Source organism: Rhodococcus sp. SJ-3, from assembly GCF_051918125.1.
Lineage (GTDB): Bacteria > Actinomycetota > Actinomycetes > Mycobacteriales > Mycobacteriaceae > Rhodococcus.
This window is the reverse complement of sequence record NZ_CM123306.1, coordinates 572,966-629,198: the sequence shown is the minus strand read 5'-3', so window position 1 is coordinate 629,198 and position 56,233 is coordinate 572,966. Positions and strand designations below refer to the sequence as shown.

The following is a 56,233-nucleotide window of genomic DNA, read 5'->3' as shown; positions in this document are numbered from 1 at the left end:
TCGATACTCAGGAGTGGGGTGCTCCCTCACGGTCGAGCATGGCCGACCCGAGCAGATACTCGGGTACGCCGAGGCCCTCGACGAGAGTCATCACGTGCGGCCGCAATGTGCGGCATCGCTCGTTGATCCCACGCAGCACCGCCTTGGAGCGCTCGACCGACAGGTGCCGGTGTTCCATGAACCACGCCTTGTCCTCGTCGATGACCGTCAGCGCGAACAGATCGCACAGATCGGAGAGAAGCCCGCATGCGGTTTCGTCCTTGCAGTCGTCGATGGCCGCGACGAAGGCCTCCAGGACGACACGGTCGATATGGGCCTGCGCGGCGTGCAGCACGTGGTCCTGCACGAAGTTGAATGCGTCGAACGGGTTGTCCTCGCGCTTGGTGGCAGCCTGCAGGCGTCGCGCTGCGGTCGAGAGCAGATACTGCTCGCGGTCCTCGAACATCGTCAGCTGGGTGCCCCGATTGAAAAGGCTGCCGTCCTCCTCGTTGTCCTGACGTGTGTCGAGGATCGTCTGGATGATCTGCTGCGCCGCGGTGCGCTTCTTCACGACATCCGAGATCGTGTCGGCGGCGAACCTCATCCACTCCACAGGACTCATGCCACGAACCTCATCGGCATACGCCGTGAGCAATTCCTTCGCGACGAGTTGCGTGAGCACGTGGTTGTCGCCCTCGAATGTGGTGAACACGTCGACGTCGGCGCGCAGGGCAGTGAGCCGATTTTCGGCCATGTAGCCTGCGCCGCCGCACGCCTCGCGTGCTTCCTGGATAGCGCGGGCCGCGTGCCAGGTGTTGGCCACCTTGAGGCCTGCGGCGCGGCCTTCGAGTTCGCGCTGTTCCTGGGGGTCCACGTCGGTCAGCGGCACCGACTGGATGCGGTGCATCGCCGAGATCAGCTCGTTCTGAGCGAAACCCAGCGCGTACGACTTCGCTATGTGCGGCAGCAGTCGCCGCTGGTGGACGAGGTAGTCCATCAGGAGCACCTCGTCGTCACGGCCCGGGGCATCGAACTGACGCCGTAGCAGCGCGTACCGCGTCGCGATCGACAGCGCGACACGGGCCGCGGAGCCTGCCGACCCGCCGACGGTGACCCGCCCGCGGACGAGAGTGCCGACCATCGTGAAGAAGCGGCGGCTCGCGCTCTCGATGTCGGAGGTGTAGGTGCCGTCCGCCTCGACGTCCGCGTACCGGTTGAGCAGGTTCTCGCGCGGTACCCGAACGTTGTCGAACACGATCCGGCCGTTGTCGACGCCCGGCAGTCCGCCCTTGTATCCGCAATCCGAGGTGGTGACACCGGGAAGATCGTTACCTTCATCGTCGCGGAGAGGAACGACGAAACAATGCACCCCATACGACTCGCCGTTCGTCACGAGCTGCGCGAACACTGCAGCAACCTTCGCGTGTTGCGCGGCACCGCCGATGTAGTCCTTGCGGGCCGACGGCGTGGGGGAGTGGATCACGAACTCATCAGTGGCTGGGTCGAAGGTGGCGGTGGTCTCGAGGGCTTGCACGTCGCTGCCATGGCCCGTCTCCGTCATGGCGAAGCAACCGAGCAGATCCAAATCGATCAGGGGAGTGACGTACTTGTCGTGGTGGCGCTTCGTGCCGAGATTCTCGATCGCCCCGCCGAACAAGCCCCACTGCACGCCGGCTTTGACCATCAGGGACAGATCGGACATCGCGAGCATCTCGATCGAGGCGACGGCGCCTCCGGCATCTCCGGTACCACCCGATTCGACGGAGAAACCCGACGCGGCGTACCCGTGCTCGGCGAGCAACCGCATCTGTTTCAGGGTGATGTCGCGGGCCTGTTCGAGGTCGGGGGTGTAGTGCGGCGCGAATGCCGGGTCGGCCATGTTCGTCCGGGCGCGCTCGCGTGCGCTGTGCCATGCACCGTCGAGGGCCCTGCTCAGATGTTCACCTGTAGTCGCCATGGTTCCGACCCTATGACCGCAACGCCGTCCCATGGGGGCTTCACGGAGCCTCGACGCGGATGAGGACTGTAGTGAGATCCGAATCACAGCTCCTATCGCACACCGATCGGCTTTTTGGCAAATCGGGGGAAACTGGGACACTGGACGTCGTGACTGCGACTCCCGCTGCTTCCTCCGTCCACGACGCCGATTCGACGGCACTGTTCACCCGGGCGTCGAAGGTGACTCCCGGCGGGGTCAATTCCCCGGTCCGCGCATTCGGTTCGGTTGGCGGTACCCCGCGGTTCATTGCCTCGGGATCCGGATACACACTCACCGATGTCGACGGCAATTCCTACGTCGACCTGGTGTGTTCCTGGGGACCGTTGATTCTCGGGCACGCGCACCCCGCTGTCGTCGACGCCGTACGCACCACCGCCGCATCGGGTCTGTCCTTCGGCGCCCCTACTGCCGGTGAGGTCGAACTCGCCGAGGAAATCGTCGCCCGGATCACGCCGGTCGAGCAGGTCCGGCTGGTCAACTCCGGCACCGAGGCCACCATGAGCGCGGTGCGTCTCGCGCGCGGATTCACCGGCCGCACGAAGATCATCAAGTTCGCGGGTTGTTATCACGGTCACGTCGATGCCTTGCTTGCAGATGCGGGCTCCGGGGTCGCGACATTCGGTCTGCCCACGTCGCCGGGTGTGACCGGGGCACAGGCCGAGGACACCCTCGTCGTCCCGTACAACGACCTCGAAGCCGTGCGCGCGGCATTCGACGCGCATCCCGGGGCGATCGCCGCGGTGATCACCGAAGCCGCCGCCGGAAACATGGGGACCGTCCCGCCCGCACCCGGGTTCAACGAGGGGCTGCGCGCGTTGACCCACGACCACGGCGCCTTGCTGATCATGGACGAGGTCATGACGGGGTTCCGCGCGAGCGCGACGGGCTGGCACGGCATCGACGGTGTCGCAGGCGACCTCATGACCTTCGGCAAGGTGATGAGCGGCGGCCTGCCCGCTGCCGCGTTCGGCGGTCGGGCCGACGTCATGGCGCACCTGGCGCCGGCGGGCGCGGTCTACCAAGCGGGAACGTTGTCCGGTAACCCGGTCGCAGTGGCCGCAGGCCTCGCGAGCCTGCGCGCGGCCGACGCGGACGTGTACGCCGCCCTAGAGCGCAACGCCGCAACCCTCGGCCGCCTTCTCGGCGACGCGCTGACCGCCGAGGGTGTTCCGAACCGGATCCAGAACGCCGGGACGATGCTCAGCGTGTTCTTCACCGAGGACCCCGTCACCAACTACGACGAGGCAAAGGCCGCGCAGACCTGGCGATTCCCCGCGTTCTTCCATGCCCTGCTCGAGCACGGCGTCTACGCACCTCCGAGCGCGTTCGAGACCTGGTTCGTCTCCTCGGTTCTGGACGACGACGCGTTCTCCCGGATCGCCGATGCACTTCCACACGCGGCGAAGGCAGCTGCAGCCGCCACCGCCTCCTGACAGCGAGGGCCTGACCGCGAGCGCCCCGACATCCACCCGCTTCAACGACCTGAGGAACACGCACGTGACCGAAGCCGCCCCGTCCGAGACCCGCACCATCGTGCACGTGCTGCGGCACGGTGAGGTGCACAACCCGTCCGGCATCCTCTACGGCCGCCTCCCCGGCTTCCGGTTGTCGGTTACCGGCGAGGCGCAGGCTCGGGCCGTGGCGGCTTCCCTCGCGGACCACGACATCGCGCACGTGGTCGCCTCCCCGCTCGAGCGTGCCCAGCAGACCGCGTCGCCGATCGCGCAGAAGCACGGTCTCGAGATCCGCACCGATGAGAACCTCATCGAGGCGGGCAACGATTTCGAGGGTCTCAAGGTCGCTGTCGGCGACGGAGCCCTCAGCCGCCCGCGGCACTGGTGGAAGCTGCGCGACCCGTTCACACCGTCCTGGGGTGAGCCGTACCTGCAGATCGCGCATCGCATGCTGGCCGCGGTCAATACTGCGCGCGCCGCTGCGGCAGGTCGCGAGGCCGTGTGTGTGAGCCATCAACTGCCGGTGTGGACGCTGCGCCGGTTCCTCGAAGGCGAACGCCTGTGGCACGACCCGCGTCACCGGCAGTGCAGCCTCGCCTCTCTCACGTCTCTGGTGTACGAGGGCGAAACTCTGGTGGACCTGGTCTATTCGGAGCCGGCGGGCGCCTCCGACCCGAACGTCCACGGCGCATGAGAAGGGCACTTCACGCGATAGGCGGGTTGTTGTGCGGCGCACTGCTCCTGTCCTCCTGCGCGACGGGCACCGACGCGGTCGCGACCGGCGGTACGTTCGACTTCGTCTCGCCCGGCGGCGAGACTCGCATCTTCTACGATCCGCCCGCGGACCGCGGCACCCTCGGCACGCTGACGGGGGAGGATCTCATGAACGAGGGGCAGACGATCTCACTCGACGACTTCGCCGGCGAGGTCGTGGTCCTCAATGTGTGGGGCCAGTGGTGCGCGCCGTGTCGTAGCGAAGCGGACGACCTCGAGCAGGTCTACGAGGCGACCAAGGACCTCGGAGTTGCCTTCCTCGGCATCAACGTGCGCGACAACCAGCGGGACAAAGCACAGGACTTCGTGACCGATCAGCAGATCGGCTACCCGTCGATCTACGACCCGGCGATGCGTTCGTTGCTCGCACTCGGCCGCAACTATCCGACCTCCGTGGTGCCGACCACGGTCGTTCTCGACCGTGACCATCGAGTCGCGGCGGTCTATCTGACCGAACTTCTCGCGAGCGACCTGCAACCGGTCGTCGAGCGCATTGCCGCAGAACCCACCGAGGACCAATAGTGACGACAGTTCTCGCTTCCGGTATCGGCGATACCTTCCAGAATGCCGCAGCGTCCGGCCCGCTTCTCCTGGCTGTCGGTGCGTGTCTCCTGGCGGGGCTGGTGTCGTTCGCTTCGCCGTGCGTGGTCCCGCTCGTGCCCGGCTACCTGTCGTATCTTGCGGGCGTCGTCGGCGCCGAGGCACCCGCGGTCACCGCAGCGCAGGCCGGCTCACGTACCACCACGGTTCGCGACGACGGCCGACTGCGGGTCGCGGGAGCAGCAGGACTGTTCGTCGCGGGATTCACCGTCGTGTTCGTCCTGGCAACGGCGTCGGTGTTCGGCGCGATTTCCCTGCTCTCGGTCAACCGTGAGCTGTTGATGCGGATCGGTGGTGTCGTCACCATCGTCATGGGCATGGTGTTCATCGGCCTGATCCCGGCATTGCAGCGGGACACCCGTACCGCGCCGAAGCAGATTTCGAGTCTTGCGGGTGCGCCGCTGCTCGGCGCGGTCTTCGCGCTCGGATGGACCCCGTGTCTGGGACCCACCCTCGCGGGAGTGATCTCGCTCGCCGCAGGCACCGAAGGCGCGACGGCTGCCCGCGGGGTCACGCTCATCGTGGCGTACTGCATCGGACTCGGGCTGCCCTTCGTCGTCCTTGCGTTCGGCTCGGCCCGGGCGCTGCGCGGAGTCGGCTGGCTGAGACGTCATGCCCGGACCATCCAATTGTTCGGCGGCATCATGCTGATTGCCGTCGGCATCGCCCTCGTCACCGGCGCGTGGGACCTGTTCGTGTCCTGGGTGCGGGACTCCTTCATCTCGGACGTGACCTTGCCTGTGTGACGCCGCCCCACATGTCCTTCTCGGCCCGATCCGGTCGCTCCACGTAGCCCCCACCCTTTGGAAGGAGGTCGGCGCTTGTACTCCCTGGTGAACGAGGGAGGATCCGCGTCGAACATCAGATGACGGCCACCGACACGCAGACCTCGGCGCCTCGGCCGGGCGCCCCGAAACAGAGCCCGACGGGGCGCGCCGTGGCGTTCGTCCGTAACACGTGGCGCGGACTGACATCGATGCGCACGGCGTTGGTCCTGTTGTTCCTCCTGGCGCTCGCCGCCATTCCCGGTGCCCTGCTGCCCCAGCGAAACCTCAATGTCGGAAAGGTCGACGAGTACATCGCCGCCCGCCCGACGCTCGGGCCCTTCATGGACCGGCTCGAACTGTTCGATGTGTTCGGTAGCTTCTGGTTCACCGCGATCTATGCCCTGCTGTTCATCTCGTTGATCGGCTGCATCCTGCCGCGCTGCGCCGAGTATTTCCGCGCGCTACGTGCCCGGCCTGTCGCAACACCGCGCAATCTGTCGCGTCTGCCGCATCACGTCGAGACCACGTTCGAGGACGAGCCCGATGCGGTGCTCGACCGGATCAGCGGCGAGCTACGCGGGTGGCGCGTCGAGCGGCGCGAGGGAACCGCGAAGGGCCGGGACGGTGAGCTGACGCTCTCGGCGGAGAAGGGATATCTGCGCGAAGCGGGGAACCTCGTCTTCCACATCTCGCTGGTCGCGCTGCTCGCCACGGTTGCCCTCGGCAAACTTTTCGGTTACGAGGGCCAGCGCATCCTGGTCGCAAACGGCGAGGAGTTCTGCACCACATCGCCCGCCTCGTTCGACTCGTTCATCGCCGGTATCGAACTCGACGGCACGGGACTGACACCGATCTGCGTGCGGGTGCATGACTTCGTTGCGGATTATCTCGACAACGGTCAGGCCGAGATGTTCACCTCCAACATCGAGTACCAGTACGGGGAGGATGTCGCGGCGAACGTCTGGAGCGACGCGCAACTGAAGGTCAACCATCCGCTCAGAGTGGGGGGCGACCGCGTCTATCTCCAGGGCCACGGCTACGCGCCGACCTTCACGGTGACCTGGCCGAACGGTGAGACACGCACCGAAACGCTGCAGTGGGCACCTGAGGACGCCACGACGTTTCTGAGCAGCGGTGCGATGCGATTCGATCCGCCCGGCGGGATGTTCCCGGACGCAGACGAACGACGAAAGAATCAGATCGCGCTCGAAGGGCTCTTCGCCCCGACCGCTGCGTTCCACGGCACGCTGCTGTCGTCTGCGTTCCCGGCGATGATGGACCCGGCCGTTGCCATCGACATCTACAAGGGCGATTCCGGTCTCGACACCGGCAGCCCGCAGTCGCTCTTCTCGCTCAATACCGAGTTGATCAATCAAGGTCGACTGGTCAAGCAGGAGCGCGTCAACCTGAAGCCGGGAGAGAGCGTCACACTGGCCGATGGCACCGAGGTGAAGTTCGACGGGGCCGTCGACTTCGTCAACCTGCAGGTCTCCCACGACCCATTCCAATCATGGGTGCTGGTCTCGGCAGTCGCGATGATGGCGGGTCTGCTGCTGTCCCTCCTGGTCAAACGGCGAAGGGTGTGGGTGCGCGTCTATCGGACGGGTACAGTTGCTGACGGTGAACGACGAACTGTAGTAGAGCTCGGTGGCCTCGCTCGCACCGACCAGGCCGGGTGGGGCGACGAATTCGATCGGCTGGTCTCCCGACTTCTCGGTGAGAACGCAGCAGGCGGTCGTGTGCCCGACGGCGAGGCACAGGAGGAGAAAGCATGACGTTGAACGACACCCTCGCGAAGTACAGCGACTGGAGCTTCGAAGCGGCATTCGCCGTCGTAGTGCTGGCCATGCTCCTGCTCGTGGTCGAGTACGCGACCTATCGCTCGAATGTGGTCGCCCGACGTGAGCTCGTCGCTGCCGGTGGCGTCGGATCCGACGAGGCGACCCCCGGACGCGTGGAGAATGCCACGGGAAGGACCCTGTCGGAGCGCTTCGGCAATATGGGCCGCGCCCTCGTCGTGGTGGCCGCGGCGTTGATGATTGCATCGATCGTGCTGCGCGGCCTGGCCACCGAACGTTTTCCGCTGGGGAACATGTACGAGTTCGTTGCGATGGCCTGCGCTGCGGCGGTCGTGTTCAGTCTGGTGATGCTGCGTAAGCCTGCCTACCGCATCCTATGGGTGTACGTGCTGGCCCCTGTCGCAGTGTTGATGTTCGTGGCGGCCACAGTGCTCTACGCCGACGCTGCACCGGTGGTGCCGGCCCTGCGTTCGTTCTGGCTGCCGATCCACGTGACGATCATCAGCGTGGGCAGCGGAATCTTCCTTCTCGCCGGCGCTGCGAGCGTGCTGTTCCTGCTGCGGATCCGCCAGCCCAAGGGCTCCGAGAAGGGCATCCTCGGTGCTGTCGCAGCGCGACTGCCCGACGCTCAGGTGCTCGACCGTCTCGCCTACCGGACCACGATCGTCGGCTTCCCGCTATTCGGCATCGGCATCATTCTCGGCGCCATCTGGGCGGAGGCCGCATGGGGCCGGTTCTGGGGATGGGACCCGAAGGAAACCGTCTCGTTCATCACGTGGGTGATCTACGCTGCCTATCTCCACGCCCGCGCGACCTCGGGCTGGCGTAATACGCGTGCGGCGTGGATCAACGTCGTGGGTTTCGTGGCCATGCTGTTCAACTTGTTCATCATCAATATGGTCGTGTCCGGTCTGCACTCGTACGCCGGCCTGAACTGATCCTGCTATCGTCCTCGGCGGCGTGAGGAACTGCGATCGGGGGGAACGCGGATGTCGGAAGGATCCGGACGGCTACCAGGGGCAAGTCTGTCGGGTGCAGACCCCGGGAACCTGTCGGCTCGGGATCTCGACTCGTCGCTTCTCGTCCGCAGGGCCACCCCTGCGCCCGAACGAGGATGGCGTCGTGCGCTCTTCCACGCTACCGGGGGACGGATCGATGTGGGCGACAGCGCACGTGATCAGCGGCGCAGGGAGCTCGTCGAGCAGGTCTCACAACCACTGCGCGGGTGCTATCGGATCGCGCTGCTCAGTCTCAAAGGTGGTGTGGGCAAGACGACCACGACGGCGACCCTGGGTTCGACGTTCGCGTCGCTCAGAGGCGACCGGGTGGTCGCTGTGGATGCGAATCCCGATCGTGGCACGCTGAGCCAGAAGGTGCCGACGGAAACGTCCGCCACGGTGCGGACGCTCTTGCGCGACGAGGAGCGCATCGAGCGGTACAGCGATGCGCGTGCCTACACCTCGCAGAATGTGCACCGGCTCGAAGTGCTTGCCTCCGACAGCGACCCCGCTGTCTCCGAAGCGTTCAGCGCGCAGGACTACGAACGGACCCTCGCGCTGCTCGAGCGCTACTACAGCATCGTGTTGACCGATTGCGGCACGGGACTGATGCACTCGGCGATGCGCGCAATCCTGGAGAACACGGATGCGCTGGTGGTGATCAGTTCGGGTTCGGTGGATGGCGCAAGGAGTGCGTCGGCCACGCTCGACTGGCTCGACGCGCACGGCTACCGAGACCTGGTGAGCGGGTCGGTGGCGGTGGTCAACGCTGTCCGCCCGAAATCGGGCAAGGTCGACCTCGATCGGCTCGTGGGGCACTTCGAACAGCGGTGCCGAGCGGTGCATCTATTGCCGTTCGATCCTCATTTGGAGGAAGGCGCCGAAGTCGACCTGGAGCGATTGCAGGCGCCCACCAGACGTGCGCTGCTGCAACTCGCCGCCGAGGTGGCGGCGGGTTTCGCGCGGTAGGCGGGCACCCGGGTCAGTCGGTGTTCTCCTGGCCCGGGCCGTCGGTCCGGCCGGACTCGTCGGTGTGCCGACGGCGCACCTCGCGATCGACCTTCCAGAGGAACTCGGGGTCGTCGTCGGGGCCGAGGCCGCGCGTAGGGGTCTTGTTCAGGTCGGGGCCGAATGCTTTCCACAGCAGGAAGACGAGCGTCACCGCACCGATGAGTGCCAACAGATAAAGCACGATGCACCTCCTGGCCGCGTTCGGCGCCGCTTCGATTCCGACGTCGTACTGTCCGATTTCCCCCCAGTCTATGCGGCCTGTCCGAGTGTGACATCGACGCGGGTGCATCGAGGCTGTTTCGCGATCGCCCGGAGTGCGGTGGGGCAGGACAGGGCCCGCCCGGCTTCGTTTCCGAGGCCGGGCGGTTCGCCTCAGCGGGTGGCTTCGGTGGTGAGGGAGCGGAGCAGCGTGAGGACTTCGGACTCGCGGAATCGACGGTGTCCGCCGGGTGTGCGCAGTGAACCGAGACGGCCTGCATGTGCCCAACGGGTCACGGTCTTCGGATCCACGTGGAAGAGGGCGGCGACCTGGCCGGGGGTGAGCAGGGATTCTTTGGCGCCGTTGAAGGTGGGTGCGCTCATTGTGAATGTCCTCCCGGTTGTTTTGTCTTGATCGGGTTGTTCGATCGGGTTGTCCCACGCCATGTTGACACCGGAACCCCTGGTTGCTCGAACGGTCAGTGGTTGGTAAAGCGGAAGTAATGGACAAAACGGACGGATGTCCAGCTATCGCCGAGCCTTCGGAAGCGGCCGGATCGGCATCGACGGCTACCCTGGGGGAGTGACCGACGAACACCGCTCCGATCCAGCGAATACCCCGTCCGGCCCCGGCCGAAACACCCCGAATGCGAGCAATTCGGGCACCGGCACGCTCGTGCGTGATGTCGCGTTGTATTCACTGGCCAGGCTTGCGCTCGTCGTCGTCCTTGCGGTTGTCATCCTGTACGTCCCGCAGGCATTCGGTGTGGAGATCCCGCTGCTCGTCGCGGCACTGTTCGCGGTTCTCATCGCGTTGCCGCTCTCTCTCGTCCTGTTCGCTCCGCTGCGCCGACGGGTCAACGAGGGCATTGCCTCGGTCGACGAACGGCGTCGCACCACTCGCGCTGATCTCGAAAGCCGCCTCCGCGGCGAGAGTGAGAGGTGACCGACGCAGGTCCGGGCGTGGTCGATCGCAGCGCGTCCCGCGGTTGGGTCGACAATGCCGTCCGGTTGATCGAGGCCGATGCGCAGCGCAGTGCCGACACGCACCTGCTGAGGTATCCACTACCTGCAGAGTGGGGCATCGACCTTTATTTGAAGGACGAATCGACGCACGTTACCGGCAGTCTGAAGCATCGACTTGCCCGGTCGCTGTTCCTGTACGGCCTGTGCAACGGATGGATCGGCGAGAATACTCCGGTCATCGAGGCATCGTCCGGTTCGACTGCCGTGAGCGAGGCGTACTTCGCGCAACTGCTCGGCCTCGATTTCGTTGCCGTGGTACCCCGGCGGACCTCGCCCGCGAAGGTCGCGTTGATCGAGGCGCAGGGCGGGCGGTGTCACTACGTCGACCGTCCTCCTGAGATCTACACCGAGGCGCAGCGACTGGCCGACGAACTCGGCGGCTGCTACCTCGATCAGTTCACGAACGCCGAGCGGGTCACCGATTGGCGGGGAAACAACAACATCGCCGAATCGATCTTCGAGCAGATGCGCCTCGAGCGGCACCCGGTGCCCGACTGGATCGTCGTGGGCGCCGGTACCGGCGGAACCAGTGCAACGATCGGCCGCTACATCCGATACCGCAGGCACGGCACCAGGCTCGCCGTAGTGGATCCGGAGAACTCGGCGTTCTTCGGAGCGTACGAGACCGGTGCCGCCGACTACGCCACGGGAATGCCATCGCGGATCGAGGGAATAGGCCGGCCGCGCGTCGAACCCTCGTTCGTGCCGCAAGTGGTGGACCGGATGGTCCGGGTGCCCGACGCTGCGTCCATCGCAGCCATGCGTCACGGCAGTACTGCTCTCGGTAGGCGGGTCGGCGGATCTACCGGAACCAACCTCTGGGGCGCCTTCGGCCTCATCGGCGAGATGCTGGCCAGCGGTCGGGACGGCAGTGTGGTGACCCTGCTGTGCGACGGCGGTGAGCGCTACACCGGTACGTACTACTCCGACGAGTGGCTCGCGGCGGAAGGGCTGGAGGCGTCGAAGTGGGGCGCGGTGCTGGAGAGGTTCGCCGCGACCGGTCGCTGGGAGCCTCGCGAGAACGGCTGACCGCTCACCCCTTCGACCTTCTGACGAGCAGTGCATCTGACAAACAGTGCCGTCAATTTTCGTTGACATTTTCATGATGTCAACTTAAATTGACATCATGAACAACGAAGCAACCACGCTTGCGGCATCTGCTGCGAGTCCCGACCCTGCCGAAGGGTTGCGCGCTGTCGTTGCCCTGAGGCGCCTACTCGAACGACTCGAATCCATCCAGGTCGAGAGTGCGCGTCAGCAGGGCTGGTCCTGGCAGGCGATCGCAGATGCGCTCGACGTGAGCCGACAGGCCGTCCATCAGAAGTACAACCGGAAGCGCAGATAGAGCCATGTTCGAACGATTCTCCGGCAGCGCTCGCGCCGCCGTCGTAGCTGCCCAGGCCGAAGCCCTACGCCTGAACGCCGATCGGATCACGCCCGGGCACGTCCTGCTCGGCGTACTCGTCACCGCCGAGGAACATCTGCGTGCGTTGCTAGCGGATGTCGGTCTGACGGCCGACGGCGTTCGCGCGCATCTGGCCGCGCTGAACCAGCACGATCCGCTCGGGCTCGACGACGCTGCCGCACTCGCAGCCATCGGCATCGATCTCGACGTCGTACGAGCCCGGCTCGAGGAGACCTTCGGTGAAGGCGTGCTCGACAGGCCGGAAAGGCAAACGGGCAAGGAGCAGCGCGGGTGGTTCTCCGATCTGTTCGGTGGTCACATCCCGTTCGACCGGAATGCCAAGAAGGCCTTGGAACTGTCGCTGCGAGAGGCGATCGCCCACCATGACCGCACGATCTGCTCCGAGCACATCGTCCTGGGAACGATCCGGAGCGACGACACGGAGATCATCTCCCTGATCGAGGCGCACGTGACCCGCGACCGTCTCCGGCAAGTGCTGATGGAGCAACTCGACTCTGCCGCTTGAGCCACGCCCGCCTCTCGGGGGCGCGTATGTCACAGTGACTGCATGATTTCACTGATCCTGCGATTGATCATCAACGCGATCGGATTGTGGCTCGCGGCCCGACTCGTCACCGGCGTCGATATCGTCGGTGTCGACGGAGGTGAGTTCACCGGCGAGACGGCGATCAAGCTGCTGATCCTCGCCGCGATCTTCACCGTCGTCAACGCCCTGGTGAAGCCGCTGGTGAAGCTGCTGTCACTCCCACTGGTGATCCTGAGCCTCGGACTGTTCCTGCTCGTCATCAATGCGCTGATGTTGTGGCTGACGTCGTGGGTGGCCGAGTTCTTCGACGGCGGCCTCACGATCTCGGGCTTCTGGGCGGCGTTCTGGGGTGGGCTCATCATCGCCATCGTCAACTTCGTTCTGGGATTGGTCGTGCCCGACCGGGACTGACGACCCGCTGGGACGCGGCGGCCTCAGCCGAAGGCGAGCGCGATACCCGTTGTTACTGCCCATACCAGCATCGCGAGCGCGGTGTCGCGCAACGCCGGCAGGAGCTCGAGCCCGAGCCCACCTGAACGCACCGGCGCGTGTGCGCGCACCGCGAGCGGTGCCGCAAGCAACCCGGCCAACGCCCACGGCGTCGCCGCCACCAGCGCGAGCGACATGACGAACGGCGTCGTGAGCAATCCCAGATGCAGTGTGCGGGTACGTGGGTCACCCAACCGGACGGCCAGCGTGCGCTTGCCGCTCTCGGTGTCGGTCGGGATGTCACGCAGGTTGTTCGTCACCATCACCGCACTGGAGAAGCAGCCCATCGCCACTGCACCCGCCAGCCCCGCCAGCGTCACCTGTTGTGCCTGTACGAATAGAGTGCCGAGCACTGCGACCAGACCGAAGAACACGAACACGGCCACTTCGCCGAGGCCGCTGTAGCCGTACGGCGTACGGCCTCCGGTGTAATACCACGCGCCGACGATGCACACCAGGCCCACCAGGATCAGCCACCACGCACTGGTGAGAGCAAGCGCGACACCCGCGACTGCGGCCACTCCGAAACACGCGAAGGCGGCGCGCTTGACCGCGGCGGGTGAGGCCGCACCCGAACCGACCAGACGCATCGGCCCGACTCGCTCGTCGTCGGTGCCGCGGATCCCGTCGGAGTAGTCGTTGGCGAGGTTCACTCCGATGTTGAGGGCGAGCGACACGACAAGGGCGAGCAGCGCTTTCCACCACACGGCCTCATCGAGTGCCGCCGCGGCGCCTGTACCCACGATGACGGGAGAGATCGCGTTCGGAAGGGTGCGGGGGCGGGCTCCTTCGAGCCATTGACCAGCGGTTGCCATTCGTCGATCTTCGCACTCGGGCGTGCGCTCGTCCGGGGTGGGACCCGGCCTGTCGCTCAAGAGAACCTGGCGAGCAGGGCGCGACGATCGATCTTTCCCGGCCCACGCAGCGGCAACACGTCCACGAGATGCAACTCGCGCGGAGCGGCGGTCGCGTCCAGGGTTGCGCACGTCCACTCCCGTAGTTCACCGAGTGTGGGGGCGCTGCCGTGCTCGGGAACGACCACCGCTGCCACCCTGTGCCCGAGCCGGTCGTCGGGCAGTCCGATCACCGCAACCTCCCGCACTGCGGGGTGCTCGATGAGAACGGCTTCGACGACCTGCGGCACCACGGTGAGCCCACCGGACGAGATGGCCTCGTCGAGCCGGCCGAGAATGCGGAGGGCCCCGTCGTCGAACAGCCCGGCGTCGTCGGTGCGGAACCAACCCGATTGGGCGAACGCGCCGTGGTCAGGCAGGCCGCGGTACCCGGACGCGAGCACCGTACCGCCGAGCCACACCCGGCTCTCCGCGTCGACACGGACATCGACGCCGGTCAGCGGTATACCGTCGTAAACGCAACCGCCGCACGTCTCACTCATCCCGTAGGTGCGCACCACATTCACGCCGACCGCGCGGGCATGACGCAGCACAGGTTCGGGGGTGGCTGCACCGCCGAGCAGGATTGCGTCGAGTTCTGCGAGCGCTGCGGCCGCGTCGGGATGGTCGAGGGCCTTGATGAGCTGGGTCGGCACCATCGACGTGTAGCGTCGCGGCCCGCGCATCGCCGCGACCGCGGAAGGTAGAACGGTGGGGTCGAAGCCGTGCGACACATCCATGATCACCGGCTCGGTGCCCGACAGAATGCTTCGCAGTAGTACCTGCATCCCGGCGATGTGATGCCCAGGCAGCGCGAGCAGCCACGAGCCGGTGCCGCCGATTCGTTCGTGTGTGGCGTTTCCGCTGGCGCGCAGAGCTGCCGCGGTGAGCTGAGCGCCCTTGGGAGTTCCGGTCGTCCCCGAGGTCGCGACAACCAGACCTACCGTGTCGTCGATCGGTTCACCGGGATGCAGTGCATCGGTGAGGCGGCGGATCTCCCGGTGATCGCCGGCGGGAACCGGCAGCAGGGGAGGGCCCTGGCCGTCGAGCATGTGCTGCAGCGCCGGCACGACGTCGTGGGCCCTGCCTCCGACCGGAACCTCGAGGACGGTGAGATCTGTCCTCACAAGTCGTGCCCGGTCAGTGGCCAACCCCCGGCTTCGAGGTGCACCCGGACCCGGTCGATGTCGTGCCCGAGCGGCATCTCGTTGGTGATCTTGGTGATGAGTACGGCAATGTCGGTTTTGCTGATCGGCAGATCGCCTTCGTCGACAAGAGCATCAGCGACCTGATCGACCTCGTCGTCGGACAGCCGCCGCTTCAGGAGTGCGAACAGCGGCACGTAGTCCTGTTCGGGTACACCCTCCGGATAACCGGCGCGCAACCACTCGATGATCGAAGCGAGGAACGGAGGAAGCATCGCGGACGCTCCTCAGTACGATCCGGTGGGCTGATCGTCACCGGTGGCAGGGTGACCGTTTCGGGTGTCGTCGGTAACGGACTGTTCGATGTCGCCGGCCTGTTCGTCGGTCCCGACAACGGGCCAACCTCCCGCGACCAGCTGTTCGGTGACCCGTTCGATGTCCTCGTCGGTCGGCTGCTCGTTCAGCACCCCCGCGATGATCTTCCGGAGCGTGTCGTAGTCCACCTTCCGCTGCGGGTGCTCGTGTGCCGTTGCGACCGACAGCTCGAGGATCTCGGCGATGTCTTCGTCCGTCAGCCTGCGTCGGAGGACGGACAGCAGGGCGAAGTGGTCCTTGGGAGGGATTCCTTCGGGATAACCGGCCCGTAGCCAGTCCAACACCGAGCGAAGAGAATACCGAGGCAAGATTATCGTTGATCCTTCTCTTCGGTGGTGATCAGAACAGTTGGATACCGACGCTGCTGGACAGGAAGTCAGCAGTCAACAGGAGTATCCCCGCAATGATCGCGACGACGACAATCACGAAACAGATGACCGCTCCGATGCGGCCCAATGCCCGCCGGCCGGGGTCGACCGTTCCGGTGCCGTCGTCCCCGAGCGCCGCCGACCGCATTCCGAGTGCGAAGACGGTGGGCAGACCGGCCCCGAGTACGAGACCGACCAACACGACCTGCCACAGAGAATCGAGCGTGGAGACCAGCAGATTCACGGACGTCCCTCCTGGGCGACGGGATCGAGTTCGGTGCCCCCGTCACCTTCCCATGACGCGTTGACGTTGGACGCATCGATCGGCTGCAAGCGCGACCGCAGATACATCAGGCCAGCGAGCGCACACAGGATCGCGAATACCACGAGGACACCGGGGAGGCCGCCGATCAGGTGAGCGATCAGCCAGCATACGGCACCGACCACACCCGCGCACGGCAAGGTGATCAGCCACGCCACGGCCATTCGGCCGGCGATGCCCCAGCGAACCTCGGCGCCTTTCGTGCCGAGGCCTGTTCCGAGGATCGAGCCGGTGGCCACGTGAGTCGTCGACAACGGGAGCCCGAAATGGCTCGACGTGAGGATGATTGCAGCCGAGGAGGACTCCGCCGCCATTCCCTGCGGTGGCGTGATCTCGACCAGACCCTTGCCGAGGGTGCGAATGATCCGCCAGCCCCCGAGATAGGTGCCGAGCGCAATCGCGACAGCGCACGTGAACTTGACCCAGAACGGCATCTCGGTTTCGGGCGTGATCGTCCCGTATGCCACAAGCGCCAGGAAAATCACGCCCATCGTCTTCTGTGCGTCGTTGGTGCCGTGCGCGAGTGAGACGAGCGAGGCGGTGCCGATCTGGCCGATCTTGAAGCCCTTACCGCGGGACTCTTCGGGAATGTCGTGGGTCAGGCGATGAACCGACCAGGTGCCCACTGTTGCGACCAGTGCAGCGACGACGGGTGCGAGCAGAGCCGGGATGATCACCTTGCCCAGAACACCGTCCCACACCACGCCACTCATACCGAGAGCGGCGATGGCGGCGCCGATCAGACCGCCGAACAAAGCGTGGGAGGAACTCGATGGGAGGCCGAACAGCCAGGTCGCAAGGTTCCAGAGAATGCCGCCGACGAGTCCGGCGAACACGATGAGCAACAGTGCCGAGCCGCCGGTGTTGTCGAGATTGACCACGCCTTTGGCGACAGTCGCGGCGACCTCGACCGACAGGAATGCCCCGACGAGGTTGAGCACGGCCGACAGGCCGACAGCTACTTTCGGCCTCAGCGCCCCGGTGGCGATGGAGGTGGCCATCGCGTTGCCCGTGTCGTGGAAGCCGTTCGTGAAATCGAATGCGAGGGCAGTGACGACCACTACCAGTAGGACAACGAACTCTGCGGTCACGTCTTCCGATTGTGGGGTAAATAGGCGGTGAATGTACAGCTAATGGGAGGTTTCCCACGGGTGCTCAGAGGGCGATTCGCACTCGAGCGGGAGGTCGGCGGTTCCCCACCGTGTGCAACGTCACGCCGACGGGTTCAGCGGAGATCCTTGCGAATCGGGTGGTCCGGCGGAATCTGCACCAGAACCACACGGATCCCGTCCGGATCGTCGATCCACATCTCGTGCAGCCCCCACGGTTCCTGTTGCGCGGCTCGGGTGATCACAACTCCCGCGAGCGTGAGCTCCGTTTGTGCGGCATACACGTCTCGGACCTGAAGCCACAGCGCTCCGTGGAAGCGTTGAGTGCCGTCGCGTTCGCCATGCGCGGCGATCTCGATCAAGCCCTGGCCCGCGAAGAACACGGTGCCGCCCGGATACTCCCGGGCAATGGCGAGGCCGAGGGTCCCGCCGTAGAACTTCAGGCTGGCGTCGTAGTCGCGTGGACGCAGGATCGTCCGGCTGCTCAGTATCTCCATGTCTGCACCTTCGCCGCCGCGCCTATCCTTCGGGCACAGGACGAGCCTCGTGCCCCCGCAATCCGTGGGTACGACGCGCCTCTTTCGACTCGGCCTCGAACAGATGTCTGCGTCCTGCGACCAACGTGTCGCGTACCTCCGCGTCGAGGGTGCGTAGCTCGGTCCAGTAGCCGTCGTCGAACTCCTCGACGAGTTGGAACGTCCAGCGCCCTTCGGCAACGTTACGGCCCACGAGTTCGCGCTCGATCCGGTCGGCAAGCTCGGAGCTGCCCGCGGCGCGGAGCATCTCTGCGGCCTGCTCGACCTGAAAATCGGCGTGGCCCATCAGCTGATGGAATCCGTACAGGTGTCCGCGTGCCCGCTCGACGGTTTCGAGTGCCTCGGACAGCTTCCCGACGGCCGCGACCGTCGCATCGGTGACGCCGTCCGGCCGCGTGTGCGAGGGATGGGGACGCTCGCGATCGGTCATGTTTCGAGTGTGCCCGACCCGATGCTCTGCAGGTTCGTCTTCGCCCGGTCGGAACTGCCGCGGGTGAGCAGTTCGAACGAGGCCTTCCACATCCACTCGACGTGACCTTGCCGGAAGCGGCGTAGCCGGAGTCGCAGTATCACGTCGAAACGGGTCATGCCCGACATCAGATGTTTGAAGCCGGAAACTCCTGGACATAACTACCGCCGAGGTGCCCCGACGCACCGACGCCCCGGCCTCGGGGCGGGACATAATGCCCCGCACGGACCAGGAGACCACGATGAGCACCGACTACGACGTCCGACGCACCAACGAGCTTGCAGGCACCGGTACTGCGATCGACGAACTCGACCTGAAGCCGACGGGACTCGCCGACGCTGACGAAGCCGAGGTCATCGAATCGCCGGATCTGCCCGGAGCGGATCTGTCGGGCGAGGAACTCAGCGTGAATGTCGTGCCGATCCAGGAGGACGAGTTCACCTGCTATCGATGCTTCCTCGTCCATCATCACAACCGGAGGGCGTCGTCGCCGACAGAGGATCCCTACTGTCTCGACTGCGCCTGACCTGCCCGCACCGCCGCATGTCGCGGCCCTGAATCGCCGCGGCCGGGCCGAGTGATGCTCGGCCCGATCGGCAGGTCAGTAGTACCTCGGCAGGTCAGTAGTACCTCGGCAGGTCAGTAGTACCGCGGGTAGGGGGACCAGTCGGGCTCACGCTTTTCGAGGAATGCGTCGCGGCCCTCGACTGCCTCGTCGGTCATGTACGCAAGGCGGGTGGCTTCACCGGCGAACAGTTGCTGACCGACCAGCCCGTCGTCCTGCAGATTGAATGCGTACTTGAGCATCCGCTGTGCCTGCGGCGACTTGCCGTTGATCTTGTCGGCCCACTCGAGCGCGACATCTTCGAGTTCGTCGTGGGCGACGACACGGTTCACCGCGCCCATGTGATGCATGTCCTCGGCGGTGTAGGTGTCGCCGAGGAAGAAGATCTCCCGGGCGAACTTCTGTCCGACCATCTTCGCGAGGTACGCGCTGCCGTAGCCACCGTCGAAGCTGCCCACGTCGGCGTCGGTCTGTTTGAACCGGGCATGCTCCCGCGAAGCGAGAGTCAGGTCGCATGTCACGTGCAGGCTGTGCCCGCCCCCCGCGGCCCAGCCGTTGACGAGGGCGATCACGACTTTCGGCATGAACCGGATCAGGCGTTGCACCTCGAGGATGTGCAGGCGACCCGCACGGGCCTTGTCGACTGTCTCAGCGGTCTCACCGCTGGCGTACTGGTAGCCGCTGCGTCCGCGAATGCGTTGGTCGCCGCCCGAGCAGAACGCCCAGCCGCCGTCCTTGCTGCTCGGGCCGTTGCCGGTGAGGAACACCACCCCCACATCGGAGGTCGTCCGTGCGTGGTCGAGCACGGTGTACAGCTCGTCGACGGTGTGCGGGCGGAATGCATTGCGCACCTCGGGCCGATCGAACGCGACACGGACGGTGCCCTGCGTGACATGACGGTGATAGGTGATGTCGGTGAGGTTCTCGAACCCCGCAACGGGGCGCCACAGTTCAGGATTGAAGGTCACGTCGTCACTTTAAGGCCGGGTAGTGCCGATGTGCGCGCGTCGGGCGGATAACGTGCAGGATCATGAGCGAGCAGAACAATCGAGGCGGCGACGACGCATACGAGCATCACGGTGGCTTCCCCGTCTACGAACCGGTGAAAGCGGGACCGAACTTCGGTCGCTTCGTCGATGCGTTCCGCCGGTTGCAGGACCTCGCGGTTTCCACACACGCACCTGATGACGTCGTGGACCAGGCCATCGCGCAAGCGGAGGCTCTCGGGGACCTGCTCGAGTCCTACGAGGTCCGGGAAGGAAAGTCCCCGGCCGGTTTCAACGTCGATCTCCCCGGACGGGGCAGTCTGCTGCTCCCGCCGTGGACGATCGAGCAGTTCGATGCCGGCGGTGTGCGCGAACGAGGCCACTTCCGCCGCTACCATCTCGGGGGTAACGGCGCTGTGCACGGTGGCACCATTCCGTTGCTCTTCGATGACCTGTTCGGGATGGTGATCCACGCATCCGGACGGCCCATCGCCCGCACCGGTTATCTCCATGTCAACTACCGCAAGATCACGCCGCTGTGGGACGAACTCGTCGTCGAGGGTCGCGTGGACAGCGTCGACGGACGAAAGGCGTTCTGCAGCGCCGAGCTGCGCACCCTGGACGGCACTGTGCTCGCCGACTCCGAGGCGCTGATGATCGAATTGCTCCCGGGACAGCCGTGACGCCGTCCGGGACCGCGGCGATCCCACCACTGAATGAGGTGCTGGCAGCCGCGGTCGTCGTGTCGCTCCCGATGAGGGTGCGGTTCCGGGGTATCACCGCGCGGGAGGTCGTCCTCCTCGAGGGCCCGGCGGGGTGGGGAGAATTCGGGCCGTTCCCTGAGTACGACGACGTCGAGTCCGCCGAATGGCTGCGTTCCGCGCTCGAATCGGCATGGCTCGACGACCCCGCACCCCTGCGAGCACACGTTCCCGTCAATGCCACGGTGCCTGCCGTCGATCCCGAGCAGGTCCCCGGCATATTGGCGAGGTTTCCCGGTGCGCGTACGGCGAAGGTGAAGGTTGCCGAACGCGGTCAGGATCTCGAACAGGATCTCGCCCGGGTCCGTGCTGTGCGCGAATTGGTTCCCCACGTGCGGGTCGACGCGAACGGCGGGTGGAGTGTCGACGACGCAGTGACGGCCTTGACCGAGCTGGTTGCCCAGGTTCCTCTCGAGTACGCAGAACAACCCTGCGCTACGGTGCCTGAACTCGTCGAACTCCGTCTCAGGTTGGAGCGCAGCATTCCGGGTGGGATCCGGATCGCGGCCGACGAGAGCATTCGGCGGGCCGACGACCCGATGCGTGTGGTTCGGGCAGGTGGTGCGGACGTCGCGATCGTCAAAGTTGCTCCGCTCGGCGGCATCCGCCGGGTACTGGCACTGGCCGATGAGCTCGCAGACTGCGGAGTGCCGATCGTCGTGTCGAGCGCCCTCGACTCGGCCGTAGGAATGGGAGCCGGACTTGCGGCGGCCGCGGCACTGCCGGACCTCCCGTTCGCGTGCGGCCTCGGTACCGGCGGCTTCTTCACGGCGGACGTGGCGACCCCCCGAGCCATGTCGAACGGCACACTGCCGGTCGGTAGGGTTGCGCCGAGCCGGTCCGGACTCGACGCCGTGCGCGTCGATGCGGAGCGGGAGCGATGGTGGCTCGATCGAGTGCGCAGATGCCACGCCCTGCTCGAGTGACTGCGGAATAGGCGCGGTGTGCGTCGTCGTATATCGTTCGGGCGTCCCAACAGTCACATTCTTCACAAAACGGAGGCATGGAAGTGGTTGCAGCTCTCGGTGATGCCCTGCTCGGCGCCGATAAACTCCCGGCGGTCCAGAGCGACGTCCTCGCACTCATCGACGCTGAGGTGTCGGACAAGAAGGGCGCGTCGGGCCTCGCACTCAAGGGCGGATACGCCGCGGTGAAGAAGGTCGGCCCGTCGATCGTGCCGGGTGCCGTCGAAGGTCTCCTGCCCGACTTCGTCGAGCGGCTCCAGCCGTTCTGGGCGGACTTCGCAGGCAACGGCTCGTTTGCCGACTACCTCACCGCACGCGGTGACGAGGTCGCAAACGCGCTGCTGGGCGTGACCGACGACAAGATCGCGGGTAGCGACAAGGCCGCCGTCAAGAAGGTCTACGATTCGCTCCGCGGTTCGGCGCAGAAGCACGTCGTCGAGGCTCTGCCGCGTCTGGGTGACCTCATCCAGAAGCACGCTGCGTAGGCCTGGACTTTCGTCGACGGTGCCGCTGCGGCTTCGGCCGCGGCGGCACCGTCGTCTTCCGGGCTTCGTCCGGCTGTGTCAGTGCAACCTGACGATGCCAGTGCAACCTGACGATCGTCATCTGTCGGCCACACGCACATCGGGGCTTCGGGTTCGGCTGTCGGACAAGCCCTGGCGCGCAAGGACACCCGGAAGACCACGTCCGTTCCGTGTGCTCAGCGCGGTCACCAGAGCCACGAACGCGAAGACCGGAGCGAGGCCACTGTAGGAACCGGGGAGTATCGCGAGTATCCCGTATCCGCCGATGCCGCCTGCGAAACGAGCGAGGCGTGTCAGCGCAGTCGGAAGCGAACCACCCGTGTAGCGGAGCCGTACCGCCTGATCGCCGAGTGTCCGACCGGTGAGCATCGTCATGACAAACCACATGGTGATCGCCACCGCGGTCGAAAGCACCTCGGCGACCCGCCCCTCGACGACCGTCGCGCGGTCTTGGGCCACGTAGAGGATGTAGGCCTGGACTGCGGTCCCCATGACAGCAGTCACCACCAAGTAACCGACCAGGTCGCACACCATTGCGAGCAGACGCCGCGGTTTCGTCACCGGCCGCGGTAGTCCTGGTGCATCGTTTTCGGCCGCACCGCGAAGCCTGCGAGGTACCAGCAGTGCCACCATCGAGCCCGCGATTGCGCCGACGGTGTTGGTGAGCAGGTCATCGACGTCGAAGACACGGTAGGCGCACGAATAAAGGCCCCACACGCCGGTCAGTTGAGTGAATTCGATGAACGCCGACAGCCCGAGCCCTACAGCACCCGCGGTGACCATCCCTCGTCCGCCGAGCGTGCGCAAGAAGAAGCCGAGGGGGACGAACAACAGGACGTTGAGAGCCAGCTGCATGAACGCGGTGTCTGCCAGTAGTGCGACAGGACCCCCTGCCGCGTCCGACCACGCATTGTCGATATCACGGGTGAACGCGAACAGATCTGTGTTGACGTCCGCGCACTGAAGCGTCGCGGGATCGGGCAGCGGCAGCAGAGTGTAGGTCCAGATTCCCCAGCCGTAGGTCAGGGCGGCGGCCCAGGTGAGGGCCCGGCCGATCGGGAAGGAGCCGTGCCGACGGTAACTCGCTGCAACGAAAGGCACGAGCATGACTGTGCCCGCTACGAAGCCGAGGAATATCGCGCTGGCGCCGAGCCTCAGCTGTTCATCCATATCGCGAGTGTGCCGTCAGTAGGTCAGCACCCGGGGAAATTCCGGAGGGCTCGGCGAGTCAACTCCTCGGTCGATCGATGCTCCGAACGGCCGGCGTGAGCCCCCACTCGATCCGTCCGAGCCGGCTCGCAGGGGCGAGCAGCGCGAAGTCCGGCGCATCGTCCTCGGCGAGGACGTCCTGGCGCACGGTCACCGCGACAACGTCGCCCATGACGACGAATGAGTCGCCGACCTCGATCACCCGATGCAGCGTGCACTCGATCGAGGCGGGCGACTGCGCGACCCGTGGCGGGCGTACCCGTTCGCTCGGCTCGGCGTCGAGACCGACCGCCGCGAATTCGTCGACGTCATGCGCAAACGGTGCCGACGACGCGTTCACCTGGTCCATCAGCGGCACCGACGCGACGTTGATGACGAATTCGCCGGTCTCCTCGATGTTGCGCAAACTGTCCTTCCTTCCCACCGACGTGAACTGAACGACGGGAGGGGAGGTGCTCGTCACAGTGAAGAAGCTGTACGGGGCCACGTTCGCGACGCCGTCCGCGGACGCCGTCGACACCCATGCGATCGGGCGAGGCACGATTGTGGCGGTGAGCAGGCGATAGAACCGTCCGGCGCTGAGATCGGAAGGCTCGAAGACGGTGCGCATCACACCATTGTCGGCCCGGTGACTCGGGATGCCCCTGCGGGGCCCGGCTCGGGTTGCGACCGGGTGCTCGCCGGGCCCGCACTACCCTGGTCGTCGTGAACCCGTCCACCGCCCAGGCCACCGCTGTCGTCGACGAACTTGCTCGGGGCGGTGTCCGGGATGTCGTGTTGTGCCCCGGTTCACGCAACGCACCGCTCGCGTTCGCTCTCCAGGCCGCCGACAATGCGGGCCGCCTGCGATTGCACATGCGCATCGACGAGCGGACCGCGGGTTTTCTTGCACTCGGTCTGTCGCTCGCTTCCGGACGGCCCGTGCCCGTCGTCATGACTTCCGGCACCGCCGTGGCGAACCTGGGGCCCGCGGTCCTCGAGGCGAACTACGCGCGCATCCCTCTCGTGGTGCTCTCCGCCAACCGGCCGTACGAGATGCTCGGGTCGGGTGCGAATCAGACCGTCGAGCAGCTCGGATTGTTCGGCAGCCAGGTCCGCGCCACCATCAGCCTCGGACTCGCAGAGGGGATCGCCCAGAACAGCCAATGGCGGTCGGCGGTGAGCCGTGTTCTTGCCGCCGCTCGCGGAACCAGGTCCGGCAACGCCGGCCCCGTGCACTTCGACATCCCGCTGCGTGAACCGCTGGTGCCGGATCCGGGACCACAAGGTGCCGTGCCCGAGGGTCGGCCTGACGGCCAGGCCTGGACCACGACGGTGCACGCAACCCTCGATGTGCCGGTGGAGATCGACATCACCGCCGACACCGTCGTGGTGTCGGGGCACGGCTCAGCATTCCGGCCCGAACTTGCAGGACTCCCGACTGTCGCCGAGCCCACCGCACCGTTGCACGGGCTTCCGCTTCACCCCCTTGCCCTCACGCAGATCGCGCCGAAGCAGGCCATCATCACGGGTAGGCCCACCCTGCATCGGCCGGTGTCGCGTCTGCTCGCCGACCCGAACGTGGCCGTCTATGCGCTGACAACAGGCCCACGCTGGCCCGACGTCTCCGGAAATGTCCTCGCGACGGGAACCCGCGCAGTGATCTCAGGTTCGCCGGACGACGCGTGGCTGGAACGATGCCGTCAATTGTCCGCAGCCACCGACAAGGCGGTGCGGACCCAACTCGACACCCATCCGGACGCGACCGGTCTGCATGTCGCGGCAGTGGTGACCGATTCGCTGCGCGAGGGCGACCAGTTGTTGTTCGGGGCCTCCAACCCGGTACGCGACGCGGCACTCGTGAGCTATCCGAAACCGGGTGTGAAGGTGCTGTCCAACCGCGGAGTCGCAGGCATCGACGGGACGGTGTCGACAGCGGTGGGCGCAGCCCTCGCCTACGAGGAAGGACGAACCATCGCGTTGATGGGCGACCTCACCTTCCTGCACGACGCTTCGGGTCTGTTGGTCGGTACACCGGAACCTCGACCTCGCGACCTGACGATCGTCGTGGCCAACGACGACGGCGGTGGAATCTTCGAACTCCTCGAGCAGGGTGATCCCCAGTACGCGGGCGTCTTCGAGCGTGTGTTCGGGACTCCTCACGGAATGGATCTGGCGGCGCTCTGCGCGGCGTATCGCGTGCCGCACAGCCGAGTCGATCTTCACGGACTCGCGATTGCGCTCACCGACGTCAGCCCACCCGCCGGTGGCATCCGGGTCATCGAGGTCACGACCGACCGCGCCGGATTGCGCGATCTTCACGCGGCGGTGCGGTCGCGACTGTGACGACAGAGTCCGGCGTTCGAAGCGGGCGCACAGCGGGTGCAAACAGCACGGTGGCGGCGGTGACGCGCGCCCGGCGGGTTGTTCTCGCCATCGCCATCGGCATTTCCGCACTGTCGGTGATCCTGGTGCTCGGGGCGTGGCGCAACGATCACACGATCCGATCCGACATGGGCACCGCCTCGGCCGAGGTGTTGTCGGCGGGGTCACTGCGATCCGCGGTGAGCTTCGTCACCCCCGATGGGGTGACGCACAACCCCGAGTTGGGTGTGCTCTACCCCACAGGTCTCACCACCGGGCAGCGCATTGCAGTCGAGTATGCGCGCAGTGATCCGGATCTGGTCCGGGTCACCGGCCGGGATGCGCGGATCGCGATCGTGCCTGCAGGGTCGGTGATAGTCGTCACCTGGGTGATCGCCGGTGGGCTTCTCGTGTACCTGCGAAGGTTCTCCCGGACCGAGCCGGAGCCGTCCCCCCTCGAGTGAGGCAGCCGGGAGACGTCCGCCGCGGACGGCGGCGACGCCGCCCGGTACGAAACGTTCGCTTCGTCTTCGTCGGCCGGTCAACTCCCGCGCACCTCGTCGACCGGCGCGTCGTTCATGGTGGCGTGGTGCGAGTAGCCATCGTCGCGGAATCCTTCCTCCCGAACGTCAACGGCGTGACCAACTCGGTACTGCGGGTACTCGAGCATCTCGATCGCGGGGGTCACGACGCGATCATCGTGGCGCCGGACACCATTGCGGGACGCGCTCCCGCCCCCGCCGAGCATCTCGGTGTTCCCGTTCACAGGGTCCCCGCGGTGCGAGTGCCGAAGATCAGTTCGCTTCCTGTCGGGGTGCCTCAGCTCGACATGGTTGCCGCGTTGCGCGCATTCGATCCCCAGGTGATTCACCTCGCGTCGCCGTTTTTCCTCGGAGCAGGCGGACTCGCAGTGGCGAAGAGGCTGCTCGTGCCGACCGTCGCGATCTATCAAACCGATGTCGCAGGATTCGCGGAAAGCTACGGACTGGGGGTCGCGGCTCGGGTCTCATGGCGGTGGACGCGTCGACTCCACAGTGGATGTGACCGGACTCTCGCCCCGTCGTCGTCTGCGGTCGACGCGCTCGTCGCTCACGGCATTCCTCGCGTTCATCGGTGGGGGCGAGGCGTCGACATCGACAGGTTCGCGCCGTCGAAGAGAGACGACACACTGCGCGCGCAGTGGTCACCGGACGGGCGTCCGATCCTCGGGTTCGTCGGCAGGCTCGCACCGGAGAAGCACGTCGAGCGACTCGTCGACGTCGCGCAAGGTGGGGCGTTCCGGCTCGTGGTGGTGGGGGACGGCCCCGAGCGCGCTCGGCTCGAAGCACTGATGCCGGAGGCAGTGTTCACCGGACAACTCGATGGCGACGATCTGGCACGGGCGTACGCCAGCCTCGATGTCTTCGTCCATCCGGGCGAGCACGAGACGTTCTGCCAGGCGGTACAGGAGGCGCAGGCCAGCGGTCTGCCGACCGTTGTCCCCGACGCGGGTGGCCCCCGGGATCTCGTCGCACACTGTCGCAACGGGTACCGGCTGCCCACTGACCGGTTCGCCGAGCTCCTGCCGGGGGCGCTCAGTGCGCTTGCCGATACGCAGCTGCGGTCGGAGTTCGGTCGTGCGGCCCGTCGCAGTGTGCTCGGCCGCACCTGGCCCGTGATCTGTGACCAGCTCCTCGAGCATTACAGGGAAGTGCAAGGGGACACATCCTGCATGCTCCCGCGCACCGCGTAACCGTGGTCTCACAGCACCGGTACGCGGGGTGGTGTCGCGGCAGGGCCCGTCCCACCAGAAGGTAACGTTTCGGCCGTGGCAAAAACTCACGGATCGCGCGCATTTCTCGACAAGGAGCCGCGCGAGGTCGCGTCCATGTTCGACGGGGTCGCCGCGCGTTACGACCTGACCAACACGGTGCTGACGTTCGGGCTGGACAGGCAGTGGCGTCGTGCCACCCGAGCGGCACTGGATCTGGAACCGGGGGAGCGAGTGCTCGATCTCGCTGCCGGAACAGGTGTCTCGACGGTCGAACTCGGCCGCTCCGGCGCGTGGGTCGTCGCGACGGATTTCTCCAAGGGGATGCTCCACGCCGGTGAGTTCCGGAAGGTGCCCATGGTCGCGGGCGACGCGATGCGCCTCCCGTTCGCCGACGCCGTGTTCGACGCCGCCACGATCTCGTTCGGTCTGCGCAACGTCGCCGACACCGACGCGGCACTGCGGGAGATTGCGCGGGTGACCAAGCCGGGCGGTCGTCTCGTCGTGTGCGAGTTCTCCACGCCCGTGCACGAGCCGTTGCGCTCGGTGTACATGGAAGTGGTCATGCAGGCGCTTCCAGGAGTGGCCCGGCTGGTGAGCAGCAATCCCGACGCGTACGTCTACCTCGCGGAATCGATTCGTGCGTGGCCAGCGCAGGAAGAGCTCGCCAAGCGTATCGAGGCCGCCGGCTGGAGCGACGTGCGGTGGCGCAACCTCACGGGCGGCATCACCGTGCTGCATCACGCCGTGCGGTAACACCGCGCGTCTCAGAGGAGCCTATTTCTCAGAAGAGCCGATCTCTCAGGAGAACAGGGGCTGCCGATCCCATCTCATCGAGACTTGCCCGCTGGTCCGCCACACGCGGGCGACCAGATCGTGGTCCTCGTCGGTGACGAGATTTCCCATCACCCGCACGGCCACCGTCATCAAGGCGCGTGAGCGCATTCCCACGGGCCCGGTCGAGGGAAGGAACTTCGGTCGTGTGAGCAGGCCGGCGAGTCGCCGAGCTGTGGAAAACGCCCGGCCGTAGTGCTCCCGCAATAATGCCGGCCAGGTCTCGGTGAGGTCGTCGCTGTCGAGGAGATCGGCTATCAGCCGGCCGCCTTCGAGTCCGTAATCGATACCTTCGCCGTTGAGAGGGTTCACGCAGGCCGCGGCATCCCCGATCAGGGCCCAGTTGCGCCCGGCGACACCGGAGACCGCACCACCCATCGGGAGCAGAGCCGATGCGACGCGATTCACTTCGCCGAGTTCCCATTCGGAACGACGCTTCGACGCGTACAGCTCGATCAACGGACGAAGCGACCCGTTCGCGGGGCGTGCGGCGGTCGCCAGGGTTCCTACGCCGAGGTTCACCTCACCGGTCCCCAACGGGAACACCCATCCGTATCCGGCCTGCAGGGCCCCCGAGTCGTCCCGAAGTTCGAGATGTGACGTGATCCATGGATCGTCGCTGCGAGGGGAGGTCGCGTAGGCGCGGGCCGCGACGCCGTAGACCGTGTCGCGATGCCACTGCCTGCCGAGTACTTTGCCGAGCGGAGAGCGGACACCGTCGGCGACGATGAGGCGTCGGCAGGCGACGGTGCGCGGGCCGTCGGCCGTGCGGAAGACCACAGCGGTCACCCGATCACCGTCCCGCACCACGTCGACCGCCTTCGCGCCCTCGGCCATCCGTGCACCTGCCTGAACCGCGGTGCGGCGGATCCGATCGTCGAGTTCGGTGCGAGGGACCGCACTGCCCGACGACGGGAACGCCCCCGACGGCCACGGAAGTTCGAAGCTGCCTCCGAAACCCTCCAGCCGCAGTCCGCGGTTGACGGTGCGCGTGCGCACCCATTCGCCCAGCCCGAGCCGATCGAGCTCTGCGACCGCCCGCGGAGTCAGTCCGTCGCCACAGGTCTTGTCGCGGGGGAACGTGGCCGAGTCGACCAGAAGCACTTCGTGTCCGGATCGGGCAGCCCAGGCCGCGGCCGATGAACCTGCTGGACCAGCGCCGATGACGAGTACGTCGGTACTGTCGGGCATGTAGAACACGGATCGGTGCGGTTCTCCCGCGGAATTGTCGGCCACCACGAGTCCATCTTCTCAGGCGCGGATCTGCGCCTCGACGAGGTGGGCGACGAAACGAGCGGCTAGGTTCACTACCGTGGAGCCGAGCCGACAGACAGGATGGGTACTTCTGTGAGCACTGAGGGGACGGCGCCGGCCGCCGGCACGGTGTCGAACACCATGGTCGCAGGTGTGGAACTCGGCGACCCGGTCCTGGCCGAGAACGTGCGGGACGGGTTGGCCGCGGTCGAGACGTTGATGGTCGAAGAACTGTCCGACGGTGAAGATTTCCTGACCGAAGCGGCGCTGCATCTCGCGAAAGCCGGAGGGAAGCGGTTCCGGCCGCTGTTCGCGTTGCTCACGGGGCAGTTGGGGCCGAAGCCGAACGACCCGTCGATCGTGACGGCCGCGACTGTGGTGGAGCTTGTCCATCTCGCCACGCTCTATCACGACGACGTGATGGACGAAGCGACCGTCCGGCGCGGAGCTCCCAGTGCGAACATGCGATGGGGCAACAGCGTGGCAATTCTCGCCGGCGACTATCTGTTCGCCCACGCGTCCCGGCTCACCTCCACACTCGGGCCGTCAGCGGTGGAGGTCATCGCGAAGACGTTCGCCGAGTTGGTCACCGGTCAGATGCGCGAAACCATCGGTGCGAGCGAGCAGAAGGACCCGATCGAGCACTATCTGCGGGTGGTGTGGGAGAAGACCGGATCGTTGATCGCCGCTGCCGGCCGGTTCGGAGGCACGTTCTCGGGTGCCGACGACGAGCAGATCGAGCGGCTCGAGCGTCTCGGTGACGCGGTGGGCGTCGCATTCCAGATCGTCGACGACATCATCGACATCGCGTCGGATACCACGGACTCGGGTAAGACGCCCGGCACCGACCTGCGCGAGGGTGTCCACACCCTGCCTGTGCTGTATGCACTGAAGGACGAGGGACCCGATGCCGATCGTCTTCGAGAACTTCTCGTCGGTCCCCTCGAGGACGAGGCAATGATCGCGGAAGCGCTCGAGCTGCTCGGGCGGTCGCCGGGGATGGATGCCGCCAAGAAGACCTTGCAGACCTACGTCGATCAGGCGCACGCCGAGCTCGATGCGCTACCGCAGGGACCTGCCAACGAGGCACTACGTCGCCTGGTCGATTTCACGGTCGCTCGCGTCGGGTAGTCACCGGGAACCTCCGGGTTCGCTCGTCCGTTGCACGGGCAGGTAGATGGGACAGATGTCGCCGGGTCGGGCAGCGGAAGCGTTGTCCGACACGAGCGATCTCCGGGGAGAGGCGTGACGTGCACGGAAATGCCAACCGCCTGAAGACGGCAGGGCTGCTGATCGGGATGTCCGCGCTGATCGTGTTCATCGGTGCGCTGTTCCAGAACACGACCATCCTGGTGATCTCGGTTGTGATGGCCGTCGGTATGAACGCCTACGCGTACTTCAACAGCGACAAGCTCGCACTGCGGGCGATGCACGCTCAGCCGATCACCGAGGTACAGGCACCGCAGATCTACCGCATCGTGCGCGAACTCGCGACGACCGCGCACCAGCCCATGCCACGGCTGTACATCAGTCCGACCAACGCACCCAACGCGTTCGCGACCGGACGAAACCCCCGCAATGCCGCGGTGTGCTGTACATCGGGCATCCTGCAGATTCTCGACGAACGCGAACTCCGCGCTGTTCTCGGTCACGAGCTGTCGCATGTGTACAACCGCGACATCTTGATCTCGTCGGTCGCAGGTGCGATGGCCGCGGTGATCTCGGGACTGGCGAACTTCGCGTTCTTCGCGAGTGCGTTCGGCGGCAACCGTGGGGGTGGTGCGAACCCCCTCGCGTTGTTGCTGGTGTCGCTGCTGGGCCCGATCGCGGCGACCGTCGTCAAACTCGCCGTCTCGCGTTCACGCGAGTATCAGGCCGACCAATCGGGGGCCGAGCTCACCGGCGACCCGCTGGCGCTGGCCTCGGCCCTGCGTAAGCTCGAACGCGGCACCCAGGCCGCACCGCTGCCACCGGAACCCAAATTGGCGGCCCAGTCGCACATGATGATTGCGAACCCGTTCCGGGCCGGCGAGAAGATGGGCCGGCTGTTCTCGACTCACCCGCCCATGGCCGATCGGATCGCTCGGCTCGAACGCATGGCGGGTCCGCTCTGAGCCTGCAGGCACAGCGCGGGTGCCTTCTTCGAGCTCACAGAAGGCGCCCGCGCGTCCGGTGTGGGGACGGAAATGGGGTCGGTCCGCGTCGTTCTCAGCGGTAGTTGACGAACTGTAATGCGATATCGAGATCTGCGTTCTTCAGCAGTGAGATCACCGACTGGAGGTCGTCGCGCTTTTTGCTGCTCACTCGCAGTTCGTCGCCTTGGATCTGGGCCTTGACGCCCTTCGGGCCTTCGTCGCGGATCAGCTTGGAGATCTTCTTCGCGTTCTCCTGGGAGATGCCCTCCACGAGTGAACCGGTGAGTTTGTAGGTCTTTCCGGACTGGGCCGGTTCACCTGCGTCGAAGGCTTTGAGAGAGAGATCGCGCCGGATCAGTTTCTCCTTGAACACATCGAGTGCTGCGAGGACGCGGTCTTCCGTGTCGGCGGTGATCGTGATGGACTCCTCGCCTGCCCATCCGATGGAGGCGCCGGTGTTGCGGAAGTCGAAGCGGTTCGCGATCTCCTTCGCTGCCTGGTTGAGGGCGTTGTCCACCTCCTGGCGATCGACTTTGCTCACCACATCGAACGACGAATCAGCCACGTTGAGAATCTCCACTTCGGATCGGTCGGTAGGGGTCTTGTGCAGCCGACGTTATCGCTTCGCGCAACCCCGTCACCACCCGGTTTGCAATTGAGGGGGGTCTGCGTTGTATTCTTCCAAACGCATCGAGGAGCAATCCCGATCGCACCCGGCAGATTGCCCGAGCGGCCAATGGGAGCGGACTGTAAATCCGTCGGCGTATGCCTACGTAGGTTCGAATCCTACATCTGCCACACAGAACAACCCCGGTTCCTCGAACCGGGGTTGTTCTGCATTTACAGGTACTGCCGCATTAACAGGTACTGCTGTAGGTGGCGGACTCCGGGGTTATCGGCAAGTGCTCGTCGACGGACCGTTCGCCCGGATGGTTCGCCGTGCGGGCACCGGTAGCGCTCTCGTGGTGTCCGTAGGACGTTTACGTGCACCGACCTGCCGATTTTGTACTCACGGCGAGTGTGTGTAATCTTTTGGAGGCCGCAGGGAGCAGAGATGCTCACGGTGGCCGCGCCCCCTTAGCTCAGTCGGCAGAGCGTTTCCATGGTAAGGAAAAGGTCGACGGTTCGATTCCGTCAGGGGGCTCGCTGGATTGGAGTGACGCCGATACATGCGACACTCGACACCGAGGCGGTGTAGCTCAGTTGGTAGAGCAAACGACTCATAATCGTTGCGTCGCCGGTTCAAGTCCGGTCACCGCTACCGAAGTAGAACGAACCACCCTGATCCGAAGCGATCAGATTTACGCGAAAGAAGGCATCCCGTGGCCTCCTCCACCGACGTTCGGCCGAAGATCACCCTGGCCTGCGAGGTGTGCAAGCACCGCAATTACATCACGAAGAAGAACCGTCGTAACGATCCCGACCGCCTCGAGCTGAAGAAGTTCTGCCCGAACTGCGGCACCCATCAGGCGCATCGCGAGTCGAAGTAGTCTGTTCGGGATCGACGTCGACGCGTGAGCTCTCCGCAGTGCCGCCCACGCCGTTAGGCGTTGAGCGGAATTGCGGAGGTTTTGCGTATGACTGGCACTCTCATGAATGAGCAACCCGTGGACGTGACCGAACGGGCCGGGATCCCGTTCGATGCTGCGGCTCACGCCGCGTCCATGGTCGGGCACCATTACCGCGTCGACGACTTCTACGAAGTCGGCCGCGAGAAGGTCCGTGAATACGCCCGCGCCGTGCTCGATACTCACCCCGCGCATCACAGCGAAGAAGCTGCCAAAGGTCTCGGATACGACGGCCTGATCGCGCCGCTGACCTTCGTGTCGATCATCGGGATGATTGCCCAGCGCAAGCTGTTCGAGGAGATCGTCACCGGATACGACCTCAGTCAGATCATGCAGACCGATCAGCGGTTGGTCTTCCACCGCCCGATCCAGGTCGGCGATCGACTGTTCTGTGACGTGTACCTCGACGACTTCCGTCAGGTGGCAGGCAGCGACATCATCACCACGAAGAACGTCATCACCGATCAGTACGACAATCTCGTGCTCACCACGTGGACCACGCTTGTCGGCCGCACGGGCGGTGAGGTCGACGCGAACATCGCGGAGGCTGTCAAGGATGTGATGATGCATGACGCTCCGTAGCTTCGATGACGTGACGGCGGGCGAGGAAATTCCTTCGCGTGTCGTGACGCTCACGCGTGGAAACCTGGTCAATTACGCCGGTGTCTCGGGTGATCCCAACCCGATCCACTGGAGCGACAAGGTTGCCGAACTTGCCGGTTTGCGCAACGTGGTCGGACACGGCATGCTCTCCATGGGCATCGCCGCCGGCTTCGTCACCGACTGGCTCGGCGATCCGGGTGCCGTGAACGAATACAATGTTCGTTTCACGAGCCCGGTGTTCGTGGAGGCCGATCAGGCCGCCGCAATCGAGTTCACCGGCAAGGTCAAGTCGGTGGACCCGGTCAGCAAGACAGCAGTGGTCGCGATCGTGGCGAAGTCCGAAGGGCGTAAGATCTTCGGGCGAGCCACTGCAACGGTCCGCCTGGCCTGACGGCCTTGCGGATTGGGTAGTCCCGGGGCAATGAAGTACACTAGGGCTTCTGGGATCGCATAGCGCAGCGCGCTGCTCTTCGGTACTTGTGATGTACCGGTGGGGTGGCGCGCGTGTCATGTGGTCGCAGATCGGCCGATCTGCGAGGTGTCGAGGTTTCGACACTCATGGTCGGCCAAAGGGGCGTAGCTCAATTGGCAGAGCAGCGGTCTCCAAAACCGCAGGTTGCAGGTTCAAGTCCTGTCGCCCCTGCACCCGGACTGCCCAGCGATCGAGAGGAACGATGTGAGCGAGGAGCGCGGTAGGCGCGACGGCGGCACCGGAGGGTTTGCACCCGGTGACGCTGGAACGGAAACCGGCGCAACCCCCGACGCTTCCTCCTCGGTCCCGCGTCCGAGTGGTAAGCGCGCAATTCGCCGTTCCGGCGCCGCGCAGACATCGGTTTCTGCCGACGTAGAGGGCTCACGTGCCCGCCGGTCCGTTGCCGAATCGGCCGACCGGCCCGCTGCGCAGAAGTCCGAAAACATCTTCAAGCGCCTGCGTCGATTCTTCCGCGAGGTCATCGCGGAACTTCGCAAGGTGATCTGGCCGAATCGCAAACAGCTGACGACCTACACGCTCGTCGTCATTGCGTTCGTGACCGTCATGACTGCGTTCATCTTCGGATTGGACCTGGCGTTCGCCCAGGGCGTCAACTGGTTGTTCGGCTAGCGCGTACGCGCGCCGGCAAATTGTGATCGACGAGAGGAAAGTGCCCCGGTGAGCACCCCCGAGAACGACTCCTACGAGCCCTCGGACGACGAGCGCGTTTCGGACGAGGTCGTTGTCGACGAGGCAGTCGTCGACGAGGCAGTTGCCGACCAGGCGGTCGTCGACGACCCCGAGACCGAAGAGTTGGTGGAGGCGGACGCTGCGGTCGCCGCTGAGACCGCCGACGATGTCGATCCTGCGGCAGCGCTCGAGAAGCAGCTGCGTCTCGAGCCGGGCGACTGGTATGTCATCCACTCGTACGCCGGCTACGAGAACAAGGTGAAGACAAATCTCGAGACCCGAGTGCTGAACCTCGACCTGAGCGAGTACATCTTCCAGGTCGAGGTGCCCACCGAAGAGGTCACCGAGATCAAGAACGGTCAGCGTAAGCAGGTCAACCGCAAGGTGCTGCCCGGCTACATCCTGGTGCGTATGGAGCTGAACGACGAATCGTGGGGCGCCGTGCGCAACACGCCCGGCGTCACCGGTTTCGTCGGTGCGACGTCTCGGCCGTCGCCGCTGACGATCAAGGAGGTCGTGAAGTTCCTCCTTCCGCAGCAGGAGAAGAAGAAGCCCGCCGCAGGTGCACCCGCTGCAGGCGAGCAGGCGCCTGCAGCCGCAGGCAAGCCGGCGATCGAGGTCGACTTCGAGGTCGGTGAGTCGGTCACCGTCATGGACGGTCCGTTCGCGACATTGCCCGCGTCGATCAGCGAGGTCAACGCCGAGCAGCAGAAGCTCAAGGTCCTGGTGTCGATCTTCGGTCGCGAGACTCCCGTGGAATTGTCTTTCACGCAGGTCTCGAAGCTCTGATCAGCTGATCGTCTCGACACACGAAAGCTTGCAGTAGGAATACGCAAGAACCACACCGAGCAAGAAACTAGGAATAGAGATGCCCCCCAAGAAGAAGAAGATCGCCGGGCTCATCAAGCTCCAGATCCAGGCCGGCCAGGCCAATCCGGCCCCGCCGGTCGGTCCCGCGCTGGGTCAGCACGGCGTCAACATCATGGAGTTCTGCAAGGCCTACAACGCAGCGACCGAGTCGCAGCGCGGCAATGTGGTGCCCGTCGAGATCACGGTCTACGAAGACCGGTCGTTCGATTTCAAGCTGAAGACTCCTCCTGCCGCCAAGCTGCTGCTCAAGGCTGCCGGTGTGCAGAAGGGCTCCGGCGAGCCGCACAAGACCAAGGTTGCCAAGGTGACCATGGATCAGGTGCGCGAGATCGCGAAGACCAAGCAGGAAGACCTCAACGCGAACGACGTCGAGGCCGCCGCGAAGATCATCGCGGGCACGGCACGCTCGATGGGTATCACCGTCGAGGGCTGACCCTGGCGGCGTCGCCCGCCGAGTCGACTCAGCAAGCAAGCGTGGGAGGGCCGGCCAGGCCCGCACCACTCCCGAAACATTCACCCACCGGTGAGAAGTTAGGAATCAACATGGCAAAGCGCAGCAAGGCTTACCTCGCCGCCGCCGAGAAGATCAACCCGGACACGCTCTACAGCCCGCTCGATGCGGCGAAGCTGGTGCAGGAGACGTCGTCCAAGAACTACGACGCCACGGTCGAGGTCGCGATGCGCCTCGGTGTGGATCCGCGCAAGGCGGACCAGATGGTCCGCGGCACGGTGAACCTGCCGCACGGCACGGGCAAGACCGCTCGCGTCGTCGTCTTCGCTGTCGGTGAGAAGGCCGCAGAGGCCGAGGCTGCCGGCGCGGATGTTGTCGGTGCCGAGGATCTGATCGAGCGGATCCAGGGCGGATGGACGGACTTCGACGCCGCCATCGCGACCCCGGACCAGATGGCCAAGGTCGGCCGCATCGCTCGTGTGCTCGGCCCGCGCGGTCTGATGCCGAACCCGAAGACCGGTACGGTCACCCCGGACGTTGCGAAGGCCGTCACGGATATCAAGGGCGGCAAGATCAACTTCCGCGTCGACAAGAACTCGAACCTGCATTTCGTGATCGGTAAGGCGTCGTTCGGCGAGACCAAGCTGGTCGAGAACTACGCTGCTGCTCTCGACGAGGTGCTTCGTGCGAAGCCGTCGAGTGCGAAGGGCCGCTACATCAAGAAGGTCACTGTCGCGACGTCCACCGGACCGGGCATCCCGGTGGATCCGGCGCGTACCCGTAACCTCCTCGAAGTTGCCGAATAGGCTGCGGTAGCACCTTCAGACGTTCTGCGAACGCAACGAGCGGTCGGCACGGAGTTTCTCCGTGCCGACCGTTTTGCATTCCGGCCCTGCCGTCCGCTATTCTTTACATCGTAGTTCGGCATTGTGTCGATCTTCACCCCGATCATGTTCTACCCAAGACCGTTGGTCACCTTTTCCGTATATGGAATCGGTTGAAGGTCCGGATTTGTCCGGCGGCCCACGCAGGAGGACGAGGTTAGGGAGTGCGAGAGAATCTGCGTCGAGCCTTCGGGCCGGAGCCGAATTCCACCGCCTTCTCCTTTACGCCCCGTGTGCCCTGCGCCGGGGCGTTCGTCGTTTCTCGGCCCAACGCCTGTCGCAGGTGGGACGTCCCGTTCGGGACGCCGGGAAAACGACTGAAACTGAGAGGAGGCGAAGTATGGCAAAGCCCGAGAAGGTCTCCGCAGTTGAGGAGATCACCGAGCAGTTCAAGACCTCGACGGCCGCTGTGGTCACGGAATACCGTGGCCTGTCGGTGGGAAGTCTGACCGAGCTGCGTCGCGCGCTCGGAGAGGGTGCGACCTACTCCGTCGCCAAGAACACCCTGGTCAAGCGTGCCGCCGCTGAGGCGGGCGTCGAGGGTCTCGACGACCTGTTCGTCGGTCCGACCGCCATCGCGTTCGTCAAGGGCGAGCCGGTGGACGCTGCGAAGGCCATCAAGGCGTTCGCGAAGGACAACAAGGCACTCGTCATCAAGGGCGGGTACATGGACGGCGACGTGCTGTCCGTGGACCAGGTCAACAAGATCGCGGACCTCGAGTCCCGCGAGGTGCTGTTGGCCAAGCTCGCCGGTGCGATGAAGGGCAACTTGGCAAAGGCTGCAGGCCTGTTCAATGCTCCCGCTTCCCAGGTGGCTCGCCTTGCGGCCGCCCTGCAGGAGAAGAAGGCGGCAGAAGAAGCCGCCTGACGCTGATCCGCATCACCGCGAATCTGCATCACCGCGAAAACAGATACATCCAGGCATGCCCCGGCATGCACCCTCCCAATCGGTCGCGGATCAGCGACATGGGACTTATCAGGAAGGACCGCCACCATGGCGAAGCTCACCACCGAAGAGCTGCTCGACGCGTTCAAGGAACTGACCCTGCTCGAGCTCTCGGAGTTCGTGAAGGCGTTCGAGGAGACCTTCGAGGTCACCGCTGCTGCTCCGGTTGCCGTCGCTGCCGCCGGTGCGCCGGCCGCTGCTGCTGAGGCCGAGTCCGAGCAGGACGAGTTCGACGTCATCCTCGAAGGTGCCGGCGAGAAGAAGATCCAGGTCATCAAGGTCGTGCGCGAGCTCGTCTCCGGCCTGGGCCTCAAGGAAGCCAAGGACCTCGTCGAGGGTGCTCCGAAGCCGATCCTCGAGAAGGTCGCCAAGGACGCTGCCGATGCTGCCAAGGCCAAGCTCGAAGAGGCCGGCGCCAAGGTTTCCGTCAAGTAAGACGGTTCACCACACTCGCGCGGGATTTTCCCGCGCGTAGTGGCGCGCACATCGAAGCCGCCCCCATGGATCTCGAATCCGTGGGGGCGGCTTTTTTGTGGTGCGTGGCGAATCTTCTCCTATTCGGAATCGCGCGCGTGTTACGGCACATCGCGCTCGATTTCCGAATACCGTACCCACTGTGCATCTGTGCAGGTCATCGGATAAGTCTGCCTATGTAAGTGGCATTGATTTGCCAACTTACTCACGAGTAGTATTCACTGTCACAGTTACCACTTCGATGCGATAGAGTGGCCCAACCCACAGGGGTGGATGGCGTCGAAACAGTGTGGAGGTAATCGTGGGTGTAGAGGTTTCTGTCGAGGGATTGACCAAGTCCTTCGGCTCGCAGCGGATCTGGCAGGACGTATCGCTGACGCTTCCCGCCGGTGAAGTCAGTGCCCTGCTCGGTCCGTCCGGTACGGGTAAGTCGGTGTTCCTCAAGTCACTGATCGGTCTGTTGCGACCCGAACAGGGTTCGATCGTCATCGACGGCACCGACATCCTGCAGTGCTCGAGCAAGGATCTGTACGAGATCCGGAAGCTGTTCGGGGTGCTGTTCCAGGACGGCGCTCTGTTCGGGTCGATGAACCTGTACGACAACGTGGCCTTCCCGCTGCGTGAGCACACCAAGAAGTCCGAGTCGGATATCCGCAAGATCGTGATGAGCAAGCTCGAACTCGTGGGTCTGCTCGGTGCGGAGGACAAGCTTCCCGGTGAGATCTCCGGCGGCATGCGCAAGCGCGCAGGCCTGGCCCGCGCGCTGGTGCTCGATCCGGAGATCATTCTGGTGGACGAGCCGGACTCGGGTCTCGATCCGGTGCGCACGACCTACATCTCGCAGACTCTGATCGATATCAATGCGGAGATCGATGCCACGATTCTGATCGTGTCGCACAACATCAACCTGGCTCGTACGGTGCCGGACAACATCGGGATGTTGTTCCGCAGGCAGCTGGTGATGTTCGGTCCGCGCGAGGTGCTGCTCACATCCGATGAACCGGTGGTCAAGCAGTTCCTCAACGGCACGATGATCGGTCCGATCGGTATGTCCGAAGAGAAGGACGAAGCGCAGATGGCGCACGAGCAGGCACTCGTGGACGCCGGGCACCACGCAGGCGGTGTCGAGGACGTGGAAGGCATCATTCCGCAGATGCAGGCGACGCCCGGTATGCCGGTGCGTCAGGCGGTGCACCGACGCCAGGATCGAGTCCGTCAGATCCTGCACACGCTCCCGCCCGCGGCCCAGGCTGCGATCGTGGAATCGCTCGAGGAAGAGAGCACGGGGGTGGCCTACCCCGAGCATGGCTACAGAGACGACGACACTCAGGTGATCCCCGCGTACTCATCCCAGGGATACGACCAGCCTCACGGCCTTAAGTAGGAGAATAGATGGGGGGAAGTACCTCGCTCGTGCGCCCCGTGCACGGCGCGCTCACCCAAGCCGGAAACATCTTCGAGCTGTTCGTCGACGTTGTTCGCAACACCTTCCGGCGTCCGTTCCAGTTCCGGGAATTCATCGAACAGGCCTGGTTCATCGCCAGCGTCACGATCCTCCCCACCGCGTTGGTGGCGATCCCGTTCGGTGCTGTTGTGTCGCTGCAGACCGGGTCGCTGATCAAGCAGCTCGGCGCGGAGTCGTTCACCGGCGCCGCCAGTGTTCTCGCGGTGATCCAGCAGGGCAGCCCGATCGTGACGGCATTGCTGATCGCGGGTGCGGCAGGTTCCGCGGTCACCGCAGACCTCGGATCACGAACCATCCGTGAAGAGATCGACGCGATGAGGGTGCTGGGCATCGATCCGATACAGCGACTGGTGGTGCCGCGCGTGCTCGCGATGGTGCTGGTAGCTCTGCTCCTCAACGGACTGGTTTCGGTCGTCGGTATCGCGGGCGGGTACTTCTTCAACGTCATCCTCCAGGACGGAACTCCGGGGGCGTACCTCGCGTCGTTCTCTGCCCTGGCGCAGCTTCCCGACCTCTACGTGGCGGAACTCAAAGCTGCGGTCTTCGGCATCATCGCCGGTGTCGTCGCGTCGTACAAGGGACTGAATCCGGGTCCCGGCCCGAAGGGCGTGGGCGAGGCGGTGAACCAGACCGTCGTCATCACGTTCCTGTTGCTGTTCTTTGCAAATCTGATCCTGACGATGGTGTATCTGCAGGTCGTTCCGGCGAAGGGGTCGTGAAGCGATGACAATCGCCAAAGGGCGCGGAGATCTCGTACTGATCCGTGGCCGGAAAGTGCTGCGCGCACCCCTGAACATGCTCGACCGCGCGGGCGAGCAGATGTCGTTCTACGCACGGGCGGTCGGATGGATTCCCCGCACCATCACGCACTACCGCAAGGAGGTGCTACGGCTTCTCGCCGAGGTCACCTTCGGCAGCGGTGCGCTCGCTGTGATCGGCGGGACCATCGGCGTGATCGCGATGATGTCCGGGTTCACCGGCGTCGTCGTGGGTCTGCAGGGCTACGCGGCACTCGAACAGCTGGGGTCCTCGGTACTCACCGGCTTCCTGTCCGCCTACGTCAACACTCGTGAGCTTGCGCCGATCGTCGCGGCCCTCGCATTGTCCGCCACCGTGGGTTGCGGTTTCACTGCCCAGCTCGGCGCGATGCGGATCAGTGAGGAAATCGACGCCCTCGAAGTGATGGCGGTTCCGTCAGTGCCGTTTCTCGTGACCACCAGGATGATCGCCGGTTTCGTTGCTGTCATCCCGCTGTACATCGTCGGTCTGCTCGCCGCGTATCTGATGACGCGAGTGATCAGCACCCTGTTCAACGGGCAGTCTCCGGGGTCGTACGACCACTACTTCAATTTGTTCCTGCCGCCGGAGGACGTGCTGTATTCGTTCGCCAAGGTCCTGGTGTTCGCGTTCGTGCTGATCCTCATCCATTGCTATTACGGATTCCACGCGAGTGGAGGCCCCGCAGGAGTCGGCGTGGCCGTGGGGCGTGCGGTACGGACCGCAATCGTCACGATCGCGGTTCTCGATTTCTTCCTCAGTCTTGCTATCTGGGGCACGAGCACGACGGTGAGGGTGGCCGGATGAGCGACACCTCGGTTTTTCGTCGGCGCACACTCGGATTGGTGTTCTTCCTCGTCTTGGCGCTGTTCATCGCAGGCACGATCGCGCTGTACAACAAGACGTTCAAGAAGGTCGTCGAGGTCGAGCTCATCACGGACAGCGTCGGCAACGCCCTGCCCAAGAACGCCGACGTCAAGGTGCGCGGTGTGATCGTGGGAGAGGTGCGCTCGACAAGCGCTGAGGGTGATCAGGTCACCGCACACCTCGCGATCGAGCCCGAGAAAGCCGAGCTCATTCCGGCCAACGCGACCGGGCAGCTGCTACCCAAGACGCTCTTCGGGGAGCGCTACATCTCTCTGATGATCCCGGCCGATCCCGGACGTGCGCTGCAGGCAGGCGACGTCCTGGTACAGGACACGAGCGAGAAGACCGCCGAGCTGGGGGAGGTGCTCGACGGCCTGCTGCCCCTCCTGCAGGCGATCCCCCCGCAGGATCTGGCGAACACACTGGGCGCACTCGCGCAGGGGTTGAGCGGACGAGGCGAGACCCTCGGCCGGACGGTCGACAACCTCGAGCGGATATTCCGAGAGGTCAACGTGGAACTACCTACGCTGCAGGAAGACCTGCGCGGCCTCGCCGATTTCACACAGACCTACTCCGAGGCAGCCCCGGACCTCATCAACGCGCTCGACAACCTCCGGACCACCGGCGCGACGATCGTCGAGGAGCAGAACCAGATCCAGACCCTGCTTGCCACCGCGACCGGCGCGTCCGCATCGACCGCAGATTTCCTCCAGACCAATGCGAACTCCCTGATCAGTATCTCCGCGGATTCGAAAGAAGCATTGCAGTTGCTCGCTCGGTACTCGCCGTCGTTCCAGTGCACGTTCCGGGGCTTCGCCGAAGCAAAGCCCGCCGCGGTGGAACTGCTTGCCGCCGACGACCCGTTCCCCGCCGCGCGCGCGAACATCCAGTTCACCAATCCCAAGGGTCGTTACCTGCCCAACCAGGACGAACCGCGTCTGCTCGACACCCGCGGTCCGGCCTGCTACGACCAGGTGACGGAGCCGGGTAGATTTTTCCCGCAGTATCCAGGCGGCTCGATCAACGACGGTTCCTATCAGGTTCCCTCCCGTAATCCGGGACCCGCGTCGATCCCGATGTTCCCGGCCCCCGAAGGCTCGGGGGTGCCCGACGACGTGAGCACCATCATCGGACTTTCGGGTTCGGACTCCGCGACCCCGGTCTCGTACGAAGGTTCACGTGCCGAACAGGACACCCTCGACGTGATCTACGGCCAGGCCACCGGTATTGCACCGCAGGATGTCCCGGCGTGGACGACGCGGCTGGGCGCTCCTGCACTCCGCGGTGCGGAGGTGAGCTTCCAGTGAGAGGTCTTGCTGCACCGCTGACCAAACTGATCGTGTTCGCCGTGGTCACCATCTTCGCGACCGGTGTCCTTGCAGCCACCATCGCGAGCGTCGGAGGGGCCGGAGGAACGAAGTTCCACGCCGTGTTCTCCGACGTCACCTCACTCAACGAGGGCGACGATGTGCGCATCGCCGGTGTGAAGGTCGGGCAGGTGAACGAGATCGCGATCGTGAACGAACGTGAGGCCCGCGTGACGTTCTCCCTCGATCAACGCGACTGGCTTCCCGCGACATCGACCGCAGCTCTGCGTTTCCGCAATCTGGTCGGCCAGCGATACATCGCGCTGGGACAAGGCGAGGGCGACCAGGGGCAGCGCATGACCGAAGGGGAGACCATTCCCATCGAACGGACGCGGCCTGCCGTCAACCTCACCACATTGTTCGACGGATTCCGTCCACTGTTCCAGACGCTCAGCGCCGACGACGTCAACAAACTGTCGTTCCAGATCATCCAGGTATTCCAAGGCGAAGCAGGAACCATCGACGATCTCGTGCGCAGCACTGCAAGTCTGACGAACACGATCGCCGACAAGGACGCGGTGATCGGTGCCGTGATCGACAACCTGAACACCGTCCTCACCACGATCGACGAGCGGGACGAACAACTCGACTCGCTCCTGGTGAATACACAGGCACTCGTCAGTGGGCTGGCCGCTGATCGCGACACGGTGGGTTCGTCGGTGCAGTCCCTCGCGGGCCTGACCGATGCGGTGGCGGACGTGCTGGAGCCGACACGCTCGTCGGTCACCCAGTCGATCACCGCCCTGAACGAGCTGACCGGCAACCTCAACGCGAACAGCGGTGAGGTGAACGATGTGCTCGCCAACCTGCCCGTCAAGCTCGAGAAGCTCGGCCGTGTCGCCAGCTATGGGTCGTGGTTCCAGTTCTACCTGTGCGGTATCGACATCATCGCTGGGCCCGGTTCGGTGCCGTACCTGAATCTCCCCACAGGGCTACCCACCGTGAACCAGCCCATCTATACGAATGCGGCGCAGCGATGCACGCAGGAGGGGATGCAGGAGTTGCAGGGACGATGAGCAAACGCCGCAGTCCGGCAGCCGCCGGTGCCCTGGGCATCGTCGTGATTCTGCTGGCGACACTGTCCGCATTCTTCCTCGATTCGTTGCCGATCATCGGAGCCGGAGCGACCTACAAGGCCGAGTTCAGCGAGGCAGCCGGACTCAAGCCCACCAACGAGGTGCGCATCGCGGGCGTCAAGGTGGGCACGGTCAGTGCCGTCGAACTCGAAGGGGATCGCGTCGTCGTGTCCTTCCGGGTTCAGGACGCGTGGGTGGGAGACAATACCTCGGCATCGATCCAGATCAAGACGATCCTGGGGCAGAAGTATCTCGCGTTGAATCCGAGTGGCGCCGAGGTCCTCGACCCGGACGATCGGATTCCGCTCGACCGCACGGTCTCGCCGTACGACGTGATCGAGGCGTTCTCGTCTGCGGCCACGACGCTCGGCGACATCGACTCCGACCAGCTTGCAACGAGTTTCGAGACGCTGGCCGGCGCATTCTCCGAGACTCCCGACGACATTCGCGCGTCACTCGACGGTGTGAGCAGGCTGTCGGAGACGATCGCGAGCCGCGACAAGGAACTCAAGCGGCTGCTCGAAGCCACGGGCAACGTGTCGCAGATTCTCGCCGACCGGAACACCGAGTTCAATCGTCTGCTCAGCGACGGAGCCCTGCTGATCACCGAGCTCAACAACCGTCAGCAGGCGATCTCGCAGCTGCTCGACGGGACCAAGCGGCTCTCGACGGAACTCTCGGCCCTCGTGGTCGAAAACCAGGAACAGATCGGTCCCGCCCTGGAAAACCTGCGTGGAGTCGTCCAGATCCTGCAGGACAACAACGACAACCTCGACAGGGCCATGAAGCTGTATGAGCCGTTCGTGCGTCTGTATGCCAACGTCGTCGGCAACGGGCGCTGGTTCGACCAGGTGGTCGTGAATCTCACGCCGCCCGGTCTGCCCGAGATTCCGGGATACCGCGAGCCGGGTCGCACCCTGGGAGGGGGGAACTGATGGCACACGCAGACAACGCCGACTCCCCGAACCAGGCCGGTCGTCGACGCATTGCGTTCATCGCGCTCGCAGTGGCTGTGGTACTCGTGGTCGCGGGCGCCCTGTGGTGGGTGTTCACCCGCGCTGGAACGACTACTGTCACTGCCTATTTCGACAAGGCCGTCGGCATCTACGAGGGATCCGACGTCCGGGTCCTCGGTGTCGAGGTCGGCAGCGTCACCTCGGTCGAACCTCAGGGAGAGGTCGTCAAGGTCGACATGCGCGTCAATCGTGGGGTGGACATCCCGGCCGACGCCAGGGCAGTGCAGATCACCCCGTCCGTCGTCGCCGATCGCTACGTTCAGCTCACCCCCGCCTACTCCGGTGGTGAGACGATGAGCGACGGCGCCGTCATCGACCGGGAACGAACGGCTACCCCTGTCGAGGTCGATGAGTTGTACGCGAGCATCGACGAACTGGCGCGGGCGCTCGGGCCGGAGGGCGCGAACGCCGACGGTGCGCTGACCGAATTCGTCGAGGTCGGTGCCGAGAACCTCGAAGGAAACGGTGCGGCTCTCGGCCAGAGCATCGACGAATTGTCCGCTGCCGCTCGCACACTCAACGAGTCGCGCGGAGACCTCTTCGGAACCATCGAGAACCTCCAGGTCTTCGTCAGTGCGCTCGCCGCCAACGACCAGCAGGTACGGCAGTTCAATACCCAGCTCGCCGACCTTTCCGGCTTTCTCGCCGGGGAACGCCAGAACCTCGGAGAAGCGCTGGAGCAGCTTTCCATGACGCTCGGGGACGTCACGACGTTCGTGCGCGACAACCAGGAGGCGGTCAAAGACAATGTCGACGCGCTGGTTCCTGTCACCGAGAACCTCGCGAACAATCGTCAGTCACTGGTGAACTCCTTGACGCTGCTTCCGCTCGCGGTGAGCAACCTCGTCAATTCGTACGACGCGGAATCGGGGTCGTTGTCCTCGCGCCTCGTCCTGCCCGACCTGGAGGATCCGGCAGCGGTCCTCTGCAAGCTCATCGACGTGGGCCAGTTGATGCCCGGCGATCCCGAATTCGAAGCGCTCGGACGGCAGATGCAGCCCGTGATCGACCGCTGCGGCGACATCATGGGACAGATCACCGAGGACACGAGGTCGCCGGATCTGATTCTGCCGTTCGGAATCATGAGCGGTGAGAACATTCAGCGGCAGGTCGTCCCGGGCACGGTGCCGGGAGTCGTGTCGCCTCGGCTGGACGTCAGCGGAGAGGGAGGCGGCCTGTGAGGCGCTCGGTGGCCCATGGATGGACGAGCCTGCCGCGTTCGACGGTCGTCGGGGTGGGGGCATGTGTTGTCGCGGTGACGGTCTCGGGCTGTGGCGGCATCTACGACGTTCCGCTGCCGGGCGGGGCCGATCTCGGCGACGAGCCGATCCGGGTCAGCATCGAATTCGACGACGTCCTCGACTTGGTGCCGCAGTCGACCGTCAAGGTCGACGGCGTGCCGATGGGCCGCGTCGAGTCGATCGACGTGGCAGGGGAGGGATGGACCGCCGAGGTCGAGATCGTTCTCAACTCTGCAGCCGACCTGCCCGCGAACACGTTCGCGGTTGTCGAACAGAGCAGTCTGCTGGGCGAGAAGTTCGTGCAGCTCGCGCCTCCGTCGGACGAGCCGGCGACGGGTGAGCTCGTCGACGGCGCCACCATTCCCCTCGAACGGACACGGCATGCGACCGAGATCGAACCGGTGCTCGGAGCACTGTCGCTGTTGCTCAACGGTGGTGGTGTCGGGCAGCTCGCCCCGGTCATCGAAGAGTTGTCGACGGCATTCGACGGTCGGGAGGGCACGACGCGCAGCCTCATCGAGGAAGCCGAATCCCTGATCACCGGACTCGAACAGCAGCGAAACGACATCACCCGCGCGATCGATGGTCTCGATGCGTTGTCCGAGCGGGTCGCCGTGCAGAACGATCAGGTCGCGGCGATTCTCGACGACCTGCCGGTGGCGACCGAGGTGCTCGAACAGCAGCGGCCGGAACTCACGCAACTCCTGGTCCAGCTCGATCGGCTCGGAACGGTCGGGACGGACATCCTCGATCAGTCCAAGGACGATCTCATTGCCGACCTGCTCGCTCTGCGTCCGACCCTTCAGGCACTCGCCGCGTCGGGCGACGACCTCGTACAGTCCCTGTCGTTCGTTCCGACGGTGCCGTTCCCGGACAGTGTCGAAGACATCATCGTCGGCGGTTCGATGAACCTGTTCCTCATCGTCGACCTGCAGATCGGCGACGCACTCGCCTCGCTCGGCGTGGGCCAGGGCGAGCCGGTCTACCGGCAGCCGAAATTCGGAAACCCGAAGCCGGTCGTCGACCCGTCCAATCCCTACTACAACGGAAACGGGCCGCACGTGGGATGGCCGACAGTGTCCTTGCTGCCGGTACTGCCGACCCCGACGTTGCCCGATCTCCTGACCCTTCCCGAAGGTGTCGCGCTGCCGGAGGGCGTCGAAATTCCCGGTATCGGTGAGGCCGGCGGGAGCCGCGCGCCCGCACCGGCCCCGCCGCCCAACCCGCTCGAAGGCTTGATGGATCAGCTCGGAATCGGGGGTGGCCGATGAGATCACGACTGGTGAGGATTCAGCTCGTGGCATTCGTCGTCATCGCGCTGCTCGGCGTGGTGTTCGTGGGGGCCCGTTACGTCCGGCTGGACAATCTCATGGGTTTCGGCCAGTACACCGTCAACGCCCGATTCCCCAGCTCGGGCGGTGTATTCAAGAACGCAGAAGTCACCTACCGAGGCGTGCCGGTCGGCAGGGTGGGCGACCTTTCGCTGACCAGCGACGGCATCGACGTCGAACTGAAACTCGACGACGGAGGGCCGGAGATCCCTGCATCGGCTCAGGCCGTGGTCGCGAACCGGTCGGCGATCGGCGAGCAGTACGTCGATCTGCGGCCGCCCACCGACGAAGGTCCTTATCTCGTCGACGGTTCGATCATCGAGTCGACTGCCGACGACCTTCCGGTGCCTGTCGAAGACCTGCTTGTGAGCACCAACGAACTGACCCGGTCGGTGCCGACGGATGCACTGCACACGGTGGTCACCGAACTCGGCGACGCGTTCGACGGCCGCGGCGACGAACTGCAGGTGCTCGTCGATTCGCTCGCACAGCTCAGTGACTCGGGTGTCGAATACCTGCCGCAGACGGTCACGTTGATCCGCGACAGCAGGACCGTGCTCGACACCCAGTCCGAGCAGTCGTCCGCAATCGAGCAGTTCAGCTCCGATCTCGACCTGATCACCGCGCAGCTGCGCGACAGCGACCCCGACATCCGCCGACTCATCGAGACCGGTACGTCTGCGAGCGAAGAGCTGGGCCGGCTGATCGCGGATTCGGGACCGGGCCTGACCGCGGACTTGACCAACCTCGCTGCGCTCGGCGAGACCCTCGCACCTCAGGCCATTGCACTGCAGCCGCTGCTGGCATTCCTTCCTGCCGTTGCGGCCAGCGCAGGCACCGTTGCCCCGGGCGACGGTACGGTGAGGCAGGGCATCGTGCTGGAGACGAACAACCCGCCGTCGTGCACCCTCGGATACGAGGGCACGTACGAGATCATCGAGCAGATGCGTGCGGAGAACCCGAACTTCGACGATCACGCCCAGGACTTCCCGTTCAACACGGAAGCTTCCTGTGATGCACCACAGGGCAGTGTGACGGGTGTACGCAGCGCGGACCGGATCGTGTTCGCCGACCCCGCGACCATCCAGCCGTGGGATTTCACGCCGAAGAAGGATCCCGACAAGCTCAATCTGAATCCGGTGGCGACGCAGCTGGCGCCGCTTCTCGGAGTCACCCCGAAGTGAGCAGTGAGTAGGTTAGTGGAGTGAGAGCAAGAACCGTCGCCCTTTCGATAGTGAGCGCGCTGGCGGTGGTCGCCCTTGTGGCCGTCGCGTGGTTCGGATTCGGCTGGGCGAAGGCACTGATCGTCGATCGTTCGGTGGCGGACACGCGCGACGCCGCGCTGGAGGGCGCCTTCCAAGCGACGATCAACCTCAACAGTGTCGATGCACAGAATGTCGACGCGTCGCTCGACAACATGCGTTCGTCGATCACCGGAGACGCGTTGCTGGGCGATCTCGCCGCGACGGAGCAGCAGATCCGCGATCAGGTCGCTGCGACGGGAACCAGCATGTCGGCGGAGGTGCTCTTCGGGTCGTTGACCGAACTGAACACCGACGACGATCAGGCGAAAGCGCTCGTCGTGCTCGCGGTGCGCACGACCACCCCGGAGTACTTCACGGTCAACAAGGTTTCGGTGAACGCCTCGATGGCGAAGGACGGCGACGTCTGGAAAGCGGTGACGATCGAGCCTCTCGGCTCGGTCGGCATGGAGGAGGGGCCTGCTCCGGGCGCACAGCCGGCACCGGAGGGGTCTGCACCCGCAGGACCTGCACCTGCCGAATCCGCGCCCGCGGAGCAGGCTCCCGCGCCGAATGGTGTCGCGACACCGTGACCCGCAAGAACGTTTCGACCAGCAGTGACGGCTCGAACGACAGTAGTAGCGAGCCGACGAAGGAGAACGCCTAGTGCCACCGCAGCGACGCAATCCCGGGCCGCCGCGCCGTCGACCCAAGATCGCCGGTGCGTCCCGTCCGAGGACCGAGTCGAGCGCAGGTCCGGTCACCCCCGGCCCCGTTTCTTCGAGTAGCGAATCCGATCGGGTCGAGCCGGTCGGCTCGACCGGTGCGGTCACCGACGGGCCCGACAGAGCGGTAGGTTCCGGTCCGTCGAACGGCGCCGACGAGAAGACCGAGATCGATACGGTCGATTCTGAAGGGGCCTCTGCCGCGGGAACAGGCGAGACTCGGCCGTCGGCCGACGACCGGCCGCATCTCACCCCTGCGCTCGATTCCGGCCCCGGGCTACCGGCCGGCGACGTGAAACGGCCGAGTTCGAGCTGGATGCCGGTGCTCGCGGTGGCCCTGGTCGCCGTCGTGCTGGGCGCGCTCGCCGTAGTCGCAGCCTTCCGCCCCGGAGCGTCCGACAGCAATGTCGCGTGGGTCGACCAGGCGGAGACGGCTGCGGTGACCGAGGCTGCTGCGCACGCGATCGAGGCGATGCACGGGTACAACTTCGAGACCATCGACGAGGATTTCGCCGAGATACGCGAACTGCTCACAGACGAGCGCCGTGTGGAGTTCGACTCGACGGCCCAGGTCACCAAGGACGCCGCGGTACAGACCCGCACCGTGACGGAGGTGAATGTGGCGCACATCGGCGCACGGATGATCGACGAGGTCCACGCCGAGGTCGCTGCGTACATCAATGTCAGCGCGACCGGTGACGGAGTGGCACAGGGGAGTGCGGCAGCGCCGCTGCTGGTGCGGATGGAGAAGGCGGATGGCCGTTGGCTGGTCTCGGAGATCCGCGATCAGTAGACGCGTCGCGCCCGGGGCGGTCGCGTTGCGGGTGTGACACCGGGGGCCGATGACTCTTGACGAGAACGACGTGAGACGTCACTCTATCGGTACGCCTGTGCGATACCGACCCCGCAACGTCGCCTCCAGGTTTCTTTGAGGCACCCCCGTGGACATTTCCGTGTGTTCGGTGTAAGTTGGTTCTTTGCGCTGGCTGCCTCCTGTCCACCCCCTGACCTGTGAGCCCGTGAATCGTTCGCCGAGAGCGACTTCATCGGATTCTTCGGCTGGGTTTCAGTTCGGGTTGCGACCAGCCGAAACGCCCCACATGAAGAAGCAGGTACAGCGGCGGTCGCACCGGTTGGAGCGACCCGCGTGAGGTGCTGGAAGGACGCATCTTGGCAGTCTCTAGCCAGACCAAGGCAGTTGCCGGAATCCCCGGAGCCCCGAAGAGGGTTTCGTTCGCGAAAATTCGCGAACCCCTCGAAGTTCCCGGGCTCCTCGATCTACAGACAGATTCCTTCGAATGGTTGATCGGGTCGGAGCGCTGGCGCGCGAAGGCTGCTGATCGTGGTGACGGCAGCGTCGCCGGTGGTCTCGAAGAGATCCTCGCCGAGCTCTCGCCGATCGAGGACTTCTCGGGCTCGATGTCCCTTTCCTTCTCCGATCCACGATTCGACGAGGTCAAGGCCTCCGTCGAGGAGTGCAAGGACAAGGACATGACGTACGCGGCTCCGCTGTTCGTCACGGCCGAGTTCATCAACAACAACACCGGCGAGATCAAGAGCCAGACGGTCTTCATGGGTGACTTCCCGATGATGACCGACAAGGGCACTTTCATCATCAACGGCACCGAGCGTGTCGTTGTGTCGCAGCTCGTGCGTTCGCCCGGTGTATACTTCGACAAGTCCGTCGACAAGAGCACCGAAAAGGACCTGCACAGCGTCAAGGTCATCCCCGGTCGCGGTGCATGGCTCGAGTTCGACGTCGACAAGCGCGACACCGTGGGTGTGCGCATCGACCGCAAGCGCCGTCAGCCCGTCACCGTGCTGCTCAAGGCACTCGGCTGGTCCACCGAGCAGATCGTGGAGCGCTTCGGCTTCTCCGAGATCATGATGTCCACGCTCGAGAAGGACAACACCGCAGGCACCGACGAGGCGCTCCTCGACATCTACCGCAAGCTTCGTCCGGGCGAGCCGCCGACGAAGGAGAGCGCACAGACGCTCCTCGAGAACCTGTTCTTCAAGGACAAGCGCTACGACTTGGCGCGTGTGGGCCGTTACAAGATCAATAAGAAGCTGGGCCTGAACACCGGCCAGCCGATCGAGGCGTCGACCCTCACCGAGGAAGACATCGTCGCGACCATCGAGTACCTCGTGCGTCTGCACGCGGGTGAGAACTGGATGACCGCTCCGGGCGGTGTCGAGGTTCCGGTCGAGGTCGACGATATCGACCACTTCGGTAACCGCCGCCTGCGTACCGTCGGTGAGCTGATCCAGAACCAGATCCGCGTGGGCCTGTCCCGCATGGAGCGCGTTGTTCGTGAGCGCATGACGACCCAGGACGTCGAGGCGATCACGCCGCAGACCCTGATCAACATCCGTCCTGTTGTGGCCGCGATCAAGGAGTTCTTCGGAACTTCGCAGCTGTCGCAGTTCATGGACCAGAACAACCCGCTGTCGGGCCTGACGCACAAGCGTCGCCTGTCGGCTCTCGGCCCCGGTGGTCTGTCGCGTGAGCGCGCGGGCCTCGAGGTCCGCGACGTCCACCCGTCGCATTACGGCCGCATGTGCCCGATCGAGACCCCTGAGGGCCCGAACATCGGCCTGATCGGTTCGCTGTCGGTGTACGCGCGGGTCAACCCGTTCGGTTTCATCGAGACTCCGTACCGCCGGGTCGTCGACGGTGTCGTCACCGATCAGGTCGACTACCTCACGGCAGACGAAGAGGACCGCTTCCTCATCGCGCAGGCGAACTCGCCGATCAGCGCGGACAACACGTTCGCCGAGGATCGCGTGCTCGTCCGTAAGAAGGGCGCGGAGATCGAGTACGTCGGTGCCGACTCCGTCGAGTACATGGACGTCTCACCGCGGCAGATGGTGTCCGTCGCGACGGCCATGATCCCGTTCCTCGAGCACGACGACGCCAACCGCGCCCTCATGGGCGCGAACATGCAGCGTCAGGCCGTTCCCCTGATCCGTAGCGAGGCCCCGGTCGTCGGTACCGGCATGGAGCTGCGTGCCGCAGTGGACGCGGGCGACGTCATCGTCACCGAGAAGCCCGGCGTGGTCGAGGAGGTGTCGGCCGACTTCATCACGGTGATGGCCGACGACGGCACCCGCCGCACCTACCGTCTGCGCAAGTTCGACCGGTCCAACCAGGGCACCTGCTCGAACCAGCGTCCGATCATCGACGAAGGCCAGCGTGTCGAGGCCGGCCAGGTCCTGGCCGACGGACCCTGCACCGAGAACGGTGAGATGGCGCTGGGCAAGAACCTGCTCCTGGCGATCATGCCGTGGGAAGGCCACAACTACGAGGACGCGATCATCCTGTCGCAGCGCCTCGTGGAAGAGGACGTCCTGACCTCGATCCACATCGAGGAGCACGAGATCGATGCCCGCGACACCAAGCTCGGTGCCGAGGAGATCACCCGCGACATCCCGAACGTCTCGGACGAGGTCCTCGCCGACCTCGACGAGCGCGGCATCGTCCGTATCGGTGCCGAGGTTCGCGACGGCGACATCCTGGTCGGCAAGGTCACCCCGAAGGGCGAGACCGAGCTCACCCCCGAGGAGCGTCTGCTCCGCGCGATCTTCGGTGAGAAGGCGCGCGAGGTCCGCGACACATCGCTCAAGGTTCCTCACGGTGAGACCGGCAAGGTCATCGGCGTGCGCGTGTTCTCGCGCGAGGACGACGACGATCTGCCTCCGGGTGTCAACGAGCTCGTCCGCGTGTACGTCGCGCAGAAGCGCAAGATCCAGGACGGCGACAAGCTCGCAGGCCGACACGGCAACAAGGGCGTCATCGGCAAGATCCTCCCGCAGGAGGACATGCCGTTCCTGCCCGACGGCACGCCCATCGACATCATCCTGAACACCCACGGTGTTCCGCGTCGTATGAACATCGGCCAGATCCTCGAGACTCACCTCGGCTGGATCGGCAAGGCCGGTTGGAACGTGCAGGTCGCCGACGACGGATCACGTCCCGACTGGGCACAGAACCTGCCCGAGGAGATGCTCGCCGCCGAGTCCGACTCGAACATCGCAACGCCGGTGTTCGACGGTGCTCGTGAGGAGGAGCTCACGGGTCTGCTGTCGTCGACGCTGCCGAACCGCGACGGCGAGGTCATGGTCGGTCCCGACGGTAAGGCGACGCTGTTCGACGGTCGTTCGGGTGAGCCGTTCCCGTACCCGGTGGCGGTCGGCTACATGTACATCATCAAGCTGCACCACTTGGTCGACGACAAGATCCACGCGCGTTCGACCGGTCCGTACTCGATGATCACGCAGCAGCCGCTCGGCGGTAAGGCGCAGTTCGGTGGTCAGCGCTTCGGTGAGATGGAGTGCTGGGCCATGCAGGCGTACGGCGCCGCATACACGCTGCAGGAGCTGCTCACCATCAAGTCCGACGACGTGGTGGGTCGCGTGAAGGTGTACGAGGCGATCGTCAAGGGCGAGAACATCCCCGAGCCCGGCATCCCCGAGTCGTTCAAGGTGCTCCTCAAGGAACTCCAGTCCCTCTGCCTCAACGTGGAGGTGCTGTCCAGCGACGGCGCTGCCATTGCGATGGCCGACAGCGACGATGAGGACCTGGAGCGGGCAGCAGCCAACCTGGGCATCAACCTTTCCCGCAACGAGTCGGCCACGGTCGACGACCTCGCGAACTAGGAGCCGAACCGATGCGGTACGCCACCGAGTCACACCGGCCGCGTACCGCATCGGGCCCCGGCAGCGATAGCGACAACTAGCAGCAACAAAGCCCGCACAGGGGAAAGGAAGTTACGTGCTCGACGTCAACTTCTTCGATGAACTCCGGATCGGTCTGGCCACTGCGGCCGACATCCGTAATTGGTCGTACGGCGAGGTCAAGAAGCCGGAGACCATCAACTACCGCACGCTCAAGCCCGAGAAGGACGGCCTCTTCTGCGAGAAGATCTTCGGCCCCACCCGGGACTGGGAGTGCTACTGCGGTAAGTACAAGCGCGTCCGCTTCAAGGGCATCATCTGCGAACGCTGTGGCGTCGAGGTGACCCGCGCCAAGGTGCGTCGTGAGCGGATGGGCCACATCGAACTGGCCGCACCCGTGACCCACATCTGGTACTTCAAGGGCGTGCCGAGCCGTCTCGGCTACCTCCTCGACCTCGCTCCGAAGGATCTCGAGAAGATCATCTACTTCGCTGCGTACGTCATCACGTCGGTCGACGACGAGCTCCGTCACAACGAGCTCTCGACGCTCGAGGCCGAGATGGAGGTCGAGAAGAAGGGCGTCGCCGACCAGCGCGACGCAGACCTCGAGGCCCGCGCGCAGAAGCTCGAAGCCGATCTGGCCGAGCTCGAGGCCGAAGGCGCCAAGTCGGATGTCCGTCGCAAGGTCAAGGACGGCGGCGAGCGCGAGATGCGTCAGCTGCGCGACCGCGCTCAGCGTGAGCTCGATCGTCTCGACGAGATCTGGACGACCTTCACAAAGCTCGCTCCCAAGCAGCTCATCGTCGACGAGCTGATCTACCGCGAACTGCAGGACCGCTACGGCGAGTACTTCACCGGCGCGATGGGTGCAGAGGCCATCCAGAAGCTCATCGAGACCTTCGACATCGACGCCGAGGCCGAGCTGCTGCGCGAAATCATCCGCAGCGGCAAGGGGCAGAAGAAGCTCCGTGCGCTCAAGCGTCTCAAGGTCGTGGCGGCATTCCAGCAGTCCGGCAACTCGCCGATGGGCATGGTCCTCGACGCCGTTCCGGTGATCCCGCCGGAGCTGCGCCCGATGGTGCAGCTCGACGGCGGTCGCTTCGCGACCTCCGACCTCAACGACCTGTACCGCCGCGTCATCAACCGGAACAACCGTCTCAAGCGACTGATCGACCTCGGTGCTCCCGAGATCATCGTCAACAACGAGAAGCGGATGCTCCAGGAGTCCGTCGACGCGCTGTTCGACAACGGTCGTCGTGGCCGCCCGGTGACGGGTCCGGGCAACCGCCCGCTCAAGTCGCTGTCCGATCTGCTCAAGGGCAAGCAGGGTCGTTTCCGTCAGAACCTGCTCGGTAAGCGCGTCGATTACTCGGGCCGTTCGGTCATCGTCGTCGGTCCGCAGCTCAAGCTGCACCAGTGCGGTCTGCCGAAGCTCATGGCTCTCGAGCTGTTCAAGCCGTTCGTGATGAAGCGTCTCGTGGACCTGAACCACGCGCAGAACATCAAGTCGGCCAAGCGCATGGTCGAGCGTCAGCGCCCCCAGGTGTGGGATGTCCTCGAAGAGGTCATCAACGAGCACCCGGTCCTGCTCAACCGTGCACCTACGCTGCACCGTCTCGGCATCCAGGCGTTCGAGCCGCAGCTCGTCGAGGGTAAGGCCATTCAGCTGCACCCGCTCGTGTGTGAGGCCTTCAACGCCGACTTCGACGGTGACCAGATGGCCGTGCACCTGCCGCTGTCGGCAGAGGCTCAGGCCGAGGCACGCATCCTGATGCTGTCGTCGAACAACATCCTGTCGCCGGCATCGGGCCGTCCGCTCGCTATGCCCCGTCTCGACATGGTGACGGGTCTGTACCACCTGACCCGCCTCGTCGAGGAAGGGGTAGGCGCGTACAAGCCTGCG

61 protein-coding genes and 4 tRNA genes (1 of these 65 only partly in view) are annotated in these 56,233 nt (G+C 65.1%); 48 read left to right on the top strand and 17 right to left on the bottom strand.

Features of this window, described 5'->3' with window-relative positions:
- Positions 1–7: 7 nt before the first annotated feature.
- Complete coding sequence (locus ACTDXD_RS02750) at positions 8–1,936, bottom strand: acyl-CoA dehydrogenase family protein (protein WP_440125674.1); 1,929 nt, start codon at positions 1,934–1,936, stop codon at positions 8–10.
- 149 nt (positions 1,937–2,085) lie between these two features.
- Here ACTDXD_RS02750 and hemL point away from each other — a divergent pair, with 149 nt between their 5' ends.
- The 7 genes from hemL (at position 2,086) to ACTDXD_RS02715 (ending at position 9,339) form a co-directional block, all read left to right on the top strand.
- The gene (gene hemL, locus ACTDXD_RS02745) at positions 2,086–3,411 is read left to right on the top strand and encodes a glutamate-1-semialdehyde 2,1-aminomutase (RefSeq protein WP_440125673.1); all 1,326 of its coding nucleotides are present in this window, start codon (positions 2,086–2,088) and stop codon (positions 3,409–3,411) included.
- Between the two features lie 64 nt (positions 3,412–3,475).
- A complete protein-coding gene (locus tag ACTDXD_RS02740; RefSeq protein ID WP_169690034.1) occupies positions 3,476–4,126 on the top strand; it encodes a histidine phosphatase family protein in 651 nt (216 codons plus the stop codon).
- Positions 4,123–4,728: a TlpA disulfide reductase family protein gene (locus tag ACTDXD_RS02735; protein WP_169690033.1), complete on the top strand. Its 606-nt coding sequence runs from the start codon at positions 4,123–4,125 to the stop codon at positions 4,726–4,728. The genes ACTDXD_RS02740 and ACTDXD_RS02735 overlap by 4 nt, the downstream gene beginning before the upstream one ends.
- Positions 4,725–5,552: a cytochrome c biogenesis CcdA family protein gene (locus ACTDXD_RS02730; RefSeq protein WP_440127508.1), complete on the top strand. Its 828-nt coding sequence runs from the start codon at positions 4,725–4,727 to the stop codon at positions 5,550–5,552. Before ACTDXD_RS02735 ends, ACTDXD_RS02730 begins: the two co-directional genes overlap by 4 nt.
- A gap of 119 nt (positions 5,553–5,671) precedes the next feature.
- On the top strand, positions 5,672–7,348 hold the full coding sequence (gene resB, locus ACTDXD_RS02725; RefSeq protein ID WP_440125672.1) for a cytochrome c biogenesis protein ResB: 1,677 nt from the start codon (positions 5,672–5,674) through the stop codon (positions 7,346–7,348).
- Positions 7,345–8,310 carry a c-type cytochrome biogenesis protein CcsB gene (gene ccsB / locus ACTDXD_RS02720; protein ID WP_440125671.1) on the top strand — a complete coding sequence of 322 codons (966 nt, stop codon included), beginning with the start codon at positions 7,345–7,347 and terminating at the stop codon, positions 8,308–8,310. The genes resB and ccsB overlap by 4 nt, the downstream gene beginning before the upstream one ends.
- A gap of 51 nt (positions 8,311–8,361) precedes the next feature.
- Positions 8,362–9,339 carry a MinD/ParA family ATP-binding protein gene (locus tag ACTDXD_RS02715; RefSeq protein WP_440125670.1) on the top strand — a complete coding sequence of 326 codons (978 nt, stop codon included), beginning with the start codon at positions 8,362–8,364 and terminating at the stop codon, positions 9,337–9,339.
- A 13-nt stretch (positions 9,340–9,352) separates the two neighbouring features.
- Here the strand turns inward: ACTDXD_RS02715 and ACTDXD_RS02710 are convergent, their stop codons facing one another.
- Both ACTDXD_RS02710 and ACTDXD_RS02705 read right to left on the bottom strand, forming a co-directional pair.
- Positions 9,353–9,562, bottom strand: coding sequence for a hypothetical protein (locus ACTDXD_RS02710; RefSeq protein ID WP_440125669.1), 210 nt, complete (start codon positions 9,560–9,562; stop codon positions 9,353–9,355).
- Positions 9,563–9,753: 191 nt separating this feature from the next.
- Entirely contained in the window at positions 9,754–9,963 is a 210-nt protein-coding gene (locus ACTDXD_RS02705; protein WP_072704338.1) for a BldC family transcriptional regulator, read from the bottom strand.
- Positions 9,964–10,162: 199 nt separating this feature from the next.
- On the opposite strand from ACTDXD_RS02705, the gene ACTDXD_RS02700 reads away from it, so the two are divergent.
- From ACTDXD_RS02700 to ACTDXD_RS02680, 5 genes are all read left to right on the top strand, one after another.
- On the top strand, positions 10,163–10,525 hold the full coding sequence (locus tag ACTDXD_RS02700) for a DUF4229 domain-containing protein (protein ID WP_440125668.1): 363 nt from the start codon (positions 10,163–10,165) through the stop codon (positions 10,523–10,525).
- Positions 10,522–11,634, top strand: a complete 1,113-nt coding sequence (locus ACTDXD_RS02695) for a PLP-dependent cysteine synthase family protein (protein ID WP_440125667.1) — start codon at positions 10,522–10,524, stop codon at positions 11,632–11,634. The genes ACTDXD_RS02700 and ACTDXD_RS02695 overlap by 4 nt, the downstream gene beginning before the upstream one ends.
- 97 nt (positions 11,635–11,731) lie before the next feature.
- Positions 11,732–11,950: a helix-turn-helix domain-containing protein gene (locus tag ACTDXD_RS02690; RefSeq protein WP_440125666.1), complete on the top strand. Its 219-nt coding sequence runs from the start codon at positions 11,732–11,734 to the stop codon at positions 11,948–11,950.
- A 4-nt stretch (positions 11,951–11,954) separates the two neighbouring features.
- Positions 11,955–12,536, top strand: coding sequence for a Clp protease N-terminal domain-containing protein (locus tag ACTDXD_RS02685; RefSeq protein ID WP_440125665.1), 582 nt, complete (start codon positions 11,955–11,957; stop codon positions 12,534–12,536).
- A 42-nt stretch (positions 12,537–12,578) separates the two neighbouring features.
- Positions 12,579–12,968 carry a phage holin family protein gene (locus ACTDXD_RS02680; protein WP_440125664.1) on the top strand — a complete coding sequence of 130 codons (390 nt, stop codon included), beginning with the start codon at positions 12,579–12,581 and terminating at the stop codon, positions 12,966–12,968.
- Positions 12,969–12,991: 23 nt separating this feature from the next.
- Here the strand turns inward: ACTDXD_RS02680 and ACTDXD_RS02675 are convergent, their stop codons facing one another.
- The 9 genes from ACTDXD_RS02675 to ACTDXD_RS02635 form a co-directional block, all read right to left on the bottom strand.
- Positions 12,992–13,861, bottom strand: coding sequence for a 1,4-dihydroxy-2-naphthoate polyprenyltransferase (locus tag ACTDXD_RS02675; RefSeq protein ID WP_440125663.1), 870 nt, complete (start codon positions 13,859–13,861; stop codon positions 12,992–12,994).
- Positions 13,862–13,917: 56 nt separating this feature from the next.
- Positions 13,918–15,066 carry an o-succinylbenzoate--CoA ligase gene (gene menE / locus ACTDXD_RS02670; RefSeq protein ID WP_440125662.1) on the bottom strand — a complete coding sequence of 383 codons (1,149 nt, stop codon included), beginning with the start codon at positions 15,064–15,066 and terminating at the stop codon, positions 13,918–13,920.
- The gene (locus ACTDXD_RS02665; RefSeq protein WP_054718026.1) at positions 15,063–15,359 is read right to left on the bottom strand and encodes a DUF3349 domain-containing protein; all 297 of its coding nucleotides are present in this window, start codon (positions 15,357–15,359) and stop codon (positions 15,063–15,065) included. The genes menE and ACTDXD_RS02665 overlap by 4 nt, the downstream gene beginning before the upstream one ends.
- Positions 15,360–15,371: 12 nt before the next feature.
- Complete coding sequence (locus ACTDXD_RS02660) at positions 15,372–15,767, bottom strand: DUF3349 domain-containing protein (protein WP_440125661.1); 396 nt, start codon at positions 15,765–15,767, stop codon at positions 15,372–15,374.
- 31 nt (positions 15,768–15,798) lie between these two features.
- The gene (locus ACTDXD_RS02655; protein WP_440125660.1) at positions 15,799–16,071 is read right to left on the bottom strand and encodes a hypothetical protein; all 273 of its coding nucleotides are present in this window, start codon (positions 16,069–16,071) and stop codon (positions 15,799–15,801) included.
- The gene (locus ACTDXD_RS02650; protein WP_440125659.1) at positions 16,068–17,240 is read right to left on the bottom strand and encodes an anion permease; all 1,173 of its coding nucleotides are present in this window, start codon (positions 17,238–17,240) and stop codon (positions 16,068–16,070) included. The genes ACTDXD_RS02655 and ACTDXD_RS02650 overlap by 4 nt, the downstream gene beginning before the upstream one ends.
- A gap of 134 nt (positions 17,241–17,374) precedes the next feature.
- A complete protein-coding gene (locus ACTDXD_RS02645; RefSeq protein ID WP_440125658.1) occupies positions 17,375–17,755 on the bottom strand; it encodes a VOC family protein in 381 nt (126 codons plus the stop codon).
- Positions 17,756–17,777: 22 nt separating this feature from the next.
- Positions 17,778–18,224, bottom strand: a complete 447-nt coding sequence (locus ACTDXD_RS02640; protein WP_440125657.1) for a hypothetical protein — start codon at positions 18,222–18,224, stop codon at positions 17,778–17,780.
- A complete protein-coding gene (locus ACTDXD_RS02635; protein WP_440125656.1) occupies positions 18,221–18,382 on the bottom strand; it encodes a hypothetical protein in 162 nt (53 codons plus the stop codon). The genes ACTDXD_RS02640 and ACTDXD_RS02635 overlap by 4 nt, the downstream gene beginning before the upstream one ends.
- 122 nt (positions 18,383–18,504) lie before the next feature.
- Between ACTDXD_RS02635 and ACTDXD_RS02630 the strand changes: the two genes are divergently transcribed.
- Positions 18,505–18,789: a DUF4193 family protein gene (locus ACTDXD_RS02630; RefSeq protein WP_440125655.1), complete on the top strand. Its 285-nt coding sequence runs from the start codon at positions 18,505–18,507 to the stop codon at positions 18,787–18,789.
- 113 nt (positions 18,790–18,902) lie between these two features.
- Here ACTDXD_RS02630 and ACTDXD_RS02625 read toward each other — a convergent pair whose 3' ends face one another.
- Positions 18,903–19,796: a 1,4-dihydroxy-2-naphthoyl-CoA synthase gene (locus ACTDXD_RS02625; protein ID WP_440125654.1), complete on the bottom strand. Its 894-nt coding sequence runs from the start codon at positions 19,794–19,796 to the stop codon at positions 18,903–18,905.
- 62 nt (positions 19,797–19,858) lie between these two features.
- Here ACTDXD_RS02625 and ACTDXD_RS02620 point away from each other — a divergent pair, with 62 nt between their 5' ends.
- From ACTDXD_RS02620 to ACTDXD_RS02610, 3 genes are all read left to right on the top strand, one after another.
- Positions 19,859–20,497 carry a hotdog domain-containing protein gene (locus ACTDXD_RS02620; RefSeq protein ID WP_440125653.1) on the top strand — a complete coding sequence of 213 codons (639 nt, stop codon included), beginning with the start codon at positions 19,859–19,861 and terminating at the stop codon, positions 20,495–20,497.
- The gene (locus ACTDXD_RS02615) at positions 20,494–21,501 is read left to right on the top strand and encodes an o-succinylbenzoate synthase (protein WP_440125652.1); all 1,008 of its coding nucleotides are present in this window, start codon (positions 20,494–20,496) and stop codon (positions 21,499–21,501) included. The genes ACTDXD_RS02620 and ACTDXD_RS02615 overlap by 4 nt, the downstream gene beginning before the upstream one ends.
- An 83-nt stretch (positions 21,502–21,584) precedes the next feature.
- Positions 21,585–22,025: a DUF6918 family protein gene (locus tag ACTDXD_RS02610; protein ID WP_169690127.1), complete on the top strand. Its 441-nt coding sequence runs from the start codon at positions 21,585–21,587 to the stop codon at positions 22,023–22,025.
- 117 nt (positions 22,026–22,142) lie between these two features.
- Here the strand turns inward: ACTDXD_RS02610 and ACTDXD_RS02605 are convergent, their stop codons facing one another.
- Together ACTDXD_RS02605 and ACTDXD_RS02600 are read right to left on the bottom strand one after the other, a co-directional pair.
- Positions 22,143–23,234 carry a VanZ family protein gene (locus tag ACTDXD_RS02605; protein WP_440125651.1) on the bottom strand — a complete coding sequence of 364 codons (1,092 nt, stop codon included), beginning with the start codon at positions 23,232–23,234 and terminating at the stop codon, positions 22,143–22,145.
- Between the two features lie 58 nt (positions 23,235–23,292).
- Positions 23,293–23,883, bottom strand: coding sequence for a flavin reductase family protein (locus ACTDXD_RS02600; protein WP_440125650.1), 591 nt, complete (start codon positions 23,881–23,883; stop codon positions 23,293–23,295).
- Positions 23,884–23,978: 95 nt separating this feature from the next.
- On the opposite strand from ACTDXD_RS02600, the gene menD reads away from it, so the two are divergent.
- The 4 genes from menD to ACTDXD_RS02580 all read left to right on the top strand — a co-directional run bounded on the left by menD (position 23,979) and on the right by ACTDXD_RS02580 (position 28,122).
- Positions 23,979–25,598: a 2-succinyl-5-enolpyruvyl-6-hydroxy-3-cyclohexene-1-carboxylic-acid synthase gene (gene menD, locus ACTDXD_RS02595; RefSeq protein ID WP_440125649.1), complete on the top strand. Its 1,620-nt coding sequence runs from the start codon at positions 23,979–23,981 to the stop codon at positions 25,596–25,598.
- A gap of 50 nt (positions 25,599–25,648) precedes the next feature.
- Positions 25,649–26,080 (top strand): DUF3592 domain-containing protein, encoded by a 432-nt coding sequence (locus tag ACTDXD_RS02590; protein WP_440125648.1) that lies wholly within the window; start codon positions 25,649–25,651, stop codon positions 26,078–26,080.
- 125 nt (positions 26,081–26,205) lie between these two features.
- The gene (locus ACTDXD_RS02585; RefSeq protein ID WP_440125647.1) at positions 26,206–27,348 is read left to right on the top strand and encodes a glycosyltransferase family 4 protein; all 1,143 of its coding nucleotides are present in this window, start codon (positions 26,206–26,208) and stop codon (positions 27,346–27,348) included.
- Between the two features lie 75 nt (positions 27,349–27,423).
- Entirely contained in the window at positions 27,424–28,122 is a 699-nt protein-coding gene (locus ACTDXD_RS02580) for a demethylmenaquinone methyltransferase (protein WP_440125646.1), read from the top strand.
- A 45-nt stretch (positions 28,123–28,167) separates the two neighbouring features.
- Here ACTDXD_RS02580 and ACTDXD_RS02575 read toward each other — a convergent pair whose 3' ends face one another.
- Positions 28,168–29,391: a geranylgeranyl reductase family protein gene (locus ACTDXD_RS02575; protein WP_440127507.1), complete on the bottom strand. Its 1,224-nt coding sequence runs from the start codon at positions 29,389–29,391 to the stop codon at positions 28,168–28,170.
- Between the two features lie 144 nt (positions 29,392–29,535).
- Here ACTDXD_RS02575 and ACTDXD_RS02570 point away from each other — a divergent pair, with 144 nt between their 5' ends.
- Positions 29,536–30,585 carry a polyprenyl synthetase family protein gene (locus ACTDXD_RS02570; protein ID WP_440125645.1) on the top strand — a complete coding sequence of 350 codons (1,050 nt, stop codon included), beginning with the start codon at positions 29,536–29,538 and terminating at the stop codon, positions 30,583–30,585.
- A gap of 119 nt (positions 30,586–30,704) precedes the next feature.
- The gene (gene htpX / locus ACTDXD_RS02565) at positions 30,705–31,568 is read left to right on the top strand and encodes a zinc metalloprotease HtpX (RefSeq protein WP_169690004.1); all 864 of its coding nucleotides are present in this window, start codon (positions 30,705–30,707) and stop codon (positions 31,566–31,568) included.
- A 94-nt stretch (positions 31,569–31,662) separates the two neighbouring features.
- Here the strand turns inward: htpX and ACTDXD_RS02560 are convergent, their stop codons facing one another.
- Positions 31,663–32,154, bottom strand: coding sequence for a YajQ family cyclic di-GMP-binding protein (locus ACTDXD_RS02560; RefSeq protein WP_440125644.1), 492 nt, complete (start codon positions 32,152–32,154; stop codon positions 31,663–31,665).
- 150 nt (positions 32,155–32,304) lie between these two features.
- Here ACTDXD_RS02560 and ACTDXD_RS02555 point away from each other — a divergent pair.
- The 26 genes from ACTDXD_RS02555 to ACTDXD_RS02430 form a co-directional block, all read left to right on the top strand.
- Positions 32,305–32,387 (top strand) — tRNA-Tyr (locus ACTDXD_RS02555).
- A 273-nt stretch (positions 32,388–32,660) separates the two neighbouring features.
- Positions 32,661–32,733, top strand: a tRNA-Thr gene (locus tag ACTDXD_RS02550).
- A gap of 44 nt (positions 32,734–32,777) precedes the next feature.
- Positions 32,778–32,850 (top strand) — tRNA-Met (locus ACTDXD_RS02545).
- Positions 32,851–32,911: 61 nt separating this feature from the next.
- On the top strand, positions 32,912–33,079 hold the full coding sequence (gene rpmG / locus ACTDXD_RS02540; protein ID WP_031937658.1) for a 50S ribosomal protein L33: 168 nt from the start codon (positions 32,912–32,914) through the stop codon (positions 33,077–33,079).
- 87 nt (positions 33,080–33,166) lie between these two features.
- Positions 33,167–33,739 carry a (3R)-hydroxyacyl-ACP dehydratase subunit HadA gene (hadA, locus tag ACTDXD_RS02535; protein ID WP_440125643.1) on the top strand — a complete coding sequence of 191 codons (573 nt, stop codon included), beginning with the start codon at positions 33,167–33,169 and terminating at the stop codon, positions 33,737–33,739.
- Positions 33,726–34,151: a (3R)-hydroxyacyl-ACP dehydratase subunit HadB gene (gene hadB / locus ACTDXD_RS02530; protein WP_440125642.1), complete on the top strand. Its 426-nt coding sequence runs from the start codon at positions 33,726–33,728 to the stop codon at positions 34,149–34,151. The genes hadA and hadB overlap by 14 nt, the downstream gene beginning before the upstream one ends.
- Before the next feature lie 179 nt (positions 34,152–34,330).
- Positions 34,331–34,403, top strand: a tRNA-Trp gene (locus tag ACTDXD_RS02525).
- 33 nt (positions 34,404–34,436) lie between these two features.
- Entirely contained in the window at positions 34,437–34,862 is a 426-nt protein-coding gene (gene secE / locus ACTDXD_RS02520) for a preprotein translocase subunit SecE (protein ID WP_440125641.1), read from the top strand.
- Positions 34,863–34,910: 48 nt separating this feature from the next.
- Positions 34,911–35,711 (top strand): transcription termination/antitermination protein NusG, encoded by an 801-nt coding sequence (gene nusG / locus ACTDXD_RS02515; RefSeq protein WP_440125640.1) that lies wholly within the window; start codon positions 34,911–34,913, stop codon positions 35,709–35,711.
- Positions 35,712–35,790: 79 nt separating this feature from the next.
- Complete coding sequence (gene rplK, locus ACTDXD_RS02510) at positions 35,791–36,225, top strand: 50S ribosomal protein L11 (RefSeq protein WP_003937618.1); 435 nt, start codon at positions 35,791–35,793, stop codon at positions 36,223–36,225.
- Positions 36,226–36,335: 110 nt separating this feature from the next.
- A complete protein-coding gene (rplA, locus tag ACTDXD_RS02505; RefSeq protein ID WP_440125639.1) occupies positions 36,336–37,049 on the top strand; it encodes a 50S ribosomal protein L1 in 714 nt (237 codons plus the stop codon).
- Between the two features lie 418 nt (positions 37,050–37,467).
- On the top strand, positions 37,468–37,995 hold the full coding sequence (gene rplJ, locus ACTDXD_RS02500; protein ID WP_169689997.1) for a 50S ribosomal protein L10: 528 nt from the start codon (positions 37,468–37,470) through the stop codon (positions 37,993–37,995).
- Between the two features lie 126 nt (positions 37,996–38,121).
- Positions 38,122–38,508, top strand: a complete 387-nt coding sequence (rplL, locus tag ACTDXD_RS02495) for a 50S ribosomal protein L7/L12 (RefSeq protein ID WP_169689996.1) — start codon at positions 38,122–38,124, stop codon at positions 38,506–38,508.
- Between the two features lie 337 nt (positions 38,509–38,845).
- A complete protein-coding gene (locus ACTDXD_RS02490; RefSeq protein WP_440127506.1) occupies positions 38,846–39,931 on the top strand; it encodes an ABC transporter ATP-binding protein in 1,086 nt (361 codons plus the stop codon).
- Between the two features lie 8 nt (positions 39,932–39,939).
- On the top strand, positions 39,940–40,731 hold the full coding sequence (locus ACTDXD_RS02485; protein WP_440125638.1) for an MlaE family ABC transporter permease: 792 nt from the start codon (positions 39,940–39,942) through the stop codon (positions 40,729–40,731).
- Between the two features lie 4 nt (positions 40,732–40,735).
- A complete protein-coding gene (locus ACTDXD_RS02480) occupies positions 40,736–41,596 on the top strand; it encodes an MlaE family ABC transporter permease (RefSeq protein ID WP_440125637.1) in 861 nt (286 codons plus the stop codon).
- Positions 41,593–42,963 carry an MCE family protein gene (locus ACTDXD_RS02475; RefSeq protein ID WP_440125636.1) on the top strand — a complete coding sequence of 457 codons (1,371 nt, stop codon included), beginning with the start codon at positions 41,593–41,595 and terminating at the stop codon, positions 42,961–42,963. The genes ACTDXD_RS02480 and ACTDXD_RS02475 overlap by 4 nt, the downstream gene beginning before the upstream one ends.
- A complete protein-coding gene (locus ACTDXD_RS02470) occupies positions 42,960–44,039 on the top strand; it encodes an MCE family protein (protein ID WP_440125635.1) in 1,080 nt (359 codons plus the stop codon). The genes ACTDXD_RS02475 and ACTDXD_RS02470 overlap by 4 nt, the downstream gene beginning before the upstream one ends.
- Positions 44,036–45,034 carry an MCE family protein gene (locus ACTDXD_RS02465; RefSeq protein ID WP_440125634.1) on the top strand — a complete coding sequence of 333 codons (999 nt, stop codon included), beginning with the start codon at positions 44,036–44,038 and terminating at the stop codon, positions 45,032–45,034. The genes ACTDXD_RS02470 and ACTDXD_RS02465 overlap by 4 nt, the downstream gene beginning before the upstream one ends.
- Positions 45,034–46,296, top strand: coding sequence for an MCE family protein (locus ACTDXD_RS02460; protein WP_440125633.1), 1,263 nt, complete (start codon positions 45,034–45,036; stop codon positions 46,294–46,296). The genes ACTDXD_RS02465 and ACTDXD_RS02460 overlap by 1 nt, the downstream gene beginning before the upstream one ends.
- 29 nt (positions 46,297–46,325) lie before the next feature.
- The gene (locus ACTDXD_RS02455) at positions 46,326–47,627 is read left to right on the top strand and encodes an MCE family protein (protein ID WP_440127505.1); all 1,302 of its coding nucleotides are present in this window, start codon (positions 46,326–46,328) and stop codon (positions 47,625–47,627) included.
- Positions 47,624–48,871, top strand: coding sequence for an MCE family protein (locus ACTDXD_RS02450; RefSeq protein WP_440125632.1), 1,248 nt, complete (start codon positions 47,624–47,626; stop codon positions 48,869–48,871). Before ACTDXD_RS02455 ends, ACTDXD_RS02450 begins: the two co-directional genes overlap by 4 nt.
- 47 nt (positions 48,872–48,918) lie before the next feature.
- Positions 48,919–49,521: a hypothetical protein gene (locus tag ACTDXD_RS02445; RefSeq protein ID WP_440127504.1), complete on the top strand. Its 603-nt coding sequence runs from the start codon at positions 48,919–48,921 to the stop codon at positions 49,519–49,521.
- A gap of 73 nt (positions 49,522–49,594) precedes the next feature.
- Positions 49,595–50,446 (top strand): hypothetical protein, encoded by an 852-nt coding sequence (locus ACTDXD_RS02440; protein ID WP_440125631.1) that lies wholly within the window; start codon positions 49,595–49,597, stop codon positions 50,444–50,446.
- Positions 50,447–50,805: 359 nt separating this feature from the next.
- Entirely contained in the window at positions 50,806–54,312 is a 3,507-nt protein-coding gene (gene rpoB / locus ACTDXD_RS02435; RefSeq protein WP_440125630.1) for a DNA-directed RNA polymerase subunit beta, read from the top strand.
- Positions 54,313–54,427: 115 nt separating this feature from the next.
- On the top strand, positions 54,428–56,233 hold the 5' end (the start) of the coding sequence (locus tag ACTDXD_RS02430; protein WP_440125629.1) for a DNA-directed RNA polymerase subunit beta'. It continues 2,166 nt past the right edge of the window; 1,806 of the gene's 3,972 nt are visible here — the first part of the coding sequence; the start codon lies at positions 54,428–54,430; the stop codon falls past the right edge of the window.

Bases quoted from the DNA above. Each gene is read 5' to 3' on its own strand.
- ACTDXD_RS02715 (WP_440125670.1), top strand. From the start codon at position 8,362: ATGTCGGAAGGATCCGGACGGCTACCAGGGGCAAGTCTGTCGGGTGCA.
- ACTDXD_RS02450 (WP_440125632.1), top strand. From the start codon at position 47,624: ATGAGATCACGACTGGTGAGGATTCAGCTCGTGGCATTCGTCGTCATC.
- ACTDXD_RS02665 (WP_054718026.1), bottom strand. From the start codon at position 15,359: ATGCTTCCTCCGTTCCTCGCTTCGATCATCGAGTGGTTGCGCGCCGGT.
- ACTDXD_RS02735 (WP_169690033.1), top strand. From the start codon at position 4,123: ATGAGAAGGGCACTTCACGCGATAGGCGGGTTGTTGTGCGGCGCACTG.
- ACTDXD_RS02460 (WP_440125633.1), top strand. From the start codon at position 45,034: ATGGCACACGCAGACAACGCCGACTCCCCGAACCAGGCCGGTCGTCGA.
- ACTDXD_RS02640 (WP_440125657.1), bottom strand. From the start codon at position 18,224: ATGACCGATCGCGAGCGTCCCCATCCCTCGCACACGCGGCCGGACGGC.
- ACTDXD_RS02575 (WP_440127507.1), bottom strand. From the start codon at position 29,391: ATGCCCGACAGTACCGACGTACTCGTCATCGGCGCTGGTCCAGCAGGT.
- ACTDXD_RS02690 (WP_440125666.1), top strand. From the start codon at position 11,732: ATGAACAACGAAGCAACCACGCTTGCGGCATCTGCTGCGAGTCCCGAC.
- hadA (WP_440125643.1), top strand. From the start codon at position 33,167: ATGACTGGCACTCTCATGAATGAGCAACCCGTGGACGTGACCGAACGG.
- ACTDXD_RS02480 (WP_440125637.1), top strand. From the start codon at position 40,736: ATGACAATCGCCAAAGGGCGCGGAGATCTCGTACTGATCCGTGGCCGG.
- rplA (WP_440125639.1), top strand. From the start codon at position 36,336: ATGGCAAAGCGCAGCAAGGCTTACCTCGCCGCCGCCGAGAAGATCAAC.
- ACTDXD_RS02750 (WP_440125674.1), bottom strand. From the start codon at position 1,936: ATGGCGACTACAGGTGAACATCTGAGCAGGGCCCTCGACGGTGCATGG.
- ACTDXD_RS02485 (WP_440125638.1), top strand. From the start codon at position 39,940: ATGGGGGGAAGTACCTCGCTCGTGCGCCCCGTGCACGGCGCGCTCACC.
- rplL (WP_169689996.1), top strand. From the start codon at position 38,122: ATGGCGAAGCTCACCACCGAAGAGCTGCTCGACGCGTTCAAGGAACTG.
- ACTDXD_RS02675 (WP_440125663.1), bottom strand. From the start codon at position 13,861: ATGGCAACCGCTGGTCAATGGCTCGAAGGAGCCCGCCCCCGCACCCTT.
- hadB (WP_440125642.1), top strand. From the start codon at position 33,726: ATGACGCTCCGTAGCTTCGATGACGTGACGGCGGGCGAGGAAATTCCT.
- ACTDXD_RS02605 (WP_440125651.1), bottom strand. From the start codon at position 23,234: ATGGATGAACAGCTGAGGCTCGGCGCCAGCGCGATATTCCTCGGCTTC.
- ACTDXD_RS02620 (WP_440125653.1), top strand. From the start codon at position 19,859: ATGAGCGAGCAGAACAATCGAGGCGGCGACGACGCATACGAGCATCAC.
- ccsB (WP_440125671.1), top strand. From the start codon at position 7,345: ATGACGTTGAACGACACCCTCGCGAAGTACAGCGACTGGAGCTTCGAA.
- rplJ (WP_169689997.1), top strand. From the start codon at position 37,468: ATGGCAAAGCCCGAGAAGGTCTCCGCAGTTGAGGAGATCACCGAGCAG.
- ACTDXD_RS02685 (WP_440125665.1), top strand. From the start codon at position 11,955: ATGTTCGAACGATTCTCCGGCAGCGCTCGCGCCGCCGTCGTAGCTGCC.
- ACTDXD_RS02600 (WP_440125650.1), bottom strand. From the start codon at position 23,883: ATGCGCACCGTCTTCGAGCCTTCCGATCTCAGCGCCGGACGGTTCTAT.
- ACTDXD_RS02705 (WP_072704338.1), bottom strand. From the start codon at position 9,963: ATGAGCGCACCCACCTTCAACGGCGCCAAAGAATCCCTGCTCACCCCC.
- rplK (WP_003937618.1), top strand. From the start codon at position 35,791: ATGCCCCCCAAGAAGAAGAAGATCGCCGGGCTCATCAAGCTCCAGATC.
- ACTDXD_RS02465 (WP_440125634.1), top strand. From the start codon at position 44,036: ATGAGCAAACGCCGCAGTCCGGCAGCCGCCGGTGCCCTGGGCATCGTC.
- ACTDXD_RS02570 (WP_440125645.1), top strand. From the start codon at position 29,536: ATGGGTACTTCTGTGAGCACTGAGGGGACGGCGCCGGCCGCCGGCACG.
- ACTDXD_RS02475 (WP_440125636.1), top strand. From the start codon at position 41,593: ATGAGCGACACCTCGGTTTTTCGTCGGCGCACACTCGGATTGGTGTTC.
- ACTDXD_RS02635 (WP_440125656.1), bottom strand. From the start codon at position 18,382: ATGACCCGTTTCGACGTGATACTGCGACTCCGGCTACGCCGCTTCCGG.
- resB (WP_440125672.1), top strand. From the start codon at position 5,672: ATGACGGCCACCGACACGCAGACCTCGGCGCCTCGGCCGGGCGCCCCG.
- ACTDXD_RS02645 (WP_440125658.1), bottom strand. From the start codon at position 17,755: ATGGAGATACTGAGCAGCCGGACGATCCTGCGTCCACGCGACTACGAC.
- ACTDXD_RS02680 (WP_440125664.1), top strand. From the start codon at position 12,579: ATGATTTCACTGATCCTGCGATTGATCATCAACGCGATCGGATTGTGG.
- ACTDXD_RS02630 (WP_440125655.1), top strand. From the start codon at position 18,505: ATGAGCACCGACTACGACGTCCGACGCACCAACGAGCTTGCAGGCACC.